General features: G+C 68.1%; 50 protein-coding genes and 13 pseudogenes (1 of these 63 cut by a window edge). 35 read left to right on the top strand and 28 right to left on the bottom strand.

Translation table 11 applies throughout. From position 1 onward, the window contains the following. Nucleotides 1–125, top strand: partial view of a hypothetical protein gene (locus KVT44_RS49050; RefSeq protein WP_217574934.1) — the 3' end only. Its footprint begins 574 nt before the window's first position; 125 of the gene's 699 nt are visible here — the last part of the coding sequence; its start codon lies off the left edge, out of view; the stop codon is at nt 123–125. Between the two features lie 20 nt (nt 126–145). On the opposite strand, the pseudogene KVT44_RS49045 reads toward KVT44_RS49050, so the two are convergent. After that, nucleotides 146–377: pseudogene (locus tag KVT44_RS49045) on the bottom strand (ATP-binding protein); the annotation flags it as partial. Nucleotides 378–587: 210 nt separating this feature from the next. On the opposite strand from KVT44_RS49045, the pseudogene KVT44_RS49040 reads away from it, so the two are divergent. Further along, nucleotides 588–1,282 (top strand): annotated as a pseudogene (locus tag KVT44_RS49040) (IS5 family transposase); the annotation flags it as partial. A 185-nt stretch (nt 1,283–1,467) separates the two neighbouring features. On the opposite strand, the gene KVT44_RS49035 reads toward KVT44_RS49040, so the two are convergent. After that, on the bottom strand, nt 1,468–1,677 hold the full coding sequence (locus KVT44_RS49035; RefSeq protein ID WP_217574932.1) for a hypothetical protein: 210 nt from the start codon (nt 1,675–1,677) through the stop codon (nt 1,468–1,470). A gap of 130 nt (nt 1,678–1,807) precedes the next feature. Here KVT44_RS49035 and KVT44_RS49030 point away from each other — a divergent pair, with 130 nt between their 5' ends. Beyond that, nucleotides 1,808–4,549, top strand: a complete 2,742-nt coding sequence (locus KVT44_RS49030) for a helix-turn-helix transcriptional regulator (RefSeq protein ID WP_217574930.1) — start codon at nt 1,808–1,810, stop codon at nt 4,547–4,549. Between the two features lie 119 nt (nt 4,550–4,668). Further along, nucleotides 4,669–5,244, top strand: a complete 576-nt coding sequence (locus tag KVT44_RS49025; protein ID WP_217574928.1) for a hypothetical protein — start codon at nt 4,669–4,671, stop codon at nt 5,242–5,244. A gap of 365 nt (nt 5,245–5,609) precedes the next feature. On the opposite strand, the gene KVT44_RS49020 is transcribed toward KVT44_RS49025, so the two are convergent. From KVT44_RS49020 to KVT44_RS49010, 3 genes are all read right to left on the bottom strand, one after another. Further along, nucleotides 5,610–6,503, bottom strand: a complete 894-nt coding sequence (locus KVT44_RS49020) for a hypothetical protein (RefSeq protein WP_217574926.1) — start codon at nt 6,501–6,503, stop codon at nt 5,610–5,612. A 253-nt stretch (nt 6,504–6,756) separates the two neighbouring features. After that, nucleotides 6,757–7,494, bottom strand: coding sequence for a dienelactone hydrolase family protein (locus KVT44_RS49015; RefSeq protein ID WP_217574924.1), 738 nt, complete (start codon nt 7,492–7,494; stop codon nt 6,757–6,759). Nucleotides 7,495–7,856: 362 nt separating this feature from the next. Further along, nucleotides 7,857–8,834 carry a winged helix-turn-helix domain-containing protein gene (locus tag KVT44_RS49010; protein WP_217574922.1) on the bottom strand — a complete coding sequence of 326 codons (978 nt, stop codon included), beginning with the start codon at nt 8,832–8,834 and terminating at the stop codon, nt 7,857–7,859. 88 nt (nt 8,835–8,922) lie between these two features. Between KVT44_RS49010 and KVT44_RS49005 the strand changes: the two genes are divergently transcribed. Beyond that, nucleotides 8,923–10,239: an MFS transporter gene (locus KVT44_RS49005; protein WP_217574920.1), complete on the top strand. Its 1,317-nt coding sequence runs from the start codon at nt 8,923–8,925 to the stop codon at nt 10,237–10,239. Between the two features lie 317 nt (nt 10,240–10,556). Then, on the top strand, nt 10,557–11,093 hold the full coding sequence (locus KVT44_RS49000; RefSeq protein ID WP_217574918.1) for an AAA family ATPase: 537 nt from the start codon (nt 10,557–10,559) through the stop codon (nt 11,091–11,093). 8 nt (nt 11,094–11,101) lie between these two features. Here KVT44_RS49000 and KVT44_RS48995 read toward each other — a convergent pair. Beyond that, a pseudogene (locus tag KVT44_RS48995) lies at nt 11,102–11,407 on the bottom strand (transposase); the annotation flags it as partial. A gap of 693 nt (nt 11,408–12,100) precedes the next feature. On the opposite strand from KVT44_RS48995, the gene KVT44_RS48990 reads away from it, so the two are divergent. From KVT44_RS48990 to KVT44_RS48980, 3 genes are all read left to right on the top strand, one after another. Then, a complete protein-coding gene (locus KVT44_RS48990) occupies nt 12,101–12,535 on the top strand; it encodes a hypothetical protein (RefSeq protein ID WP_217574916.1) in 435 nt (144 codons plus the stop codon). A gap of 22 nt (nt 12,536–12,557) precedes the next feature. After that, nucleotides 12,558–12,938: a hypothetical protein gene (locus tag KVT44_RS48985; RefSeq protein ID WP_217574914.1), complete on the top strand. Its 381-nt coding sequence runs from the start codon at nt 12,558–12,560 to the stop codon at nt 12,936–12,938. 402 nt (nt 12,939–13,340) lie between these two features. Then, a complete protein-coding gene (locus KVT44_RS48980; RefSeq protein WP_217574912.1) occupies nt 13,341–13,583 on the top strand; it encodes a hypothetical protein in 243 nt (80 codons plus the stop codon). Here KVT44_RS48980 and KVT44_RS48975 read toward each other — a convergent pair. The 5 genes from KVT44_RS48975 to KVT44_RS48960 form a co-directional block, all read right to left on the bottom strand. Then, the gene (locus KVT44_RS48975) at nt 13,549–13,959 is read right to left on the bottom strand and encodes a hypothetical protein (RefSeq protein ID WP_217574910.1); all 411 of its coding nucleotides are present in this window, start codon (nt 13,957–13,959) and stop codon (nt 13,549–13,551) included. The two genes, KVT44_RS48980 and KVT44_RS48975, sit on opposite strands and share 35 nt — an antisense overlap. Before the next feature lie 64 nt (nt 13,960–14,023). After that, nucleotides 14,024–14,368, bottom strand: coding sequence for a hypothetical protein (locus KVT44_RS48970; protein WP_217574908.1), 345 nt, complete (start codon nt 14,366–14,368; stop codon nt 14,024–14,026). A gap of 175 nt (nt 14,369–14,543) precedes the next feature. After that, the gene (locus tag KVT44_RS48965) at nt 14,544–14,687 is read right to left on the bottom strand and encodes a hypothetical protein (protein ID WP_217574906.1); all 144 of its coding nucleotides are present in this window, start codon (nt 14,685–14,687) and stop codon (nt 14,544–14,546) included. Further along, nucleotides 14,684–14,818, bottom strand: coding sequence for a hypothetical protein (locus tag KVT44_RS60335; RefSeq protein ID WP_302832209.1), 135 nt, complete (start codon nt 14,816–14,818; stop codon nt 14,684–14,686). The genes KVT44_RS48965 and KVT44_RS60335 overlap by 4 nt, the downstream gene beginning before the upstream one ends. A gap of 80 nt (nt 14,819–14,898) precedes the next feature. Next, nucleotides 14,899–15,906, bottom strand: a complete 1,008-nt coding sequence (locus KVT44_RS48960; protein WP_217574903.1) for a hypothetical protein — start codon at nt 15,904–15,906, stop codon at nt 14,899–14,901. A 754-nt stretch (nt 15,907–16,660) separates the two neighbouring features. Here KVT44_RS48960 and KVT44_RS48955 point away from each other — a divergent pair. Together KVT44_RS48955 and KVT44_RS48950 are read left to right on the top strand one after the other, a co-directional pair. Further along, nucleotides 16,661–18,124: an NF041680 family putative transposase gene (locus KVT44_RS48955; RefSeq protein ID WP_308314341.1), complete on the top strand. Its 1,464-nt coding sequence runs from the start codon at nt 16,661–16,663 to the stop codon at nt 18,122–18,124. Nucleotides 18,125–18,177: 53 nt separating this feature from the next. Beyond that, nucleotides 18,178–18,675 carry a YfbM family protein gene (locus tag KVT44_RS48950; RefSeq protein WP_217574900.1) on the top strand — a complete coding sequence of 166 codons (498 nt, stop codon included), beginning with the start codon at nt 18,178–18,180 and terminating at the stop codon, nt 18,673–18,675. A 159-nt stretch (nt 18,676–18,834) separates the two neighbouring features. Here the strand turns inward: KVT44_RS48950 and KVT44_RS48945 are convergent, their stop codons facing one another. Next, nucleotides 18,835–19,686, bottom strand: coding sequence for a helix-turn-helix transcriptional regulator (locus KVT44_RS48945; RefSeq protein WP_217574898.1), 852 nt, complete (start codon nt 19,684–19,686; stop codon nt 18,835–18,837). Nucleotides 19,687–19,773: 87 nt separating this feature from the next. On the opposite strand from KVT44_RS48945, the gene KVT44_RS48940 reads away from it, so the two are divergent. The 7 genes and pseudogenes from KVT44_RS48940 (at nt 19,774) to KVT44_RS60850 (ending at nt 25,529) form a co-directional block, all read left to right on the top strand. Next, complete coding sequence (locus KVT44_RS48940; protein ID WP_217574896.1) at nt 19,774–20,565, top strand: SDR family NAD(P)-dependent oxidoreductase; 792 nt, start codon at nt 19,774–19,776, stop codon at nt 20,563–20,565. 520 nt (nt 20,566–21,085) lie between these two features. After that, nucleotides 21,086–21,355 (top strand): annotated as a pseudogene (locus KVT44_RS61245) (SDR family NAD(P)-dependent oxidoreductase); the annotation flags it as partial. 64 nt (nt 21,356–21,419) lie between these two features. Further along, nucleotides 21,420–21,842, top strand: coding sequence for an SDR family oxidoreductase (locus KVT44_RS59215; protein WP_254650922.1), 423 nt, complete (start codon nt 21,420–21,422; stop codon nt 21,840–21,842). A 175-nt stretch (nt 21,843–22,017) separates the two neighbouring features. After that, entirely contained in the window at nt 22,018–23,043 is a 1,026-nt protein-coding gene (locus KVT44_RS48930) for a carbon-nitrogen hydrolase family protein (protein WP_254650921.1), read from the top strand. A 77-nt stretch (nt 23,044–23,120) separates the two neighbouring features. Next, a complete protein-coding gene (locus KVT44_RS48925) occupies nt 23,121–24,083 on the top strand; it encodes a serine/threonine dehydratase (RefSeq protein WP_217574894.1) in 963 nt (320 codons plus the stop codon). Nucleotides 24,084–24,119: 36 nt separating this feature from the next. Then, nucleotides 24,120–24,290 (top strand): annotated as a pseudogene (locus KVT44_RS48920) (SAM-dependent methyltransferase); the annotation flags it as partial. 336 nt (nt 24,291–24,626) lie between these two features. Further along, nucleotides 24,627–25,529, top strand: coding sequence for a DUF6192 family protein (locus tag KVT44_RS60850; protein WP_308314340.1), 903 nt, complete (start codon nt 24,627–24,629; stop codon nt 25,527–25,529). Between the two features lie 42 nt (nt 25,530–25,571). On the opposite strand, the gene KVT44_RS48910 is transcribed toward KVT44_RS60850, so the two are convergent. From KVT44_RS48910 to KVT44_RS48880, 7 genes are all read right to left on the bottom strand, one after another. Continuing rightward, on the bottom strand, nt 25,572–26,108 hold the full coding sequence (locus KVT44_RS48910) for a GNAT family N-acetyltransferase (RefSeq protein ID WP_217574892.1): 537 nt from the start codon (nt 26,106–26,108) through the stop codon (nt 25,572–25,574). A 50-nt stretch (nt 26,109–26,158) separates the two neighbouring features. Further along, nucleotides 26,159–26,566: a hypothetical protein gene (locus KVT44_RS48905; protein ID WP_217574890.1), complete on the bottom strand. Its 408-nt coding sequence runs from the start codon at nt 26,564–26,566 to the stop codon at nt 26,159–26,161. A 544-nt stretch (nt 26,567–27,110) separates the two neighbouring features. After that, the gene (locus KVT44_RS48900) at nt 27,111–28,052 is read right to left on the bottom strand and encodes an NADP-dependent oxidoreductase (RefSeq protein ID WP_217574888.1); all 942 of its coding nucleotides are present in this window, start codon (nt 28,050–28,052) and stop codon (nt 27,111–27,113) included. Nucleotides 28,053–28,514: 462 nt separating this feature from the next. After that, nucleotides 28,515–29,414 (bottom strand): zinc-binding dehydrogenase, encoded by a 900-nt coding sequence (locus KVT44_RS48895; RefSeq protein WP_217574886.1) that lies wholly within the window; start codon nt 29,412–29,414, stop codon nt 28,515–28,517. Nucleotides 29,415–29,863: 449 nt separating this feature from the next. Further along, a complete protein-coding gene (locus KVT44_RS48890) occupies nt 29,864–30,511 on the bottom strand; it encodes a nitroreductase family protein (protein ID WP_054227983.1) in 648 nt (215 codons plus the stop codon). A 60-nt stretch (nt 30,512–30,571) separates the two neighbouring features. Next, a complete protein-coding gene (locus KVT44_RS48885; RefSeq protein WP_217574884.1) occupies nt 30,572–31,396 on the bottom strand; it encodes an isocitrate lyase/phosphoenolpyruvate mutase family protein in 825 nt (274 codons plus the stop codon). A gap of 292 nt (nt 31,397–31,688) precedes the next feature. Beyond that, the gene (locus KVT44_RS48880) at nt 31,689–32,243 is read right to left on the bottom strand and encodes a carboxymuconolactone decarboxylase family protein (protein WP_217574882.1); all 555 of its coding nucleotides are present in this window, start codon (nt 32,241–32,243) and stop codon (nt 31,689–31,691) included. A 771-nt stretch (nt 32,244–33,014) separates the two neighbouring features. Here KVT44_RS48880 and KVT44_RS60330 point away from each other — a divergent pair. Both KVT44_RS60330 and KVT44_RS48875 read left to right on the top strand, forming a co-directional pair. Then, nucleotides 33,015–33,143 carry a hypothetical protein gene (locus KVT44_RS60330; protein WP_302832208.1) on the top strand — a complete coding sequence of 43 codons (129 nt, stop codon included), beginning with the start codon at nt 33,015–33,017 and terminating at the stop codon, nt 33,141–33,143. Nucleotides 33,144–33,166: 23 nt separating this feature from the next. Continuing rightward, the gene (locus tag KVT44_RS48875) at nt 33,167–33,784 is read left to right on the top strand and encodes a TetR/AcrR family transcriptional regulator (RefSeq protein ID WP_217574880.1); all 618 of its coding nucleotides are present in this window, start codon (nt 33,167–33,169) and stop codon (nt 33,782–33,784) included. Nucleotides 33,785–33,882: 98 nt separating this feature from the next. Here the strand turns inward: KVT44_RS48875 and KVT44_RS48870 are convergent, their stop codons facing one another. After that, the gene (locus tag KVT44_RS48870) at nt 33,883–35,895 is read right to left on the bottom strand and encodes a SpoIIE family protein phosphatase (protein WP_217574878.1); all 2,013 of its coding nucleotides are present in this window, start codon (nt 35,893–35,895) and stop codon (nt 33,883–33,885) included. Nucleotides 35,896–35,935: 40 nt separating this feature from the next. Beyond that, nucleotides 35,936–36,064: a hypothetical protein gene (locus KVT44_RS60325; RefSeq protein ID WP_302832207.1), complete on the bottom strand. Its 129-nt coding sequence runs from the start codon at nt 36,062–36,064 to the stop codon at nt 35,936–35,938. A 227-nt stretch (nt 36,065–36,291) separates the two neighbouring features. Here KVT44_RS60325 and KVT44_RS48865 point away from each other — a divergent pair, with 227 nt between their 5' ends. From KVT44_RS48865 to KVT44_RS48845, 5 genes and pseudogenes are all read left to right on the top strand, one after another. Next, on the top strand, nt 36,292–36,963 hold the full coding sequence (locus KVT44_RS48865) for a TetR/AcrR family transcriptional regulator (protein WP_308314339.1): 672 nt from the start codon (nt 36,292–36,294) through the stop codon (nt 36,961–36,963). 838 nt (nt 36,964–37,801) lie between these two features. Next, nucleotides 37,802–38,185, top strand: coding sequence for an MmcQ/YjbR family DNA-binding protein (locus KVT44_RS48860; protein WP_120984931.1), 384 nt, complete (start codon nt 37,802–37,804; stop codon nt 38,183–38,185). An 80-nt stretch (nt 38,186–38,265) separates the two neighbouring features. Further along, nucleotides 38,266–38,490: pseudogene (locus tag KVT44_RS48855) on the top strand (GntR family transcriptional regulator); the annotation flags it as partial. A gap of 1,047 nt (nt 38,491–39,537) precedes the next feature. Further along, entirely contained in the window at nt 39,538–40,119 is a 582-nt protein-coding gene (locus tag KVT44_RS48850; protein ID WP_217574874.1) for a hypothetical protein, read from the top strand. 511 nt (nt 40,120–40,630) lie between these two features. Next, a pseudogene (locus KVT44_RS48845) lies at nt 40,631–40,828 on the top strand (IS5/IS1182 family transposase); the annotation flags it as partial. Between the two features lie 111 nt (nt 40,829–40,939). On the opposite strand, the gene KVT44_RS48840 reads toward KVT44_RS48845, so the two are convergent. Further along, a complete protein-coding gene (locus KVT44_RS48840) occupies nt 40,940–42,493 on the bottom strand; it encodes an amidohydrolase family protein (protein WP_217574870.1) in 1,554 nt (517 codons plus the stop codon). 406 nt (nt 42,494–42,899) lie between these two features. Next, complete coding sequence (locus tag KVT44_RS48835) at nt 42,900–44,339, bottom strand: aminotransferase class V-fold PLP-dependent enzyme (RefSeq protein ID WP_217574868.1); 1,440 nt, start codon at nt 44,337–44,339, stop codon at nt 42,900–42,902. A gap of 173 nt (nt 44,340–44,512) precedes the next feature. On the opposite strand from KVT44_RS48835, the gene KVT44_RS48830 reads away from it, so the two are divergent. Together KVT44_RS48830 and KVT44_RS48825 are read left to right on the top strand one after the other, a co-directional pair. Beyond that, on the top strand, nt 44,513–45,001 hold the full coding sequence (locus KVT44_RS48830) for an Lrp/AsnC family transcriptional regulator (RefSeq protein WP_014181122.1): 489 nt from the start codon (nt 44,513–44,515) through the stop codon (nt 44,999–45,001). 169 nt (nt 45,002–45,170) lie between these two features. Beyond that, entirely contained in the window at nt 45,171–46,025 is an 855-nt protein-coding gene (locus KVT44_RS48825; protein WP_217574867.1) for an esterase family protein, read from the top strand. On the opposite strand, the pseudogene KVT44_RS48820 reads toward KVT44_RS48825, so the two are convergent. Then, nucleotides 46,022–46,591, bottom strand: a pseudogene (locus KVT44_RS48820) (transposase); the annotation flags it as partial. The gene KVT44_RS48825 and the pseudogene KVT44_RS48820 overlap by 4 nt on opposite strands. A 5-nt stretch (nt 46,592–46,596) precedes the next feature. Here KVT44_RS48820 and KVT44_RS48815 point away from each other — a divergent pair. Further along, nucleotides 46,597–47,168 (top strand): annotated as a pseudogene (locus KVT44_RS48815) (transposase); the annotation flags it as partial. An 80-nt stretch (nt 47,169–47,248) separates the two neighbouring features. Here the strand turns inward: KVT44_RS48815 and KVT44_RS48810 are convergent. Next, a complete protein-coding gene (locus KVT44_RS48810) occupies nt 47,249–48,118 on the bottom strand; it encodes an alpha/beta fold hydrolase (RefSeq protein ID WP_217574866.1) in 870 nt (289 codons plus the stop codon). Between the two features lie 85 nt (nt 48,119–48,203). Here KVT44_RS48810 and KVT44_RS48805 point away from each other — a divergent pair, with 85 nt between their 5' ends. The 3 genes from KVT44_RS48805 (at nt 48,204) to KVT44_RS59210 (ending at nt 50,116) form a co-directional block, all read left to right on the top strand. After that, nucleotides 48,204–48,707 (top strand): MarR family winged helix-turn-helix transcriptional regulator, encoded by a 504-nt coding sequence (locus tag KVT44_RS48805; RefSeq protein ID WP_217574944.1) that lies wholly within the window; start codon nt 48,204–48,206, stop codon nt 48,705–48,707. A gap of 165 nt (nt 48,708–48,872) precedes the next feature. Continuing rightward, entirely contained in the window at nt 48,873–49,850 is a 978-nt protein-coding gene (locus tag KVT44_RS48800) for an IS110 family transposase (RefSeq protein WP_254650918.1), read from the top strand. A gap of 47 nt (nt 49,851–49,897) precedes the next feature. Next, entirely contained in the window at nt 49,898–50,116 is a 219-nt protein-coding gene (locus tag KVT44_RS59210; RefSeq protein ID WP_254650917.1) for a hypothetical protein, read from the top strand. 18 nt (nt 50,117–50,134) lie between these two features. On the opposite strand, the pseudogene KVT44_RS48795 reads toward KVT44_RS59210, so the two are convergent. Then, nucleotides 50,135–50,653 (bottom strand): annotated as a pseudogene (locus KVT44_RS48795) (IS110 family transposase); the annotation flags it as partial. A 396-nt stretch (nt 50,654–51,049) separates the two neighbouring features. On the opposite strand from KVT44_RS48795, the pseudogene KVT44_RS48790 reads away from it, so the two are divergent. After that, nucleotides 51,050–51,244 (top strand): annotated as a pseudogene (locus tag KVT44_RS48790) (PHP domain-containing protein); the annotation flags it as partial. A gap of 97 nt (nt 51,245–51,341) precedes the next feature. Beyond that, nucleotides 51,342–52,196: pseudogene (locus KVT44_RS48785) on the top strand (hypothetical protein); the annotation flags it as partial. Between the two features lie 57 nt (nt 52,197–52,253). Here the strand turns inward: KVT44_RS48785 and KVT44_RS48780 are convergent. Next, nucleotides 52,254–52,370 (bottom strand): annotated as a pseudogene (locus tag KVT44_RS48780) (PPOX class F420-dependent oxidoreductase); the annotation flags it as partial. Nucleotides 52,371–52,652: 282 nt separating this feature from the next. Here KVT44_RS48780 and KVT44_RS48775 point away from each other — a divergent pair. Continuing rightward, nucleotides 52,653–53,507, top strand: coding sequence for a serine protease (locus tag KVT44_RS48775; RefSeq protein ID WP_217574865.1), 855 nt, complete (start codon nt 52,653–52,655; stop codon nt 53,505–53,507). A gap of 232 nt (nt 53,508–53,739) precedes the next feature. Here KVT44_RS48775 and KVT44_RS48770 read toward each other — a convergent pair whose 3' ends face one another. Next, on the bottom strand, nt 53,740–54,285 hold the full coding sequence (locus KVT44_RS48770; RefSeq protein WP_217574864.1) for a hypothetical protein: 546 nt from the start codon (nt 54,283–54,285) through the stop codon (nt 53,740–53,742). 332 nt (nt 54,286–54,617) lie between these two features. Between KVT44_RS48770 and KVT44_RS48765 the strand changes: the two genes are divergently transcribed. Next, nucleotides 54,618–55,445 carry an SAM-dependent methyltransferase gene (locus tag KVT44_RS48765; protein WP_217574863.1) on the top strand — a complete coding sequence of 276 codons (828 nt, stop codon included), beginning with the start codon at nt 54,618–54,620 and terminating at the stop codon, nt 55,443–55,445. The last annotated feature ends 554 nt before the right edge of the window (nt 55,446–55,999 follow it).

Genomic DNA, 55,999 nt, shown 5'->3' with positions numbered 1-55,999 from the left:
GGCAGGCCCCACTCCACGGTCTCGACACAACCGTGATCGACGGGACAGCCTCTGCGTCCGAGCTGGCGGACCGTATCGCCACTCGCTTCGGGCTGGGACCTGGGCAGCGAGCCTCTTCCAGCTGAAGCCTTCCACGACACAGGGTTCAACCGGCGGCGGCCTGCTGGACCTGAGCTTTGGTATGGGCAAGGCGATAAGACTCCGTGCCGGTCTGGATGATCGCGCCGTTGAACGTCAGCCGGTCGACGATGGCCGCGCAGAGCCGCGGATCGGTGAAAGTCTTCGTCCACCCGCTGAAACTTTCGTTCGAAGCGATGGCGACGCTGTTCTTTCTCCTCGCGTTCCGTCAGAACCTGAAACAGCAGCTCAGCGCCCCTGGAAGGTGACCGTGCCGCCGGTCTCCTCCTGCGGCTGGACGGGACGGGCCGGGGCGGCCTTCGCGAGCTCGGTGAAGGTCTCGCCCTCGGCGGCCTTGCGGGCCTCCAGCGCGACCGCGTCCGCTGTCAGGGCGCCGACCCGGTGGGCCGCGGCTAGGGCCTGTCCGGCGGATCTTGTGACCGTCTCGGTCTCGGTTCGTTGACATGGTCATGGGGCGGGGAGATCTCACAAACGAAGAGTGGGCCCGACTGAAGCCGCAATCGCCGAAGTCCGGGCAGCGCGACGGTCGTTGGGAGAGCCATCGCAGGGTGGTCAACGGGATTCTGTTCCGGCAGCGCACCGGGGTGCCGTGGCGGGATCGCCTGCGCGTTTCGGCAGGTGGAAGACGGTGTACGAGAGGCACCGGCGCTGGTCGGCGGACGACACATGGGACAGGATCTTCGCGGCCGTCTTGGCCGACGCCGACACGGAAGGCCGCATCGACTGGTCGATGGTGAGCGTGGACTCCACCACTTGCCGGGCCCACCAGCACGCCGCCGGAGCGCGCAGGACACCGCCGCGGCTGCCGGGAAAAGACGCACGCCCCGGCAGCACCGCCCCGACGAAAAGCTCGGGACGCTCCCGGGGCGGCCTGACCTGCAAAATCCATCTCGCCGGTGAGGGCGGACGCCGCCCACTGGCCCTGTTGATCACTCCGGGCCAGTGGGGCGGCGACGCCCCGCAGCTCATCCCGGTCATGGAACGCATCCGCGTCGACCGACCGGGCGGCGGGCACCCGCGCACCCGGCCAGACCACCTCGGCGGCGACAAGGCGTACTCCTCCCGCCGCAACCGCCGCTACCTGCGACGACGCCAGATCAAGCACACCGTCCCCGAGCCGAAGAATCAGCGGGCCAACCGCAAGGATTATCTAGGGCTGTCAAACGAACGCGCTGGTAGTCGGCCTACACGCCTGTTAGGCACATGAGGCATGTTTGAGCATGATCTGTCATTGGGCCACCCAGTCTGACGACAGTCCCCGCCTGCCGTCCGCGGCCGAGTCACCACTGTCGATCAGCTGGGACGGACAGGCATAGGCGTCACCGAACTTCAGTTCAACAGTCCCGCCACCGTGGTCACCAAGACCGCGATCAGCGAGAGGGTGGCTCCGAACGCGATGCCCGCCCGGATGAGAGCAGCAGCTGGCGTCGCACCGTCCGCACGCGCGAGAAGGGCGGCCACCGCGCCGGTCAGGGCGGAGACGATCAGGGACACGGTCACGGCCAGGATTGTCATGGTGGCCAGCAACGCAAGGGACATCGAGAACTCCTTCGTCAGTGCGACTCTGCCTCGCACCAGACCTTGCCGATGTCCGTGTTCGCCGCGGTTCGGGTGGACGAGAATGAACAGCACCGAACGGTGTGGGAGCGCTAACGGGCGGGGAGTTGACGTGGAGAGCGACGAGGCATCCTCTCGGAACCTGGCGAAGCTGCGGGAGCGGCTGCAGGATCTGCGCGGGCGATCCGGGCTGTCGATGCAGCAACTTCGCCTGCGTGCTGGGCTCGGGCGCACCACGCTCAGCCAAGCCCTGAACCACGGACCCACGCACCCGTCGTGGGGCACGGTCGCCGCGATCGCGAAGGCCTTCGGTGTCGGTCCCAAAGTCCTCGATGAGCTGCACGATCTTTGGAAAGACTCCCGGCCTCCACAGCCTCCCTCTGTGGTTGCCGTGGACCGGACCGGGGCGGACGTCCACCAACAGCTCATTGCCAATGTCGGCGCTCAGGCTCTCGAAGTGCACCGTGCCGTGCTGGCGGTCCCCGACCCCGGTGGTTATCCATTCCTCACGCCCTACATGCCCAGACGGCACGACGACGAGATCCGCACGCATCTGGCACCGGCCCTGTCGGGCGGAGAATCGGTGCTCGTGATGCTCACGGGGGACTCGGCCACCGGAAAGACCCGCGCGCTGTTCGAAGCTCTGGCCGATCTCGCGCCTCACCGGCGGCTCCTGCGCCCGTCGGGCTCCAGTGACCTTCTGCAACTCCTGCTACGGGCGCTGTTCGATCCCGGCACAGTCCTCTGGCTCAACGAGGCCCAGCGCTTCTTCTACGGCCACGATGCGGAGCAGGCAGCGGCCGAGCTGCGGCAGCGGCTGGTCACGACCCCCGGCCTCGTGGCAGTGGGAACCCTCTGGACCGATCCCTACTGGGAGGAGCTGGCACGACCCGGTCGCACAGGGGATCCGCATGGGCAGGTCCGCGGGCTGCTGGACTGTTCCGCGGCGCGCAGGGTCATGGTGCCCGACCACTTCTCCGATGCCGAACTGATTCAGTGGCACACTATGGCGCAGGCGGCAGAAGTGGACGGTGATCGTCGACTTGCTGACGCGCTAAGGGCGGGAGCCGCTGATGGCCTCGTCGTGCAGCACCTCAGCGGAGGGCCCGCACTCCTCGCCGCCTACCAAAGCGGTCCAGGCAGCCACTTCAGCCATGTGGAACACGCAGTAGTGACCGCGGCTCTCGACGCGAGACACCTCGGCCACCGCAGTCCGCTGCCCGCCGGGTTACTCGCAGACGCTGCCGCCGGCGCGTTGCACCCGCGTCGGCGTCCGAGCGATGAGGCCTGGGCTGACGGCGTTTTGAAGGCCCTGAACACCGGGGAACGCGACGACGGACGGCGCACTGACATACGGCATACGCTGACGGCGATGCACAGACCGCTCACCCGGTCCGGCGAGGCCCTGTATGAACCGGCCGACTATCTCGTTCAGCATGTCCGCCCTCAGCACAAGGACCGGGCTGGGACGCCCTCTGTGTGGCACGCCCTGCTCGCTCACACGAGAGATGCGGACGACCTCGTAGAGCTTGCCACGACAGCGCGCGACCACGGATATCTGACACAGGCGGTACGCCTATGGCACAAGGCCGTGCTCGTCGGTCACCCGACCTGCGCCCACGCCCTAGCCGAGCTTCTCGACGACGACAAGGACCCTCAGGCGCACGGCAGCGTGTGGGCCGCCCGCCATACTCCTCTGCACGACCCGGACGGTGTACGGCTTCTCGTCGAGGTACTGGCCGAAACAGGCCGACACACGGCGATGACCGCACTGATACGGCGCATGCCGGAGAACCATGTCGACTGTGATGACGCGGAGTCGGTCGCCCATCTCCTTATACGGCTACGCGCAGCTGGACAGGACGTTGCCGCGGCCCGGCTGGCAGCCCGTGCGGCGAAGGTCGGGGACGCGACCGACGCCGGTGCCAGTGTCGATCTGCTGGAAACCTTGCGGACTTTGGGCCTCGACGAGGCGTACCACGTGATTGCTGGCCGCACCGCTCGCGAGGCCGACACCTCGGACATGGCGTTCACGCCGGCCCTGCTTTCGGAACTGAACGCCTACAACCCAACTGCCGCCAGTATCTTGGCGGTCCGGGCGGCAGCGTCGATCGACATCGGCGACACCACCGACGTGTGGCTGCTCCTCGACGCGTTGCGGGAGGAGGGTCTGCATGAGGCGATCACCGTCCTGCTGCGTCGCCAGCCGGAGAAGCACGTCGACCTTTATGACCCAGAAGCCGTAGCTTGGCTTGTCAATGTCCTCGACCAACTTGATCAGACGGAAGCCGTGCACACCCTCTTCGACCGAGGCGCCACCACCTTCGCGGACATCTCGGATCCGGACGCCGTGTCGTTGTTGCTGCGCACATTGCTGGCCCACCAACGGGACGCGGAGTTCACCGCCCTGGCCACGCGAGCTGCGGAGGAAACTGACATCTCGGATCCCGCGCCTCTCGCTGAGCTGATCGAGTTCCTCCATCAATTCGATATGGAAGCCGAGATCACTACCTTGCTTGACCGGGACGTGGCTGCCCGTACAGACGTGCGTGACCCCGAAAGCGTGGGGCAGCTGATCACCCTCCTCGACGAGATGGGGATGGATGAGGCCGTGGCGCTGCTTGCGCACCGTGCCGCGTCGGACACTGATGTCACCGATCCGGACGGCGCCGCCTGGCTGTTGGAAAGCCTCGAAGAGGTTGGGCAGGTCGAGGCCGCCCGACAGGTGTTCAGCCGGATACCAGCCCGGGACGTCGATGAAGCGCCTGTCACCGCACCTGTCGGCCGGTGGGGCTTCGATCTCGACGGCACACCCGCCGGCCGTTGGACCTGGGACACCCTGGGCTTGTCGTAGGGGTTGCGAGAGTTCTGCGAGAGGTCCGGAGTCGATCACGTTTCCGCAGGTCGTCATTCGCAGAAGTCGGGGTGTAGGTAAGAACCGTGTCACCAGCCGCAAACGGCAGGATGCACCCCATGAACACCACAGCGGCCACCATCTTCACCGCCATAGCGGGCGGACTATTCGCCCTCGCGGTGGCCTACATCGGATACAGGACTGGACGCCGGCAAACCGCCGACCAGGCGACCGTCGAACACGGCCAGTGGCTACGCGGGCAACGCCAGCAGGCATACCTGGCGTTCGTAGACACGTGGGACACATGGGTGGAGAGCCTGCAGGGGGTACAGCAGTCATGGGAGTCGCGGGCACATGAGTACCAGCAAGACGACCGCCTTGAAGGCCCGGCGGAGGCGGCAAGCCGTGTGCTGGGAGAAGCATGGCGCGCGGTCCGTAGGGATCTCGAACGCGTGGAGCTCTTGGGCCCACAGCGGATCGACTTCGCGGTACGGGCCATGGAGGATGCCTTCGTCGGAATGCGGGACGTGATCACGGCTCAAGGACAGGTCGGCGCGACCTGTCCGCACTGGGATGAGTGGAACCCAGCGCTGGTCCTGGCGAACACTGCGCGGTTCAACTTCCATGCGGCAGCAATCCGAACGCTGCGGCAGCCGCCGAGCCCGGAGGGAGAGAGCGAGGGGCTGGAGGAGTAGTCGCCACCGTGTGCGGCTGGTGACACGGTTCTTACCGGCACCCCGTTTCGGCATCCATCTCATCCGCCCGCGCCGCCGCGAGTTCGGCGAGGAGGGGCGGCAAGTCTGGGCCGTCGACGGCGGCCAAGTCGAAGGGCGCGGGCTTCGCGCCCCGGCGGGCCGGCCCGGTCGGGGCCGTCTCGCCGCGCAGCATCCACCCCAGGTAGTGAGCGAGATCCGGTAGATCGGCTCGGAGGACTGCGCGATGCCCGCGCCGGTGAGGTATCGCTCGACCGCCGCGGCGTACGTCGGCGGGGCCGGCGAGAAGGGTATTACCCGTCCTGCCCTGGGGAGAGCGGCCGACGTGACTGTCGTGCTGCCGACGCTCATGCGCTGTTCTTCTTCGCGTACGGATGGTCCGGCGGGAGGGTGTTCCCGAGCCCGTCGCTGGTCGCGTACGCCCACTCGTAGTGGGGCAGGGGCTTGTGGCCGAAGTGAGCAACCTTGGAGAACCCCCACTCGCCGAATGCCCAGTAGAAGAGGTTGCGGAGATTGTGCGGGCTGTATTCCGCGTCCGGGAACAGCTTGAGCCCTGTACCGCCCATCCCGTCGAGCCAATTCTTCGCCAGCAGACTTTTGATCAGGTCCCGATAGGGCGCGGCGTGTTCGCTGCCGGCGATGAGCGCGGTGGTAGCTGCAGTGACCAGGTCGGCCAGTTGCAGCAAGGCGAGGTGGTCCGACCGGGCGGTCAGCACGGGCAGAACGATCCGGTTGGGGTCGGGGGCGATGTACTGGGTGCCGTTCTCCGTGAGGGCCAGGGCTTGGCCCAGCCACCGCTTCTCGTCTGTTCGGTCGCCGGGCGGCTGGTCGGCGATGAGGATGCCGCTAGGGCCCGTGTTGTCGAGGACCATGGACACGCGCTCGTAGAGATACTTCAGCATCTCTAGCTGGATCTTCCCCTTGTCCCAGGAGTTCGGCATCCGCTCCGTCGCGCAGATGACGACAACCGCCGAGATGCCGAGGTCCTGGGCGTCTTGCAGCATCTGCGGACGGGCCTCGCGGAGCGCGTCCCAGTTCTTGTGCAGCGACCCGCCGCCGGGGTTCCACTTGAACTCCGTCTTGGGCGGCAGACCCAGGCGGGTACGGAGAGCGGCGAGGCGCTCGGCGTAGGGCACGAGCGACTCCTCGGGAACGATCACCGCTCCGTAGGCGTGCAGCGGACCGAGTTGAGCCCGGGGGACGTCGCCCGGCGCCGTGCGTGCGCTGTCGTCGATGAACACAAACCGCGCCGGCCCGCCTCCCTGTCGCGGTAAATGCGTACACCTCGCTACCTCGCCGGGAGGGTCCGACCGCAGGTCGCCGTGATCACGATAGAGGCCCCGCCGCAGTAAATCCGGCATTTACTGCGGCAGTTGCGAACGCGTCTCCGCGGTCGAGCATCCGCCCGAATGTGGTTCTGCTATGGGAACTTGAGGGGAGGGGACTGTGAGTGCCCGACGCGGACCACGCCTGGCGCCAGGCTATTTGCCTGGGTCATGCCCGCAGATCTTCCGTCACGGGCAGGCACTCGGCGAGCAGGTCGACGACGTCGCGCCAGGCTCGCTGCGCGTGCTGTGGGTGGTAGCCGACGCCGGGGACCGTGGGGTGGTCGACCGGCGGATGGTGGAAGGCGTGCAAGGCGCCGCCGTAGACCGCGAGGCGCCAATCGACGCCTGCGGCCTGCATCTCGGCGGTGAACGCGTTCCGTTGTGCGGGCGGCATGATCGGGTCTTCCGACCCGACGCCGGCCCACACCGGGCAGCGAATGCGCGCTGCCTCGCCCGGTCGGCCCGTGGTCAGTGCGTTGACTGTCCCGATCGCGCGCAGGTTGACGCCGTCGCGCCCGAGTTCCAGCCCGACGGCGCCTCCGGTGCCGTAGCCGATGGCGGCGATCCGGTCGGGTTCGGCCCGCGATTCGGTGCGCAACACGTCGAGCGCTGCATGGCCGATGCCCCGCATCCGGTCGGGATCAGCGAGCAGCGGCAGGCAACGGGCCACCATCTCCTCGGGGTCGCCCAAATAGCGCCCGCCGTGAAGGTCGAAGGCCAGCGCTACGTATCCCAGCTCGGCGAGAGCATCGGCCCGGCGGCGCTCGACGTCGCTGAGCCCCATGCCCTCTGGTCCGAGCAGCACCGCGGGCCGGCGGTCGACACCGGCCGGGAGCGCGAGGTGCCCGATCATCGTCAGACCGTCGGCCGGATACTCGACCGTACGCGTCGTAATCGTCGTCATGAGACTGGACTGTAGTGATCGTCGAGCCCGGTCCGGCCGGTGTTCTGCCGCTGGCAGAGCAGTGCGCGTGTCCCTCTGAAATACGGGGGCCGAGCGCTCAGGGCTTCAAGATCATCTCGTTGCCCCTTTGGCGCGTACCTCGGTCACACCCCAGCGTGGTTCAGAGCAGGATCGGCTTTGGCATCAGCGCGGGTCGCGTGATCCATTGCGCGCCCAGACCCGGATTTGCGCGTCGAGTGCGCATCCTCAGCCGACTGCGTATCCGGTGGGAAATCCGCGCCGCCATCCACCAGGCCTTCCTCACCCTCGGCTGCGCAATCATCTGCTGGCGAGGCCTCAAAAAACAGTGCTGATCTGAGCCCTCAGCCCGAACCGCCGACCAGTGCCTCGCCGAGCGGGGTGCGCCGGTAGAGCACCGACCGTCCGGACCGGGCGCGGACGAGCAGCCCCGCGCCTCGCAGGATGGAGAGGTGGTCTCCTACCGCGCCGGGTGCCATGGCGAGGCTTCGGGCAAGGTGGCTGGTACTGGCCGGGGCGTCCAGCGCCAACAGCAGCCGGGCTCGGGCCCGGCCGACCAGAGCGGTCAGCGCGTCCGGTTGGGGGATGGTCTCCTGTTCGCCCCACAGGGCGGCGGTGCCGCGGGCACGGTAGACCAAGGTCCTGGGCCAGGGGTCTTCCAGGTGGGCGGCGATATGCCCGACGATGGCCGAAGGGATCAGCAGGAGCCCGTCGCCGGTGAGGCGGACTGTTCCGCCTCGGAAGAAGCCGATCTCGATACCGCCGGCGCGCCAGGCGATGCCCGGGTGCAGGCTCTCGATGGTCGTGGCCCATCCGTGTTCGCCGATCACACCCACCCGGTGCACGACATCGCGCTCACAGATCGCGCGCAGTTGTGGCCAGTCCGCGGCGAGCAGCTCGTGCCAAGCCTGGTCCATCGCCTCGGCGATCCTGGAGACGGCGTCCGCCGAGTCCAGCACTGCGCGTACACGGGGATCGCGGGCGGACGGGCCGGTCGCGGTGGTGGCGAATTCGTGGCGGGCCGCTTCCAGCGGTGTGGCCCGGATCATGGCCAGGTCGTCTGCCCAGGTCTGGTTGAGGCCGCGCGGGGGCGGGGCGACGAAGTTCGGCCCGCCTTGCGGGGCCTGCAGAGCGAGGGCGGCGTCCAGTTCGGTCTCGCGGCGAAGCCGTTCAAAGGCCGGCATGAGCCGGGCGGCCCAGGCTCGCGGCAGCGGCTGGCCTTGTCCGGCGAGCGAGCGCAGCAGCAAGCAGAGGTCCAGTGCGGGCGACAGCGCGAAGCGGCTGCGCAGCAGGTCCTCGACGGAGACTTCGAAGCGCAGCACCCTGCCATGCTACCCGGGACGTCCGTTCCGATTCGTCCAGCGACGAATCATTGGTGAGTGGCGTGGGCGCACGGCGAGGCTGGGCGTCATGACCCCAACCGCCGAACCCGCGCAGGTCAACCACCGTGCCACCTACCGGGAGGTGCTGGCCGAGCCGCGATTCCGGCTGCTCTTCTCAACCCGCACCGTCGCGATCACTGCGGACGCGCTGCGGATCACCACGTTCTCGGTGCTGGTCTTCTCGGCCACCGGCTCCGCGCTGCTGAGCGCACTGGCCTTCGGCATCGGCTTCATCCCGCAGCTGTTCGGCTCGCTGCTGCTGGGCTCACTGGCCGACCAACTGCCGCCCCGCGCGCTCATTGCCGGCGGCTACGCCTTGACGTGCGCCGCCGCCCTGCTGATCGCCCTGGTGCGGATGCCGATCGCGGCAAGCCTCGGTGTCGTGGCGCTGGTCGCCCTCGCCACACCGGTGTTCAGCGGCGCGTCGAGTCGGCTGGTAGCACAGTGGCTGGAGGGCGACGCCTATGTCCTGGGCCGTTCACTGAATAACATCGCTGCCTCCGGCGCGCAATTGTTCGGTCTGGCGCTGGGAGGTGCGGCCGTCGCGGTACTCGGCCCGCACCGGGCGCTCGCGGTAAGCGCCGCCCTCTACCTCGGCTGCGCGCTCGCTATCCGCATCCGGCTACCCCGGCTGCAGCCGGGAGACTTCGGCAACACACCCGGCAGCGCTCGGGGCGATGGCGGGGCCGTCCGGGCAAGCCTGCACGGTGCCGGCCTGCCGCTGCGCGGAAACACGGTGCGACGACTGATGCTGGCCCAGTGGCTACCGCCCGCGTTCGTAGCGGGCGCGGAAGGCCTGATCGTCGCCTACGCGGGAGGACGCCACTTCGCGCCCGGCTGGTACGCGGTGCTGATGGGCTGTCTGCCGGTCGGCATGCTCGTCGGTGACCTGCTGGTGGGCCGACTACTACGGCCACCCACCCGGGAGCGACTGGTAGTCCCGTTGATCGCGCTGATGGGACTGCCGCTGGTCGGCTTCGCCGCCGAACCCGGAGTGGGCGTCTCGTCCTGTCTGCTGCTGCTCTGCGGCTTCGGATTCGCCTACGGTCTCGGCCTGCAACGGCCGTTCCTGGACGCCCTGCCGCAGGATGGCCAGGGCCAGGCCTTCGGCCTGCTCGGCTCCGGCAGCATGACGCTGCAGGGCGTCGGGCCGGTCTGCTTCGGCTCGGTGGCCGCAGGCATCGGAACAGGCGGCGCAATCGCCCTGGCAGGCGGCGCGGCGGCGCTGACCGCTGGCTGGATTCTCACCTGGCAGCCGCCCACATCCCCGGTCCCCGTCCCGAACTACTCGACGGGATCAGAGAACGGCGCCGAACAGCATGCGTGTCGTTCTCCTGCGCGGTAACCGTCGCAGGTCGGGTCGTCCACGAGCCGTCACGCAGCCCACCCCCACGTCTCTCTGACAGACAGCCATTCCCGATAGCTCATTGTGTTAGGAGTCCTTAGAGGGCGGTATATGAGTCAATGTCTGTTTCAGCTTGGGTGCAACTTAGGTTGACTGACCGGTCGCGATGGTGTGCTCGACGCACGTGGAAGGGTAGCTGAGCTGGGGCTTTGGCCGTCCGCCGGCTGTGCTGGAGCAGTCACTCGGTCGAATCTGCACCTTGCCTGGTCGCGGCGATATTGCCGCTGGCCCGGGGTGGGCATGTCTACGCTGGCGGCGTGGCATTGGTGTGGGTGACGGGTAATTCAGGGACTGGTAAGTCCACGGTCTGCGGGGTGTTGCGGGCGCGTGGCTACGTCGCGCTCGACGCCGACGAGGACGGCTTCAGTCGCTGGATCGACCGAGCTGAGGGCGAGGTCGTGATGGATCCTCCGTATCCGGTTCCCGGGGGCTGGCTCGATCGATACGGGTGGGCGATCGTCCGCGAGCGCGTTGAGACCCTCGTCGAGGAGTCTCGTTTCCGAATCGCGTTCTTGTGTGGGTCGGCGGAGAACGAGGCAGACGTCCGCAATCTTTTCGACGTCATCGTGTGCCTGGTGATCGACGAGGACACCCTCCGTCACCGGCTCGCGACCCGCACTACGAACGCATTCGGTCAACATCCCGAAGAGCTCGCAGCGGCCTTGAAGTGGAATCCTCGGATGCGAGCGATCTACGAAAGCCGTGGTGCGACGATCATCGATGCATCCAAGCCAGTGACCGAGGTGGTGGACAGCGTGATCGATGCAGTTCAGGAGCTGCGAGGCGGTGCGTAAGTTGGTGTCCGTCGCGCCTTCTCCCGCACCTGCCAGCGCAACAGGTCGTGGATGGTCTGGTCGGTGCCGTCATCGCGCCACTTGGTGAAGTAGTACATCACCGCGCCACGCGGCGGCAGGTCGTGCGGAAGCAGGTCCCACTGGCAACCGGTGCGGCCCTGGTAGAGGAGCGCGTTGACGATCTCCCGCATCGCGTACCGGCCCTAGTGGCTGCTGACCGAGGGGCGTGCGGCCTTCCGCGCGGCGATCACCGGCTCGATCAGCGCCCACTGCTCGTCGGACAGGTCGGTCTTGTAGGGCTTGCGCTCGCTCACGGTGTTCAGCCCAGCACGCCCGAGCCCGCCGAGCGGCTGGGATGCCGCAGTCCCATCCGTTCAGGTGACGACGAATCACCTACCAACTCGCATACCGCCCTCTTAGAACCAGCGGGAGAACGGCACTGGCCTTCGATCCCTGCCGTGCATAGAGAGCGATTGTCCGCTCCCGGACACCGCTCCAGTTCACAGTCTGCATGCCCGGCAAGATAGCCCGTCGGCCAACAACCCTTCAGGCGGCCATTCTCGGATTCGCCGAGTCGCAGCTGCAGCACGGGCGATCCGCAGTGTGTGCCTGCGGTGATGTCATTGCCTGGCGTGTGAACGGGTGAGTCTGGGGCCGACCCTGTCAGCATCTGGCCGAGCAGGTCGAGGGCTTGCGCCGTGTCGGTACTCCGCACGTCGTGGCGGCCGATGGGCGGCGATTCCCCACTGAATTGCGGTGTGGGCGGGGCAGCTACCCGGTTCCCGGACTTGCGGGTGGCGACCGGGGCACGGTCAGGACCACGGGTCGTCCCAGCGATCTTCGGCGTCAGGCGTGTCGGGGTGCAGCATGGTGCACAGGCAGCGGTGCAAGCCGCTGCTGTTGGTGTTCTCGGCCGCACGCATCCACGGCAACGGCGCCGTCAGCCGGGGCGCGTAGGCGGCGGCGATGCCCCGAAGCCACCATGATCTATCTCGCAGACCACGTCGATGCAGGACGCCTTCCCAACCAGCAAGAACGGAGACGATGAGATGCGGCACCTCACCCCAGCATTCGCCCTCGGGGCACTGCACCGCGGGAAGCAGATCGAGCAGTTCCTCGGTGGAATTGAACGCGACGGTCGGCGGGGCCTTCGCTGGATCGCTGTCAGTCCGGGCCGCGCGGGCGTCACCGTCTATCTAAGCGAAGTCGAAGACGTGGGCACCGACACCTTCCGCGACGTCACCGAGTTCCCACCTCTCGACCCGGAAGACGAAGGCTGGGGAAAGGAGATTGGCACCGTGGCGAGCCCCGAGGAAGCCCTCCACCTGGCCGAACGCGAGCTCGGCGCGGACCCTGCTCACTGGGTCAACCAGGGCATCGTCTGCGACGAGTATCACGACTTCCAGGCCGTAGACGGGATCGGACGCTCAGCGAACCCGTGATGTTTTGGCGCATAATCACGGCATGACTGCAGTCCTGCCACGGACGATCCGGACCGTCGACACCGAGCGGCTCCTGCTTTTGGAGGAGGAAGCGGCGCGGTTGGACTTCAGCCAGCGGCTGCCGGTCGACTGGCTGCGGGAGCAAGCGGCGGTCGCGGCGGTGCACTATCTGTTCCCGGTACTGGAGCATCAGCTCAGCCATCGGCCGGAGGCGTCGCCGCAGTGGCGGTGCGAGCTGCTGCTCACGGTCCGGACCGGCGAGGAGGTGTTGAGCCTGCTCGACGTTCTGCCTGCCACTTTCCAGGGACTGCCGGAGACGCTGGACGCGACGGCGCAAACCGACATCGCGGCCCGCATGAAGGGCGCGCTCTCCGTGCGGGAATGGGTCGAGCAGGGCCGGTGATCCTCCTCCAGCGAGGGAGATGCGGTCAGGGAACGGCCTTGAGTTGCTGCTGGGCCTTGGTGTGGGCGAGCCGGTAGGACTCGGTCCCGGTTTCGATTGCTATCAGGCCCTCGCACATGACGTGCGCCTTCTGGTTGGCAGACTGGGCGGGTGACTGCGAACGTATATGAGCCGGGCTCCCTCATCCCGACCCGCTTCGGGACTGTGCCCACATGCCCGCCTCTCGCCGGATGCAGTGAGGCCGAGAAGTGCCTGCTGCGGGATGCGTCGCAGTGAGGCGCCAGGGCAGCCCCGTGGCTCACTGATCTGGCGAGTCAATATCCCGACTCCACGGTGGCGGGCTGCCTGTTCGGTATAGCTGAAGCCACAACGGTGGTCCTCATGGGGTGGCGTAGCGTTCGCATGGAGCTGGAGGAGGTCCAAGAAGAAGAACTGTTTGACCTTCTGGCTATCTCGAGCCCGGCCGGATCGCTGGTGGATCGTCAGAGTCACGTCCAGATGGACCCGGCTGATCTAGTCGCGGTCGGAGCGTTGATCTCTGCAGTTCGCACCGCCGCGACGGCGTTCAACGTTGATCGGTACTGGCCTGGCATCCTCGATCTGATCGATCTCATTCTGGACAAGGCGGGAGCCCGTCAGCTCTGAGGAGCGGGCGCCGGTCGGCTGGAGCCGTCGGGCACGCGATCACCGGCCACGCCCCGACCTGCCCGCCGGTGGCGAACGCGAGCACGATCGGGGCGCTCGCCCAGAACGGGGTCAAGTCGATGAGGTTCTCGCCGTCCAGCATCCGCATCCACGCCATCACCGAGGCCAGGCTCGCCGTGTACGCGGTCACGTCCCAGGAACCGGTCACGAATCCGCAGGTGCTGGCCCGGGCGATCACACGGTCCGGTTGGTCGGCCGTGGACAGGTGGATGGCCGTGCCGTCGTACACGAGCCGGATCACGTCCTGCTCCAGGTCCCGCCGTCGGGGGGCCTGGCTCAGGAGGTCGTACAGGTCCCGGATCGTCAGCTGAGCCATGTGCTTTTCCTCTCCGTGACGTCCCCGTCCGGCTGGTGATGGTGTATCGAGCCGCTGTTGGCCTTCACAGGCCGAAGCGCCAGTACTTGGTGAAGCGCTCCAGCGTCAGCTCGGCGTCGATCTCGTCGTTCCACACTCCGTCGAGCCACATCGGGACGGTGTCGAGACGCTCGCAGACCACGACGCTCTCCGGCTGGTGCGTCAGGTAGCAGTGACTCTCATCTGCGGAGGTCCCGCCCGGCCCGTACCGGGCGTACAGCTTCACCAGGCGTTCCCGGTTGGCCTCGGCGAAGGCCTCCAACTGCCTTACATAGCCGTCCTGCTGCTCGGCACCCACGCACTTCAGGACGACCGTCAGAATCTCCTCCGACAGGTCGCGGTCGTAGCCGGTGCAGCCGGTCAGGGACACGAAGATCCGCTGCTTCGCCGTCAGCAGCCTGCGCCGGGAACTCGACGCCCAGACCCGCGATGCGGTCGTCGGACAGGTAGGAGGCCACCGCGTTGGGCTCGTCCTCGGTCCAGGCGTAGGTCGCGCACCACAGGCTGTAGGAGCGCCAGCGGGTGGCCCGGGCATCCCGGGAGTTCTACGGCACCGCGGTGGTGAGCTTGCGGGCGGCGGACGCGGAGATCCGCTCGCCGCCGCGGGTGCGCACATCGGGCTCCGCGCGCACGCGGCGCCGGACGGCCGGGGTGCGGCCGGGGGCGGGGACGAGCTCGGCCGACGTCATGACGCGTCCTCCTCGGTCGCGGCGGGCGGTTCCTGCCAGGTCAGCGTCTCCAGCGGCGGCCGCGGGCGCGGTGTGGACAGCGGGATCGCCGTGGCGGACGCTGCGTCGCTGAACAGAGCGGCTTGCGCCATGCCGGCGCGGGGACGGCGGGGGAAGGTTCCTTCCTCCGCTGCAGGCCGGGCCAGGGCGTGCCGGTCACGGTGGCGCGTCGTCAGGTCCTCTCGCTGAACAGGGAACAGGTCAGGCACGTTGAGTCCTTGGCGTCCGCGCGCAGGAGGCGTCCGCAGCCGCCCTCGCAGGAGGTAAGGGCGATGTCGGTAAAGTCGGTGACGCAGGAGAAGCACAAGTGCCGCGGCGTGTCCGGCGCGGCGGCGGTGAGAGCGATGACCAGCGCATCGACGTCGCAGTCGGGGCATTCGTGGACAGCGGTCGCGTCGCCTGCGGGCACGAAGGGATCTGTGCCCCGCTTCTGCCAGGCGTACTCGGAAGCTGCGTCGCCCGGGTCGTCCCAGGTTTTGAGGCAGAAGCGGCATGACGGCAGGTCCCCGCCCAGGACCAGGGCCTGCTGGGCGCATTCGGGGCAGAAGACCGTGCGGTCCTGCACGTCCTGGAGTCCGGCGCGCAACTCGTTCATGCGCTTGGTGAGGAAGGACTCGATGCTCTGGAGTTGGCTGCGCACCAGATACATGGTCCCCTCCACGTCGGCCTTCTGGCTCTGGTCGAGGCCGGGCACGAGGTGGTCGGAGATGAAGGGCAGCAGGAAGTTGAGCACGTCGGCAGTCCGGGCCTCGACGGCGGCGGCCGGAGCGGTCAGGCCGTAGTGCTGGAGGGCGTTACGGTCGCGGGCCAGCTTCTTCACCGCGGTGACGGCCTTGTCCGGCAGGGCGAGGCCGGTGATCCGGGTCAGCCGGGCGAAGGCTTCGTCGGTGCTACAGCTGTCGAAGTCCGCGCTGTCGAAGGCGGACCGGGTCGCCGCCTCCGGTTTCCTGAAAACCAGGGTCCAGTGTTCACGCTGCAGGCGGGCCTTGAGGAGGACCTCGGTGGCGGCCTGCAGATGCAGGACGGCGTACTTCAGTGCGCGGGCGTTGGGTAGCCGGCCCGGCAAGGTCGCCAGCTGGTCGACCACGTCGACCAAGTAGTCCAGGCCGTTGGCAATCAGCGGATAGCTCACGTCCGGCCGCTGGCTGTTGCCCTCCGCAGGCTGGGTCCTGCCGGCCATCGCCCCTCCCCCTCTGCCGGGCGGCCACCCGAGGTCATTGCATCCGCCGGATATCGGCGTCTGCTAGTTGTCGTGCACCGGACGCTTTTTGATTCCGGGTAAGGAGAGCGTATTCGCAATCAGGATCGGGCAGCTTGCGGGAGCGAACACCGCGGCCGTCGCCGCCCACGTCTCCGAGGTCCTGCCGGACGCCATTCCGCAGTGTCGTCGAGGCATCCGCACTGCCGGGCACGCTCGGCGCCCGGGTTGCGGTGGCGACCGACGGAGTCAGCTGACATTCGGATGCCAGGGCGGCGCGAGTCTTCTGCAAGGGCAGGCGCGGAAATGTGTGCGTCGTTACAGGGTGACTGACCACCGGCCACGGGAGAGTGTGTCTCTCCGTCGGGGGCGATCGTGACTGCGGCGCCGTAGACGGGCAGTTCGCCAACGGTGCGGAGGGGGCGGGCTGCATCCTCAACCAGCCGTACACGGGCAGCCAGCAGGGCCGCATACGCCACCACTGCCTCCGCGGAGCCGCCAGCCAGCATCGTTCAGCCGTACTCAGCCCGCGGAGTCCGGTGCGCACTTCCCGTTGACAGCGCCTTCCCGGACACCCCGGTTTCGATTCAAGCAGTCAGCTTGTCGTTTAAGGTCCAGCGTCGAACGCGACTCGAACTTGACGAGTGTTTTCGCAGTTCAGCGGACGTGAAGGCGGTCTTCGTCTGATCCTGTGCTCCGTCACAGAGGCAGAGGAACCAGCACGAAGGCCGTGGTCGTGAGTTTGGGGTATCGGGGCGTCTTGCGGGATGCGTTCGCGGAAGTGTCACGCTTCCGGACGGAGTTGTACGCGTGTCTGACCGCACGGGGCGACGCCCTGTTCGAGTTGTGCGACGCGCTGTTGTGCACGGACGGGCCGGTGCGGACGCTCGTCGACCTGGCACTCGCGCCGGAACACCGCCGCGGGCACGGGGCCCTCTACGCCGGCCTCAACAACGGGCGTATCGACGTCGCCCGGCTGCGTCGCGCGCTGGTGGGGATGCCGCTACCGAGAGCGACGGACGGCCGGATCGTGCTGGCCGCGGACGTCTCGCCCTGGCTGCGGCCAGACGCCAACACCTGCCCTGACCGGTCCTTCTGCCACACCTTCGGCCGGGGCGAGGGCAAGCATCAGATGGTCCCGGGCTGGCCGTACTCGATCGTGGCCGCGCTGGAGACCGGGCGCACGTCCTGGACCGCAGTGCTGGACGCGGTCCGCCTGGAGCCCGGCGCGGACGTCGCCGCAGTCACCACGGTCCAGCTCCGCGAGATTGTCGAGCGGCTCGTCGCCGCCGGCCAGTGGCAGCCGGGCGATCCCGAGGTCCTGGTCGTGCTGGATGCCGGATACGACGCACCTCGCATCGCCCACCTGCTGAACGACCTGCCCGTTGAGATCCTCGGACGGCTCCGTTCAGACCGTGTCATGCGGCGGCCGACACCGTCGCGGGTCTATGACCCGAAGGGCGGCCGACCGCCCAAGCACGGGGGCGAGTTCGTCTTCGGAGACCCCGCGACTTGGGGCGCCGAGCAGGCTGTGACGGTCACCGACACCCGCCTCTACGGGAAGGCGACGGCGCAGGCGTGGGACAGGTTGCACCCGAGGCTGACCCGCCGGGCGGCCTGGATCGGCCACGACGGACTGCTTCCCATCATCGAGGGCACCGTCATTCGCCTGACCGTGGAGAATCTGCCGAGCGGCGGGGTGAACAAGCCGGTCTGGCTGTGGTGGTCGGGCACTTCTGCCACCGCCGAGGAGGTCGACCGGTGCTGGCAGTCCTTCCTCCGCCGCTTCGACCTGGAGCACACGTTTCGCCTGTTCAAGCAGACGCTCGGATGGACCAGACCCCGGCTTCGCAGCTCGGAGGCGGCCAACCGGTGGACATGGCTGGTGATCGCCGTCTATGCCCAGCTCCGCCTTGCCCGTCCGCTGGCCACCGACCTCCGCAGACCCTGGGAGAAGCCCACTCCCCCGAACAGGCTCACGCCCGCCCGGGTCCGCAGGGGGTTCAGAAACCTGCGTGCGAAGGCCGGCTCCCCGGCCGGTGCACCGAAACCTTCCCGCCCAGGTCCCGGCCGGCCGCCCGGTTCGAAGAACCAGCGACCAACACCCCGCCACGAGGTCGGGCGAGTCCTCGCCACCGGCGAGGCATACGCCCGGCCGGCCCACCACAAGAAGGGCACCAAGCCCCGACGCACAAAGTGACCTGCGGCCCGGGCCCAGCCCCGCTGTCAGACATGCTCCGTATGCTGCGGCCCATGAGTATGAACGGGGAGTACCTGCGCGTCACACCTGCGGAATTGGACCGGGCACTCAAGGATCCCGAATGGGCCCTGGACCTCGCCGAGGAGATTCAGGACGCGCAGGAGGAGCACGAGCCAGCACAGAACGAGACGCGGCACTTCACCACGCACCAGACATGGGATCTGCTCGGCTTCCTCCTGCGACGCTCGGCCTTCCCGGTCGACATCGTCCACGGTGAGGAACCCCTCGCTGCCGACGACTGGGGCTACGGACCGCCGCAATACCTAACTCCAGATCGGGTCCGGCTGGCCGCTGACACCCTGCACCAGAAGACGTATGACCAGCTCATCCAGGGTGTCGATCCCTCCGAACTCGCCAAGGCCGAGATCTATCCCCAAATCTGGGACTCGCCCACCTCACTGGAGTGGGCCCGCGACCTGTTTACTCCCCTGACAGAGTTCTTCCAAGGGGCCGCATCCACCGGTCACGCGATGCTGATCTGGCTCGACTGAGCCACCTCCGGCGGCCGGACGTTAAATGACAAGCTGAGTGCCTGTTCCTGAAGCGGTCACGTCAGCCGGACAACTGAGCTCTCGTCGACCTCATCGGCGGCATCTCGCGCAAGGTCCTCACCCAGACATTGCGTCTGGTCGCGGTGGCTGGCTGTGGTGCTACGGCAGGTAGTGACTGGCCTGTGCTCCCAGGACGTTCAGCAGGGCGAGGGCCTCGGCGCCGGGGGATCCCGGCGGTGCGGTGAAGAGCACGAGGTACTGGTCGCGGTCGGTGAGGGTGAGCGTGTCGCAGTCGACGGTGACCTCCCCGACGGCCGGGTGGCGGAAGGTCTTGGTGAGCATCGGCGCGGCCTGGACGTCGTGTCGTTCCCAGAGCCGTGCGAAGTCGGGGCTGGTGTCGCGGAGTTCGGCGACGAGGCCGGTCACCGCGGGATCGGTGGGGTAGCGGGCGACGGCGGCGTGGAGCTGCATCACGACGCTCAGGCGGAAGTCGGCGGCGTCGGAGATCCCGTACAGCGTCGCATCGGCGGGCTGCGGCCCGGGGAAGGCCCGGCGAGCGAGGTTGCGGTCCTCGGGGGCGAGCGGGGCGAAGTCCTCCATGAGCGCGGCCGCGAGGTCGTTCCACGCGAGGACCTCCAACGCGGCGGACAACACGAAGCCGGCTGTCTGCGGCAGCCGCTGAAGGAGCGCGAGGACGCTGGGGCGGACGTCGCGCCGGTGCAGTCCGGTCCGGTTGGGTGCGGTGCCCGCGAGGGTGTGGAGGTGGTCGGACTCGGCGTCGGTGAGCCGCAGCGCGCCGGTGATCGCGGCCAGGACGTCGCCTGAGGGGCGTGGCGCCCTGCCCTGCTCGAGCCGGATGTAGTACTCGGTGGAGATGTGCGCGAGGACCGCCACTTCCTCACGGCGCAGGCCTGGTGTGCGCCGGCGCGGTCCGGTGGGGAGGCCGACGTCCTGCGGGCGGAGCCGCTCGCGGCGGCTGCGGAGGAACGCGCCGAGTTCCTGTTTGTCCATACGCCCAGTGTGCGCGCGACAGCGGCGGCGGATCCTGGTACAGCCTGTGCCTGTATCCGGTCCGGGTGCGGCCTGACGCTGTTTGGCATGACGAACCACACGAACACCACCCACAGTGCACCCGTCGGCCTGCTCACCGGCAAGGTCATCTTCATCACCGGCGCCAGCCGCGGCATCGGGGCGGCGGCGTCCCGGCTCTTCGCCTCCGAGGGCGCCGCCGTCGTGCTCGCCGCCCGCAGCACCGGCGCCCTGGAGAGTCTCGTGAAGGAGATCCGCGCCGAGGGCGGCACCGCCGACGCCGTCACCCTGGACCTCGTCGACAGCGCGAGCATCCGCGCCGCCGTCGACCGCGTCGAGGAGCTGCACGGACGTCTTGACGGCGCCTTCAACAACGGCGCGGTCATCCAGCAGCCCGGCCCGGTCGACGCCACCAGCGACAAGGACATCGACGAGCAGTTCACCGTGAACTTCCGCGCTCACTGGACCGCCATGAACGCCGAGATCGCCCTCATGCGCCGCACCGGCGGCGGGGCCATTGTCAACACCTCCAGCATCGGCAGCCGCCGCTCCAACCCCGGCCTGCCCGCCTACGGGGCCATGAAGCGCGCGCTCAACAGCCTCACCGAGACAGCCGCGGTCGACCTGGCCCCCGCCAACGTCCGGGTCAACGGCATCACCCCCGGCGGCACCGCCACCGAAATGATCGACGAATGGGAAGCGGCCACTCCCGGCCTCATCGAAGGGATGAGCGCAAAGATCCCGATGGGCCGGATGGGCGAGCCCCGGGAGATCGCCGAGGCAGCCGCCTGGCTGCTCAGCGACCGCGCCTCGTACGTGACCGGCGCGATCATCCCGGTTGACGGCGGCGCGGGCGCCTGACCAGGGCAGCCCAGCACCCCTGTCGGCGCCCACACTCTCGGCGCCGAGCCGTCACTCCCGTAAGGGCCGTCCAGCAACCCCAGCGGGCTCCGCGACGCGCAGACCCCGCAGTACCCGGCCCCCGGTCCGGATACTGCGGGGCGGCCCTTACGGCCCCCACACCGCCACCTTCAAGAAAGGCGGCACACCCGACCGTGAACAGCCCCCCGGACGTGGAGCCGTACGCCGCGCCCGCCCGCGCCGGCGACCTCGCCGGTCTTCCGCCGACCCTGGTCCAGGTCGGTGAACTCGACGTCGCGACGCCTACCACGGCTGGGACGCCGTGGCCCCCCAGGCGCCGTCGAGCGTGAGGATGCGCGACGAACGCACCGCAGCGCTGCGCCACGCCCTCCAGGGCTGATCACCCGCCGGGACACGGCAAAGCCTCCCGGCGGACGGCATCGCATGCCGGCCACCGGCGACATGCCCGGTGCCAGCCTCGTCCACCAACAGTTGCAGTACACCGAGAAGGAGCTCAGAAATGACAAACCTGTCGGGAAAGGTAGCGGTCGTCACCGGCGCCAGCCGTGGGATCGGCCGAGCCGTCGCCGTTCGACTGGGACGGCTCGGCGCGAGCGTCGTGGTCAACTACTCGCGGGACGCGTCGGGGGCCGCCGCAACGGTGGCCGAGATCGAGACCGCGGGCTCCCGCGCCGTCGACGTCCGCGCCGACGTGTCGAAGCCGGACGAGATCGAGGCGCTCCTCGACACGGCGCGCAGCCGGTTCGGCGGCCTTGACATCGTCGTGGCCAACGCGGGCATCGACGAGACGGGCGGCCCTGTTCTGGACGTCACGGAAGCCGAACTACGACCGCATGTTCAACGTCAACGCCAAAGGCGCGTTCTTCACGCTGCAGAAGGCAGGACGCACGGTCGACAGCGGCGGCTCGATCGTCTACATCGGCTCCAGCTCCACGCTCCGCCCGACGGCCGGCTTCGGTCTCTACACGTCGAGCAAGCTGCCCCCGACTTTCCTCGTCTCAGTGCTCGCCCAGGAAATCGGCGAACGCGGCGTCACCGTCAACGCGGTCATCCCGACTGCGACGGACGGCGCGGGCTACTTCACCGAAAGCAAGCCCGACGACCCGCTCCGTCAGCTCGTACAGAACGCCAGCCCCCTCGGCTCACGCATGGGAACGGTCGACGACGTCGCCGACGCCGTCGAATTCTTCACCGGCAAGCTGTCCCGCTGGATCAGCGGACAGCAACTGCTCGTCAGCGGCGGCGCACTCAGCTGAATTGTGCGACAAGGATCAATAGAACCGTGAGTATCGGCGAGATTGCTCATGGGGGCGCGCGTCGACGTGCCGGGGCTGCCGCCTTCGGCGCATACCTCCGCGACCGCAATGAATGGGTCGCGGCTTCCCTACCCGCATCATCATCGGCATTCTCAAAGGCAAGGGGGCATGTGGCATGACCAGTGACGACAGTATTTACAACAGCCCGGGCGCAGGTCCCGGCCAGGCGGGAGTCGTTCGGGCCGGCGTAGTGCAGGCCGCCCCGGTTCCGTTCGATCCGGTGGCCACGTTGCGTGTGGTGGAACGGTGGCTGTCCGAGGCGGCCGAGCGGAACCTGGATCTCGTGGTGTTCCCCGAGGCCTTCATCGGCGGGTACCCCAAGGGATCGGCGTTCGGGGGCGTGGTGGGCGACCGCACCTCTGCCGGACGAGACGAGTTCGCCCGGTATTGGAACGGCGCCGTGGAGGTGCCCGGCCCTGTCACGGACCGCCTGGGCGAACTGGCGGCCGATGCCCGCACGCACCTGGTCATCGGCGTCGTCGAACGGGAATACGGCACGCTCTACTGCACGGTCCTGTTCTTCTCCGACACAGGAGCCTTCCTCGGGAAGCGGCGCAAGCTCATGCCTACCGGCGCCGAGCGGATGATCTGGGGGTTCGGCGACGGCTCAACGCTTGAGGTGCACCGTACGAAGATCGGCCGACTCGGGGCCGTGATCTGCTGGGAAAACCTCATGCCCGCGACGCGGATGGCCATGTATGCGCAAGGCATTGAACTGTACTGTGCGCCGACAGCGGACAGCAGGGAAAGCCACCACGCGACCATGCGCCATATCGCCATGGAAGGCAGATGCTTCGTGCTGGCGGCGAACCAATGCCTGCGCATGAAGGACTTCCCCCCGGATCACCCCACGCCGTACGGCGACGACCCAGAGCACGTCATCTCCCGGGGTGGCAGCAGCATCATCGGCCCGCTAGGCGAAGTGCTGGCCGGGCCCGTCCTGGATCAGGAGGCCCTGCTGACCGCGGACCTCGACATGGGGCAGATCCCGTGGGCTCGCTACGACTTCGACCCCGTCGGCCACTACGCGCGGCCCGACATCTTCCGCCTCCACGTGGACACCACAGCCCGCCGCGCCGTACAGACCAGCGACGGCCCCAGCGTATGCCTCTCGGACGATCTGCCCAGCGAGTCCACCTGATCGCGTGCCGCGCCTGAGGACACCACCGACACTTCCATCCCCTCTCCGAGGCCTTCCGGCCCGCTTGGACACCGCCCATGAATGCACAGCCCGTCACCATCCCCTCCCTGAACGACATCGCGGATGCAGCCAGACGGATCCGCAACGTAGTGCGCCGCACACCCGTGCTGCAGGTGGCGGCCGGGGAGTTGGACGTGCCCATCCCCGTCAATTTGAAGCTGGAATTCCTCCAGCACACCGGCTCCTTCAAGGTCCGCGGCGCGTCTAACGTGCTCGCTTTCCTGCGCGCCGCGCAATGCGGTGCACCGGCCGCCGGCGTCTGCTGCGCGTCGGGGAGCAACCACGGGGCCTCCGTGGCCTGGGCGGCGCGCGAAGCTGGCCTGCCCGCCACCGTGTTCGTGCCCGACTTCGCACCCAGGGCGAAGACCGACATCATCGAATCGCTCGGCGCGCGCCTGCGCCGGGGCGACGGCTTCTACGCCGATGCACTCGCGGCCAGCCAGGACCATGCCCGGCAAGAGGGCGCCTTCCATGTCGACGCCTTCGACGACCCGCAGACGGTGGCAGGGCAGGGCACGCTCGGCCTGGAACTCGCCGAGCAGGTACCGGAGGGGCAGACCGTCTTGGTCGGGTGCGGTGGTGGAGGCCTGTACGCAGGAATCGCCCTGGCGCTGGCGGGGCGTAACCGCGTGATCGCAGCCGAACCGTCCTCCGCGCCCTCGCTCACAGCGGCGCTGGAGGCAGGAGAACCGGTGGACGTCGAAGTCGGCGGGATCGCCGTGGACAGCCTGGGTGCCCGCCGGGCGGGCCGCATCGCCACCGCCGTCGGCCTCTCGCTCGGCATGAAGACCCTCACCGTCGCAGACGAGGACATCGCCGCCGCCCGCGCACTCCTCTGGCACCGGCTACGCATCGTTGCCGAACCCGGCGGAGCCACCGCCCTCGCCGCGCTGCTTGCCCACCCCGAACACTTCCCGGACGGGGCCACCGTCGTCATCTCAGGAGCCAACACAGACCTCCCACCGAGCGTTGACAGCTGAGCGACCGAATCAATGTGCGGCTCAGGGCTACGTATCTGGCACAGGCCGCTGCACGCGATGATCGAGGCCTTCACCGGTGCCGGTTTCCGGATAACGGTCATCAGCGAGCCAGAGCCTGATCCAGCCGCCCGCGAGCTGTTCCCTGAAATCGTCGCGGCCACGCCGCGCTTCCTTTGCTTCCTGTTCTTCGTCCTGCAGGCCGACTAGGGCCTGTGTGATGTTGCGGTCAACCGGTTGCCTTCAGGAGGTCATCGGTCCAGATCATTGAGGAGATGCGGACAGGTCACGTCGCAGCTGAGCAGGAACTCAGCGGTGGGGCTCCCGGAGGCTGTTCTTGCTTCGTACGGTGGCTGCATGGGCAGGGACGGAGCGCCCCGGCTAAAGCTGACCGTGATCACAGATGACGTTTGCGGGCCGCGGTTGTGCCGGGGGTGCGGTGATCCGCTGATGCCGTCGGCGAAGTCGACGGCAGCGTACTGCGAGGACGCGTGCCGTTCACGGCACTGGCGGCGGATGCGGCGGGCGAGAGCTCGGACCGAGGCGGTGAAGGCCGACGTGACGGCCTCGTGTCCGCAGTGCGGGGCGGTGTGGACGGTCGGTGTCGACCGCCCGGTCTCCGCGGTCTACTGCTCTCCCGCCTGCCGCAAACGGGCCTGGCACACGCGGCGCGCGCACTCCGGCGGGGTGTGGGCCTGCGCGTCCGGTACCGGTGGCACCGCTTCGGGCGCCGGGGCCGTACGCCTTTCCCTGCCGGGCGAGGCAGTCGGATCGTGCGAAGTGACGGGCTTCCAGGGCGAGTTGACGGCACGCGAGGGTGTTGTCCCCGGTGCACGTGGGGGTGATGTCCGGATGACCGGGATGGTCGGCAGTGTGACCCGGCAGCGCTACGACGAGCTGGTCAGGCTGGGGCGCGACTGGGTCGAGACGATGAGCAGCGTCCAGTGGCAGCTCGGGGACGCCGGCCTGGAGATCGAGCCGATGCGCTCCTACGGAGGCGCGAACCCGACGGGGAGCGAGGAGTTGTTCACCGTCAGCAAGGCGATCCGGATGTTCGCCGAGGACGTCGGCCCGGCCTATTCGACCGTCCGGGACTACCGGTGGGTGGCCTCGCGCTGGCCGAAGGAACGCCGACGGACGGGCGTCTCCCACACCATCCACAAGATCCTCGCCTCCATCCCCAACGAGCAGGAACGGTTCGAGGCGGTCGACAACCCCCCGCCCAACCCGCGCGGCGGCCCTGCGCGTTGGACGCACGACAGCGCGAAACGGATCGTCGGCTGGAAGGTCGACACCCCCGAGAGCGTCCAGGAGAAGGTGGACGCGATCCACGACCTCGCCGCCGACGACCAGGTCGCCGCGCGGGTGGCCACCGACTTCCTGCGCCGCCCGGCAGTCGCCTCGAAGGCGATGGCCGACGATTATCCGGACTACCGGCGGGCGGCCTGAGAACCCATCTTTGAACCTCGGCGGACGTCGCCGAGCTCGAACTCAGTCGGACAGCGCGACCGGGGACCACATGCCGAACCACTGCTCGGCGCCGTAAGCCTCAAACCGCTCCACCTCGATGAACCCCAGCTTCGCCGCGAGGCGCATCGAGCGGACGTTGGCGGTCTGGGTGGCGAGCACCACTGGTTCACCGGGAAGCGCGCCGGCGAACCAGTCGAGTGCCGCGGCGCACGCCTCGGCGGCGTACCCGCGTCCCCACGCCTGCGGCAGGAACAAGTAGCCGAGCTCAGCCTTCCCAGCAGCCTGACGAAGGTGCCCCGTTTCTCTGTAGAGCGTGATCTGGCCGATCATCTCTCCGTCGAGATCGACTATGAAAAGGCCAGGGCGCCGGCTGGGCGCCACCGGCATCTCGTGCTCCAGCTCATCACGCGGCCGGGGGCCACCGAGGTAGGTGCCCACCTCTGGCGAGGCCAGCAGCTCGATCACCGCCGCACGGTCCCGGGCCTCGGGCTCACGGAGCACGAGCCTCTCGGTCCTGATCGGGACAGGTGGCCAGGCGACGGGTCCAAGATCAGACATGCTGGCCAGCTAATCAGCAGGCTCGGTAGCGATCAAGACTCGTGGTCCGATCAACCCACCTGCCCGGGCCCGTCCCCAGCACGGTCGCGTCGCAGCAACTCGGTGACCCGGCCTAGCCACCCTCTGCGGGGCTGGTTGTCCCTGTCAATCAAGAAGCCCGCTGTCTGCAGCGGGTCACGCGGAGGCTGGCCCGTTTGGTGGCGGTGCCAGTAGATGGCCACCCCCCGCTCCAGATCGCCCAGGTCTACGCTGCCGGTCCTGGACAGAACGACCGATCCCTCCGGCCCTTCAGGGGCAGCGAGCGTCAACACGCCACCGTCCGGTGAGTACGCCGCTGTGTACTCACCCTCATCTACGTCAATCGCCTCAATCCAGTTCGTAGCGTGAATGTAGGACTCGAAGACGAGCAGGTCCTCGTCGCGATCGAAGATGAGTACGGTGTCGGGAGGCAGCTCCATGCCGATCACTGTGGCAGCCCCGCTCGTCGTGCAGCCACCAAAATAGACGGCGTCTAAGTCAGCCCCGCGGCATGCCCTTTGTCGCGTAGGCGTACCAGAGCCGCGCAGCTGCCCATGCCGCTACGAGACCGACTGCAATGCCCCTAACCCACGCGGCCGGAAAAGACAGGGCGTAGCCAGCTACCAGCACGAAGGCAGCAAGGCCGGGGGCGAGGCTTACGCTGCTTCTCCACACGGCGGCGTTGCGCCGGGCGATACCGTACCGGGGGTCCAAGATCCGGACAGCACATGGCCCGCAGAGAAGAATCGGTATGTAGCCCGCGTTGCCGCGCTCCATGATCGCTCGGGCCACCACGACGCCCGAGCTGTCGCACTCGGTTTCTTCTTTGCCGTAGGAGTATCGGTGAGCGATGCGGCATGGGCATGCGCAGCCGCCCCGCCCCCAATTGCCCGATCCTATCTCGATGTCGTCGGGCGCCCATACTGTGCGCCGTACCTCTTGCCCGCCGTTGGTGACGGCTTGCGTGAGATGTCGTCCGCGGCTTCACTGCATGCGGATGATCGTCTTTCCGTTGACTTTCTGGGCCGGGTTGAAGGCGGCGACAGCGTCGTCGAGGTTCGCGACCTGGCCGATATGCGTCCGCAGACGTCCCTCCCGTACCCGCCGGGCGATCTCGCCCAGCTGGGCGCGGTCGGAGACGACAACGAAGTCGACCGCCAGGCCGTCGGCCGGCCGCACCTCCGGCGGGCCGGTGACGGTGACGAATGTTCCTCCACCTCGCACCAGCCGGGCCGATCGAGCGCCGATGTCGCCGCCGAATACGTCGAAGACGAAGTCGACTCCGCCGACGTCTTCCAGCGTGTCGTTGTCGAGGTCGACGAACTCGTGCGCGCCGAAGTCGAGTGCGCTCTGGTGGTGGGCGGCGCGTCCGGTGCCGATGACGTGCGCACCGGCCTCTCGCGCGAGCTGAGCCACCATCGATCCGACCGCGCCGGCGGCGCCGTGCACGAGCACGCTCTGCCCCACCGAGAGGTGCCCGTGCTCGAACAGTCCCTGCCAGGCAGTCAGGCCCGTCATCGCGACGCTCGCGCCGACCGTGAAGTCGATGTCGCCGGGCAGCGGCGCGAGGTTGCGCGCCTCGTCGACGACGTACTGCGCGAGGGTGCCGTCGCGGGACCAGTCCGTGAGGCCGAACACGCGCTGCCCGACCGACAGCCCTGCCGTTCCATAGGTGATAGAGGTGACCACGCCGGCCACCTCGTGTCCGGGGATCGAGGGCGTCCGATTCCGGCCGAGGCGATCGACCCAGGTCGAGGGCCACTCCAGCTCGTCCCCGGTGAAACCCGACGCATGAACTTCGACGACGACGTCGCCGTAGTTCGCGCCGTCAAGGCTGGCGAGGCGCGCCGTCTCCGGATCGGGTCGTTCAGCCAGCGTCATCCCGGCGGTTCCGGCGTCGGGGTCAGTGACCACGATCGCTTTCATTTGTGTTTCCTCCTTCTGTACAAGCTCTGTCCGTTCCCGTCGCGAGGTGGACGGGAACGGTGTGCGTGCCGGGCGCCACAACGTGTTCGGCCGGTTGGGCAGGGTCGTCGCGGCCGTGGCGCAGACCCTGCAGGGTCACGTTCGCGTCGATGGGAAAGCCCGGCTGCCACTGCAGGCAGTGGTTGGGAGGCCGCTCGCCTCGCTGGTCCGATCTCGTGATGAGTTTCGCCGGTATCGCCACCCACTCAGTCGCGTGCGTAGCTGCTCCGGCCCGCCGCTGCTCACTACTGCCCGGCGCTAGTGGGCAGCGGGCGCAGGGACGGCTCCGTTTCGGTCGACGCGGCCGACAGATGGGACGCGTCCAAGTCCCGTCACTGCATGGCCACGCCGATGCGCAGTCTCGCGGCTCGTGCCCCGCGTGCACCGTGGCCCACCATCGGGATCGGTCGGTGGCAGGGCGCGTCATGCTGGCATGAGCACGATCTTCTTACCGCCGGCCCGTCCGGCAACCACTCGGGTGATTGCGGCCGGTCCTTCGCTGAGCGGCAGGGGTTCTGGTGCGAGTTTCAAGGTTCCAGCCGCGGCCTGCTCCGCCAGCTGGGCAAGCTGCGCGGCGTTGGGCTCGATGTAGAGGTCCCAACTCGTGATGCCTCGTTCCTCCGGAGGCGCGTCCGAGGTCAGGGAGCACAGCCGGCCGCCGTCACGCACCAAAGGCAGGGCTGCGGCCGCCGTGCCGGCGGCGATGATGAGGGCAGCGTCGAACCCGCCGCGTACCTCGGTCGACCAGTGCGGATCGTGGTAGTCGACGACCTCCATCGCTCCCAGACCGAGCAGACGCTCAGCAGCGGTAGCAGACGCGGTCGCGGTTACCTCGATGCCCTGGGCCGCGGCGAGTTGGACGGCCAGGGCTCCGGTGCCCCCGCCTCCGTTGGTGATCAGGAGCCGCTGTCCTCGGCTGAGGTCCAGCTTCTCCAAAGCCTGCAGCGCGGTGAGCCCGTTGACAGGCAGTGCCGCTGCGTGTGCCGCGTCCAAGCCTGGTGGGCAGGCCGCCGCGTGATCCGCGTTGATCAGAACGCGTTCGGCCCAGAAGCCGCTTCCTCCGGGCAGCGGGGCTTCGTGCGCGAGCACCCGGTCGCCCACGGCAAACTGGGTGACACCCGCACCGACGGCCAGCACCTTGCCTGCGCCCTCCACTCCCAGCGCCGCCGGGGGGCGCAGCCCCACGTCCCAACGAGCGTCGATTTCCAGTTCGTCCCACGGTCCGACCCCGGCGGCCTCAACCGCGACCAGGATCTGGCCCGGCTCGGGAGATGACGGTTCGGGCAGTTCCAGCAGGGCGACTTCCGTCTCTGCCCTGGACACTCCGCACGCCTTCATAGTGGATCTTTGTCCTCTCACTCGGTCCGGCCGACCAGGAGGTACGGGCCGGGAACCCAAATCCGGCAGCGGTGCCGAATAGGGGCATTACGAACGCCTTCACAGTAGATCTTTGTCCTCGCGCTCAGTTCGACCGACTGGTTCCAGTTCCCCAGCGCTTCGGGCAGCAGCGTTGCCGCCGGCGCCAGGTTCCGCGCCGCTTCGTGCTGCGCCGTTCGACGACCTCACGGTGCGGGTCGGAGAAGCCGTTGCCGGGCAAGCCGGAGGTCCGCCGACGCCGTTGGATCATTCGGATCACCGACGACCGGGGGCGCCGACCGGTGACCGGCGGCGCTGGCCGCCGGTCTGGCTCTCCGGGGTGGGTCGGCCTCGAGGCCCAGTGGCGTCCGCAGCCTGCGGACTTCGGCCCCGGTCGTTCCCGGTGCCGTCGTTGGTCAGACGAACGTGAACAGCTGGTCGGTTTCGAAGCGTGAAATCGGGCTGTTGTATACCTTCGCGGGGTCGGGGTAGCCGAGGGCCAGCAGCACGGTCGTGGTGTGTCCGGTTTCGCGGATCTTGAACGCCTTGTCGACACTGGTCGGGTCGAACCCTTCGAGGGGCATGGCTTCGACGCCGAGCTCAGCGGCCGCCATCATGGTCAGACCCATCGCGAGGTAGGTCTGCTTTTCCATCCAGTGGTTCAGGTCCTTGTAGCCGTAGTTGCGCAGGTTGAGGAAGTCGCGGGTCATGGACTCCCACCGCGCCTGCTTTGCCGGGTCGGGGAACCGGCCGTCGGCCCGCTCCTTGTCGAACACGGCCTGGAGGTGGCCTCCGGGAAGATCCGCCCTGGTGGTGAGTATGACGGTGTGTGAGGCGTTCAGGATCTTCTCGCTGTTGTCCTGGAATCGTTCGCCGAGGTTGGCCGCCAGCCGCTCCTTGCCTTCGGGCGTGGCGAGGACGTAGAAGTGGTTGGGCTGCACGTTCGTCGACGACGGCGTCGAGCGCAGGAATCCCAGCAGTTGCTGGAGTGTCTCCTCGGGGATCGTCTTGCTGGGGTCGAAGTACCTGGTGAGGTGCTTGTTCATGAGCTTGCCGAGATCCATGTCATCCTGCCTTTGTCTTGTGATCACGAGATGAAGAGTCAGTGATTCGTGCTGGTCGGGTTAGTTCTTGCCGCGGGCCAGCAGTTCGTTGACGCGGGCGAAGTTCATGCCCGTCGTCGCCGAGACGAGGTCGCCCGCGAGGAGTGCCTTCGCGGCCTCTTCGACCGCTCCCATCGCGTGGGCGTAGAGCAACGGACCCAAGCTGATGCGCTTGACTCCTGCCTGCTGCAGTTCAGCGACGGTGAGCACTTTGTCCGACGGAGACACCAGGACGTTGACCGGTGTCGGGGCGACAGCGGTGACGATCGCGACGAGTGCGTCGCGGTCGGGTGGGAACGGCGCGTAGACCACATCTGCGCCCACCTCAGCGAAGGCCGTCAGACGCCGAATGGTGTCGTCGAGATCCGGTCGCCCCTGGATGAAGTTGTCGGTGCGGCCGGTAACGACGATGCGTCCCTTCGAAGCGTCAACGGCGCTACGTACGCGACTGACTGCTTCGTCGAAGTCGCGGATCGGCATATCGGGTTCGCCCGAGGTGTCCTCCACCCCGATCCCGGCCAGGCCGGACTCCACGGCGGCCTCAACGGTCGCGGCGACGTCCTCAGGCGTGTCGCCGTATCCGTCCTCGAAGTCTCCGTTGACGGGCAGCCCCGTGAGGCGGCCGAGCAGCCGTGCATGCTCAAGGTGCTCTTCGCGGGTGACTTGGTGACGCCCGTCGAGGCGGCCGAGCGTGGCGGCGATCGCCGCAGACGATGTCGCGATCGCCTCGAAGCCGGCATCGGCCAGCATCAGCGCCGAGAGGCCGTCCCAGGCGTTGGGTATGACGAGGCCACCGTCGCGGGTGTGCAGCGCCATGAATTGCTCATAGAGTTCGGAGCCCGGCATGTCGAGCCTTCCTGAATGATCGTTGACTCAGTGGGGGGGGCCGACTGCGTGCCTGAGCCGCGTCGAGGGTTCCAAAGAACAACCGGCGGGTGGGGTGTTGCCGGCGGCCGCGTGGCGCTTCCTGACGCCGCCCGGCCTCAACAGACGCGATGACGCGGGCCGTGGGCGATTCTGCGGACTCGACGAGGCGGGTCCGGCGTGTGCCCTCGTCCACCGGAGTTCCCATGTATCCCGCAGCACGGTGGTGGGTCTCTCCGCGGGCCGCCGGGGGGCGGCGGTTCGGGGCGCGGGTTCACTGGGGCACGGTCGTATCGACCGAGTCAACGGCGGGGATGTCGAGGTCGGTCTGGTTGACGTTGTTGATGAAGTTGGTGAGCAGGAACTGCACCGCGACCGCGACGATGGCGAGGATCTGCGCGTCGGTGTATCCGGCGCCCCGTACCTCCGCGAGGTCGGTGTCGCTGACCTGCCCGCGGCTCTCGACCACCTGCTGCGCGAAGCGAGCGGCCGCGGCACGTTTGGGATCGCCCGAGCTCCCGACGCGGGCGAGCTTGATGTCGTCGTCCGACATGCCACCGAATTCGGTCGCGACGTGGGTGTGCATCGCCAAGCAGTAACCGCAGCCGTTGGCCTGCGACACGGCCAGCGCGATGCTGTGCCGCGTCCTTCCGTCGAGAACCCGGCTCAGGGTGCCTTGCAGAGTCGTGACGACCTCAAGAACGGCCGGATTGGACGCGAGGGTCTTGAACATGTTCGGGACGAAGCCGAGCTGCGCACCAACGTTGCCGAGTATCTGCTGTGCGCCGGCAGGCACGTCCTCTGGAGCGGGAACGTTCAGTCGTGTCACGGCGAATCGACCTCCGATCGGGGTGTGAATAGTCGACGAGCCCGAGCCGGGCTCGCGGTGCTTCGGAGCTCCGCCGCAGGCTCTTCCTGCGCCGGCCGCAACCTCGACGGTCGCGTCGGTTGCGCCCGGTGGCCTGCGTTGAGAGGGGTGACTCCGTGGGTGCCGAGTTGCGGATCTCTTCATCACCTCGGACACCACATAGAAAGGACTATACAGACCAGAAATGTCTGTGCAACCCCACTCCCGGAAGGGAAAGGTCCGCCAGGTTTGCTGCGGGCGGGTCGAGATCGGGCCTCGTCATTAAATGTGCAGGTCAAAGCTGCAGGTGAGTTTCGTCGTGAGCGACTGTGCCAGTCGGACCGCGCGGGCTCGTGTCGACCTGACTCGATCCGGATCGATTGATTGAGTGGACTATTTAGTCCAAGCTAGATTGAGGGCTCGGCTGGAACGACGACAAGACCTGCCGGCTCTGCCTGCACCTCCATCTCGCATCCGTCCACGATGAGGTACTGGTTGACATGGCTGTCGCAGCACAGGTCATCGACGCCAGGGTGTCGCGCCGCCTCGGCGCCTACCTCGATGCGTCACGACCCCGGGCTGCACCGCGCCGGCCCTCTCCGTCACTGCGTCAGGACGGAACCCTGCAGGAGGTTTTCGCCGAGGAGGCCGCAAGCCCCGGACCCCGGGGCGCCGCGGCGGGCGGCCGCGGAACTGGGCGATGTCGGCCAGGTCCGGTCCTGGCTTACAGGCCGCGACGTCACGGATACCTGCGTGAAGAATCACAAGGGCGTCACCTCTCGCCGGTCGGCCTTTATGGTCGTATTGGTGCCACAACTGATCCGCCTGGAGATCGAGGCCACCGCGCTTGTGATGCGCTCCACGGCTGAGCAGCACGAGTGAGTAACGTGCCTGAGGGAGACACCGTGTCCGCAACCAGCGATGTTCGCCGCACGCCACGCGGCCTGGAGACCCGTTCACGGATCGTTGATTCGGCGGCCAAGCTGTTTTATGTCAGGGGCGTCAACGCCACCACGCTCGATGACGTCCGGCTGGCGAGCGGAACGAGCAAGTCGCAGTTGTACAACCACTTCGAGGACAAACGCGCGCTGATCCACGCCGTGATCGACGTGCAGTCGAAGTTCGTCCTCGCCCGCGAGGAACAGCACCTGCGCGGTGTGAAGACCCTCGCCGGTCTGCGCCGCTGGCGCGACGCCCTGGTCCACGCCAACTCACTGCAGGACGGCTCGTATGGGTGCGCGCTGGGAGCGATGTCGATTGAGCTGTCCGACAACGATGAGCGGTCCCGCCAAGCGCTCAACGCATCATTCGATGCCTGGCAACGGATGCTCGTCGAGACACTGACCCGGCTCCGCGTCCTCGGCGTACTCTCCGAGGACGCCGACCCACAACGCTTGGGCACTGGTCTGCTGGCCGCTCTGCAGGGAGGTTACGTGCTCGCACAGAACGCGCACAGCTCCGAGCCGATGGCCGTCGCGCTGGACATGGCGCTGGACCACATCGCGTTCTTCGCTCGCAACTGAGCCCACCTTCGCGGTTCGAGGAGCGCGTTCGGCTCCGCCGCCACCTGTCTGGAGCAGCTACCTGTACGACCTTGCCCGGCGCACGGACGCATCGAGCCTCATGCGCGCCGGATGACCAGCAACGCCACGTCGTCCAGGTGGTCCACCGCGACAGCAGCGTCGAGGACGCGGTCAGCGGTCTCCTCGGCATTCAGCCCGTCGTGGAGGGCCGCGCCAGCCAGTGTTCCGGCTCGTTCCAGTCCGGCCTCCAATGTGAGGCCCGGTCCTTCGACCACGCCGTCGGTGACCATGACCAGCGCGCTGTCCTCGTGCAATGCGAAGGTCTCCTCGCCGTACTCGGTGCCGAGCACGACTCCTAGCACCGGGCCTCCCGGCAACTCGTGGATGCTGTGGCTGCCGTCGTCGCGTGCGTACAGCAACGGCACATGGCCGGCGCTCGCACCGGTGACCCGTCCGTCGCCTGGGTCGATACGCAGCATGGTGCAGCTGGCGAATCGTGCTGCGCCCATCGTGACGAGCAGCTCGTTGGTGCGCGTCAGCACGGTTGCGGGATCCGGTTCGTGGGCGGCGATCGCGCGCATGGATGCGCGCACCTGTCCCATGAAGGCGGCGGCGTCCACGTCGTGCCCTTGGGCGTCGCCGATCTCCAGGGCGACGGCACCGTCGGGCATGACGAAGGCGTCGTACCAGTCTCCGCCGATGTCGAGCCCGTCGCGGCTTGGTCGGTATCGGGCGGCGACCTCCAGGCCGGGGAGGTGCTCGGGCAGCGTGGGGAGCATGGTCTGTTGGAGCGCCGTGGCCAGCTCGACTCGTGCCTCTTGCAAGCTAACGCGTTTCAGTGCCTGGCCTGCAAGATCGGCAAGAGTACCCATGAGGGCGCGCTCATCCGGGGACGAGTGGTGTTCGCTGTCGTAGGTCACCAGCCAGGCCCCGAGCGGCTGATCGCCGATCGGGCTGAGGGAGGTGATCGAGATGGCGTAGCCGGAGTCGAGCTGGTCGAAGTACGGCACCATGGCTCCGTGCGGCCAGCGGCGGATGTAGTCCTCCTGGTTGGGAATGAACTGCGGCTCGCCAGTGCGGATCACATAGGGCAGCGCGCTGGGGGCGTCTAGCGGCAGGCCGTGCAAGGCGGCCACCGGTATCGGGATCCCGGCATCGGAGGAAACGCGTAGGCGGCCTTGCGTGATGAACGCCAGCGCGGCGCCGGTACCACCGAAGGTCGCGGCGAGCCGGGTCAGGACGACCTGCCGTACTTCTTGCTCCGTGACTGCGGTCATCACGGCGGAGGAGAAGGCTGCGATCTCGTCGGCGCGCTGACGTTCAGCACTCAGCGCGTCCTTCGCTCTGCGTCTGCGCGCTTCCCTCTTGGTGTCGTCGCGGATCACTCCGAAGACCTGCTCAGGGCCGCCAGACCCCAGAATGAGCCGACGGGCCCGGCAGACCAGAAGGTGCCAGTCATCGCGCTCGGTAAGGAATCGCAACCTGGTCCAGGGGGACCGGGCGGCCGTCGAACGCACGAGCCGCCGCAGCGCCCCGCGGTCATCGGGGTGGACTCGCCGAACCACCTCGGACAACGACATGGAGGCCTCTGGGAACAGCGCCGCCAAGGCGGGTGCACCACCCAGCCACTCCAGCTCGCGCTCCTGGGGTGAATACGTGCACAGACCGAGGTTGGCGGCCTTGGCTGCCAGACGGAACGGGATCAGCAGGGCGCCCAAGTCGTTTCCCGCGTTCAATGAGTGCACCCACACCAGCGACTCGCCACCTACGGGATCATTCACTGGTCGTGCCTCGACAAGGCAGACGACAGATGCTGTACCTGGCCCGGGGAACTCCAGCACCCGCATCGCAACCGTCTTCGTCGTGGCGGCGTGGGCCACGAGACTCTTGACCGCAGTCAGCTGGCTTGCGGGCAACAGATCACCGAAGCCACGACCCACGCACTGCTCCACGGACCTGCCCAGTGTCCTGGCCATTGCCGCGTTGAGGCTGCGGATCGCTCCGTCCAGGGTCAAAAGAGCCGACGGTGTAGCCATCTGAAGAAGTTCGTCCGAGGCGCCCATTTGCCGCTCACCCTCATCGTCGAGCGATATGACCTCGTCGTCCTTCATCAACTATCTGCCGCAGAGGAGGCCTCGTCCACGCGGCCGGTCACTCTGGGGCGGCACCGGCCGACTGCGTGTATCGACGAACGCCGACGATCGTCCTCCCGGTGATCCGCTCGGTCTGATCGAAGGCGACAGCGGCGTCATCGCGGGTCGGGACGTTGCCGATGGTCACGTGCGCCTGGTCAATGGGGAGGGGACAAACAGAAGGGCGGGGACCGCTTCGGCCTCAGAGGCGGCGCCGGGGGCCTGGATCGTCCCGTGGTAGTGCCGGCCCGGAACCCAGGCGCACTCGGCCGGGTGCGGCTCCGGCCGGTCCCGCCGCCCGGGAGGCGCACAGAAAAAAGGACCTTGAGGTCCCTTTTCAATCCTGCTAGCCTACGCAGCGGTAATCTGGCCTATGTGGCGGAACAGGCGCGCGACAGAAACGACTCCCGGCTGACTGAGCGCGGACGGGCGACTCGGGAGCGCATTTTGAGGGCTGCCGCCGACATGATGTACGTCAGGGGCGTGTCTGCCACGACCCTCGACGAGGTCAGGGCGGCCAGCGGAACGAGCAAATCCCAGCTCTACCGCCACTACCCCGACAAGGATGCACTGGTGCGGGACGTTGTCGCCTTGCAAGCTGCTGAACTGCTCAAACGTCAGCACCAGCTACTTCAGCGGCTCAACTCCCTCCGCGGGCTGGAGCGCTGGCGGGACGTGCTGATCGAACACAACGCGCTCCGAAACGGGGCGTACGGCTGCCCGCTCGGATCCCTTGCAAGCGAGTTGGCCGATCAGGACGAAGAGGCACGCGAGGCGCTCGCCCGGCACTTCGACAGCTGGGAGGGACTACTCGAGGCCGGGCTCGAGCGAATGAAGGACTCGGGAGTCCTCAGGGCCGACGCAGATGCCAAAGAGCTGGCCACCGGCCTCATGGCCGCCCTTCAGGGTGGCTACCTCCTTGCGCAGACAGCCCAGGACGTCAAACCCATGAGGATCGCCCTGGACATGGCGATCGGCCACGTCGAGGCCTATACCGTGCCTGCCGAGGACACCAGTCCACCGGCGGAAGGCCCTTCAGGGCACTAAGCCGTCTGCGGCAGAGCGGCACCAAGAAATCCTGGTGCCGCACCGCAGGCGGTCGCGTCGCAGTCTCCGGCACCGGACCTTCACCGCCTCCCGACATCCACAGCCGGGCCGGACGGGGGTTTGCCGGCAGAAGGAGGCGTCCGTCCTCACATTCCGTGCCCGGCGTAGCCCCTTCTGCGCCTGTGCGTAGCCCAGCCTCAAGTCAAAAGCGGAGGCCCACTCGCAAGAGAGGACTATTTGGTCCTGAAAAACGGCCGACTTGCGGTACGTTTAGAGAGAGCGGTCTCCTGCAGACAGCTGAGCGGTCAAGCCTCACAAGGATCTCCAGGGCGGTAAGCACCATGCACGTGGACGTCCAGTGCTCAATGGTCGGTCCCGTCCGGCTACGCAAACAGGGGGTCGAGGCCGGAGCCGGCCAGCCGGGGCAGCGCGCTGTCCTGGCTGCGCTGTTGCTCAGGCCAGGCAAACCGGTGAGCGCCTCGAAACCGGCGGAGCACGTGCCCGGCGGCGACGCCCCTCCGGCCGCCGCCGGTTACATTCGCGCGTACGTCTACCGCCCCAGGCAGGCACTGAGGGAGCAGAGCAACAGTTCCGTGAGCCTGATAGACGGGGGCTGCCCGCGGCGGAGCCAACGGGACGCTCTAGACCTGAACAGGTTCACGGAGGTGACGGCAAGAGCGTGGAAGGCCCGCAGCGCCGACGGCCTGGCATCCGTGGCGGGCCTTCTCGCCCAGGACCTCGGGAGCGCCAACGCCGCGCCGTCAGGCGGTCGCCGGAACCCACCTTGGGGCCTTGGCCGGCCGGCCGGGGCACTCGATTGATAGAGGAGTTGATCACCATGGACGGACAGAAGCTGCAGAAGATCGCGGGCGACTGCACCGTGGAACTGCCCGGCGCCGACCTGGAGCATCGTTTCGGCCCCGACTGGGACCTCTACAAGGTGCGCGGCAAGGTTTTCATGCTCATGACCGACATGCCGGGGCACCCTGTCGTGATCCTGAAAGCTGATCCGGACGACGCCGCAGCCCTACGTGAACGGCACACAGACATCACCCCCGGCTATCACATGAACAAGAGGCACTGGATCACGGTGGAAGGCGGGGGCACCGTCGACGAGAAGCTGGTGAAGGAACTCGTGATCGACTCCTACCGTCTCGTGGTCGGCGGACTTCCCAAATCCGAGCAGCCTGTGGATCCGCACGCCTACGGCCACCGGGCCTGACCTCCGCCATGCCTGTCGAGCCCCTCGCCGCCCGCGGTACGACCAGTCCAGCGCGGCTACGGCAGGCCTTTGAGAGTGATCTGATTCGAGCTGGACGGGGTGCGCGCCGCGCGCTGGCCGCAGCCATGCGCGACGCTGTCCGCAGCGGCCGCCTGGCACCCGGCACACGGCTGCCCTCCTCCCGCCAACTCGCCGCCGACCTCGGGCTTGCCCGCAACACCGTGGCTGACACCTATGGCGACCTCGTCGCCGAGGGATGGCTTACCGCCCGCAGAGGCTCGGGCACACTCGTGGCAGACAGAACGATCACTCGACCGGTCTCGGTCCGCTCGTCCGCCCAGCCGCCCAGCCCCGAACGCCGTGCCGAGGCCGCCAACCGGCTCCTGCTGGACCTCACCCACCAGTTCGCCGTCGCCAACCTGCTCCGGCCCTGACCGCCGCCACTCTGTTACCGACCCCCGCTACGGTCCCCGTCCAGGAGAACGAGTGATCATCCTTGGTACGTGCGTGCTGACCGAGCAGCAGCGCAGCAGCCCGATCTGGGAACTGCTCTCTGCCCTGCGCGAAGCGGGACGCAGCGTGTGGCCCTGGAGATGAACCCGATCCTCGACCAGGCGTGGGAGGCGACCCCGTTCGGGCAACCCGAGGCCCCGACCCAGCCGTGAACCCTCCCTTCCGGCGTGCGGGCGCCAGCCGGGACCGCGTCTGACGCCCTATGGCCCTTCACCGATCCGCCGCTCTCCGCTTGGCTCCGTGACCCCCGAGAAGCTCGCCCAGGCCGTACAACACCCTCCACCACCAGGGCATCGAAGGCATCGTCGCCAAACGTGCTACCTCTCCCTACCGGGCCGGCCGCACCGGAGGATGGCAGAAGATCCGGCATGCCGAGACTGTCGATGCCGACGTGATCGGCTACACCGGGCCGCAGACCCGGCCCCGCGCGCTCGCGGTACGTCTTGCGAACGGACGTACCGCACTCACGCAGACACTGTCGGCGCCGCTCGCTGCGCAGATTGCGCAGGTCCTGGTTACGCCCGTCCAGCAGAACACGGCCGCGCAGACACCGGTGAGGCCTACATCAGGATTCCTTCTGGCCTCGCCGTCGTGGAAGTCCTCGCGGGCACCACCCGCCACGCCGTCGTCACCCCGCTACGCCTGCGATGAGCGCCGATGAGGTCCAGAGTGTGGCCGCCGACATCACGGCCGCATTCGATAAGTCCAGCCAGTGACCGCACCGACCACTCGGAACAGAAGAGATAGGCCACGCCTGCGCTCAGCATGGACCTGCTGGAAGCTCTTACTCGCTAGGCTCAGTGGGCCCGTTCTGCGCGGCGTTAGAGGGTGGGGGAAGCGTGGCAGTAGGCGATCAAGGAAACCTTCCGGGGGCCGCTAATCTGCCGCGCTGGCAGGTCTACGGGCTGGTCGCGTTGCTGTTGTTGCTTTCGAACGTGCCCCTGGTGTGTCTCATCGTGCTGTGGCCAGAGCCAGCAGATCTGGCTGGCCCGACCCGGCTTCACCTGCTGAGCTGGTCTTGGACCGTTTCCCCGGAGCGGCGGATTCTTCTTTGTGTGGCGTTCTGCGGCTTGCTGGGTGGCTCCATCCGGATGCTGCTCCGCATCCGGGGGGATTTCACCTCCCCGGAGGTCAGGAAGTGGTACGTACCGTGGTACTTCCTGACGCCGCCGATCGGAGCGATCCTCGCCCTGGGCTTCTATCTGGTCGTCCGGGGTGGCTTCTTCGCCGCCCCGACATCTGCCGAGAACGTCAACGTTTTCGCGTTCGGCGGCACGGGCGTGCTCGTAGGGCTGTTCGCCGAGGTTGCGACCGACCGGCTGGAGGGTGCGTTCGGCGGCGCGTTCTCTGCACGAGATCGCCAAACACAAGACTCTTCTGAACGAGGCGACTCAACGAGCCGAGGCGGCGGCCAACTGTGATACACAGAATGGCCAACTGGCCGGTTCGATAGGCTCTTACACTCCCAAGTCAGCGACCTGACTGCGGAGGCTCACCGAGACTTTCCACAGAGCTCTCCTGGCAAAGGTTCGCACTCCATGAGGTGATCTGGGAGTCCACGACGGCCTCGACTCGCTCCAGCAGTTGGCTACGCGCGTCAGGATCCCGTTCGCCCGGAGATAAGAGTCGGTAGCGTTCGATAGCGGGATGCAGCCGCCCCCAAGCCTCTGCTGCCAGGACATAGCGGCCACGCTGATCGAAGATCTGGCGCAGGCCACCGAAAATACCGCCAGGCCCACGGTGGTCGCCGTGACCCCGGCAGGCGCCTGAAGGCCCGCGGCGACCACCGTGACTGAGCTGGTGACGAGCGCGCCGAACTCGATCCCGTAGTGCCCCAACCGCGATCGCCGGCGGGTGAACTCGAACCACGCCAACTCCCGTAGCGCGTAGTCGAGAACCGGATCGTCGCTGAGTGAGTGTTAAGGGTTGTCAGTGCTCCCGCGCCGCTGGCGTGTCGAACGGACGCCGGAATGGATCATGAATGCCCGCCGCAACGCACGTGACTACGAACGCCTTCCCCAGCATTCCGAGGCTCACCTGAACTGGTCGCTCATCACCCTCATGAGCAGGCGTCTGACCCGGAAGAAGCCCGCCCCCGGCTGGGCGAAGAAGCCGAGACCGACGGCCTGAGCCCGCCTATGGAGGCGAGGAACCGAGCCTTGTAAAGGACAGGCGCCGCATCAGCGCGTTTCTGACCTACGGCTGTCTCCACTCGTCGGCGAGGCCGCCGCCGGAGGGCTGTCAGGGGTGTCCGCCGCAGCCGCAGCCCGTCATGGTCGCCCCCTCCTGGGGCGGCGGGGTCTGTGCGGCGGCCTCTTCCACCGCCGCGAGCAGCTGGCGGCGTTCCTCCGGTGGGATCCACCTGCCGTCGACGACCACGCCGTGGATGCGGCGGGTGTTGCGGATGTCACGCAGCGGGTCGGCGTCGAGGACGAGCAGATCGGCGGCCTGTCCGCGGGCCACGGTGCCGACGGCGGGCAGGCCGAGGGTGCGGGCCGCGTCCCGCGTGGCCGTGCGCAGGGCCTCAGCCGGGGTGAGGCCGGCCGCCACGAGGAGCGCCAGCTCGTCGTGGAGGGCGAATCCCGGGACGAGGTATCCCGTGCCGGTGTCGGTGCCCGCCGCTAGCCGCACACCCGCGCCGTGCAGCTCGCTCACCAGCCGGAGCCGATGCGCGAAGATCCGGTGGATCTGCCGGTCCTGCTCGGGGGTGCGCCCACCGGTCAGGGCCGCCAGCTGGTCCGGCCAGCTCTCCACCTGCCAGGCGGGCAGGTACTTCCACTCCTCGGCCCGGGACGGAACGTCGTCTGGCAGCTCCAGTGTGCGGTGCACGCTGAGCGTGGGGACGACCGCGGTCCCGTCGGCCGCCAGGCTCCGGAAGAGGGCGTCCGCTCGGTCCCGGTCGTAGCCCTGCACCGCCCGCCATTCGAGGGGATGCACCTGCTGGAACCAGCTGTGGTAGCGGGACAGGCTGCTGGGGTCGCGCGGGTCGATCCGTACGGCGGCCAGGCGGCGCCGTATCTCCTTCTCGTGCCGTGAGGTCGCCAGGAGCAGCGCGTGCAGGTGCTCGATGGTGCGGTGGCCGGTGGCGCTCGCCTCCGCGATCCGTACGGTGTCGGGGCAGTGCCCGAGGTGGGGGATGCCCTGGCGCCGGGCCTCGTCCGCGATAGCGAAGTAGGCATCGCGGGACAGGCGGGAGTACACCTTGACGAAGTCCGCGCCCTCGCGCTTGACCCGCCGGACGGCGCGCCGGGCCTCGGCCGCGTCGCGCACCTCGATGGTTGGGCCCACATCGGCCGCCCACAATGAGGGCGCGCCGTCGACGATGGGGCTGCCGACCACCCAGCGGGGGCCGAGCAGTGCACCGCTGCGGATCTTCTCGCGCCACTCGTGGTGGACCGGCTGGCCCCGCATCTCCCGGACCGTGGTGACGCCGGCGAGGGCGTACAGCGCCGGGATCACTGTCTCCGGGCCGTCGCTGTGGGTGTGCGCCTCGATCAGTCCCGGGATCAGGTACTTGCCGGTCAGGTCGACCGTGCGGGTGTCCGGGCGGAGCCGGGTGCGTGCGCTCGGCGCAAGTCCGGTGATGCGGCCGCCCTCGACGACGACCGTCATGCCGGGGGCCGGGGGTGCTCCCGATCCGTCGATCACGGTGACGTGGGTAAGCGCCAACGGGCCGGTGTCGGCGCCGTTTCCGGCCCTCGGCCCGGCCGCGCGTGCCGTGCCGGCGGGCGCCATGCTCGTCAGTGCCGTACCCGTCATGGCGGCGGCCCCGGCCAGGAACCCTCGTCGGGCCATGCCGCGATGTGCCCCAACTGTTGCTTCGGACATGCTGTTTCCCCTCCTGCTTGTGAATCCGTCGGCCGTGTCCGCCGACCCTCACGACTCTGGCGGACACGGCGCGATAGGACAGTGCGGCCAGACAGTGCGTGTGGGGGTGTTGCTGGGACCACCGAGGGCCGTCCCCGGCGCTGGGGTTGCCCCGCCCGTGAACCGGCCGCCAGCCGGAGTGATCACGCCGCTTGGCGCCCCTCGCCAGGGCGGTCAGAGGGCACGGGGGGATCAGAAACACGTACTTGAGCTGAGCACGCTCGTTCACCGGAGGCTAGAGCGGCCAAGCACCACTGCGAACGTCCAGCTATCACTGAACTGTGACTGAGCACTTCCGTTGGCCGTTCTGAGCATGGCAGGTGGCCGGAGATTGCTACGCGGTGGTGTGGCGCTTGGCCTCGGCGGTGATGATCTTCAGTGCCTCGGTGATGCGGTCCTGGTGGGTGCGGTGGGAGACCACGCACACGCGCAGGGTGTAGCGGCTGTCGACGATCGTGCTGGAGAGCACGATGCGCCGGTGGCCGTTGATCCGCTCCAGCAGACGGCGACTCGCCTCATCGGCCCGCTCGGCGGCGGCCCGGCTGCCGTCGGCGGGGCGGACGCGGAAGATCACGGTGGACAGGTCAGGGCGCTGCAAGACCTCCAGCTCCGCGACACCGGACAGTGTGTCGTGGACGTGTTCGGCCAGGTCGAGCTTCTCGTCCAGGGCCTTGCGGAAGGCGTCCACGCCGTGCAGGTGGAGGGGGAGCCAGGCCCGCAGGCCGCGGATCTCGTGGGTCAGCTCGGGCCCGAGCCGGCCGGAGTCAGGGACGCTTCCCGCGGCCCCCATGTCCTGGAGGTAGCTGCCGGTGCCGTCGTGCGCGGCGTGCAGGGCGGCGAGGTCGCGGACGACCAGGGCGCCCGTGCCGAACGGCATGAACAGGGTCTTGTGCGGGTCCAGGGTGATCGAGTCGGCCTCCTCGATACCGGCGAGGCGTTCCTCGCCGCGTGCGGTGAGCCGGAAGAAGCCTCCGTAGGCCGCGTCGATGTGGAACCACACGTCCTCGTGGCGGGCCAGGTCGGCCAGCTCGGGCAGCGGGTCGACGGTGCCGGTGTCGGTGGTGCCGGCGGTGGCCACCAGCAGGAACGGCCGCAGCCCGGCGTCCCGGTCGGCGCGGATCATCGCGGCGGCGGCGTCGGGGTCCATCCGCAGGTCCGGGGTGTGCGGCACGGTACGTATGTGCGCGGCACGGATGCCGCCGAGGCGGGCGGCCTTGGCGACGGAGTGGTGGGCGAAGGCGGTGGTGTAGACGGTGCCGCCGGCGAGATCCTCGCCGAGCCGGTCGTGCCGGGCGGCGACCGTCGCGGAGAAGGTGGCCATCGAGCCACCGCTGGTCAGCAGGCCGCCGCTGCCCGCCGGGAGGCCGCACACCTCGCGGGCCATCCAGCGGATCACACTCTCCTCCAGCGCGGCGAGGGCCGGGGCGACCGAGGCCAGGCCGCCGTAGCGGTTGACGGCACGGTTGTAGAACTCGGCGAGCGCGGCCGAGAACAGACCGCTGCCCGGGATGTACGCCAGGTGACCGGGCCCAGCCGTCTCCAGAGCGCAGTCGGCCGCCTCGTCCAGGCGCGCGAGCAGAGCCTTCAGGTCACCGCCCCGGTCGGGCGGCGGCGCCAGGAAGGACTCCACCAGGTCGGCCTCCGCCTGCGGCGACAGGGGGCTGGTCGCGGGGCGTGCCGCGAGCTGGTCGGTGCGGTCGACGACACGGTCCAGGACGAGACGGCCCATTTCAGTCATCATGGTGCGGTCGGGTTCCAGGGGGAAGGGGTGCATGAGGCAGTCCGAAGGCGGTGAGAGGGAGTACGGGGGTGGCAGCGGGACCGGCTTCGCGGCCGCGGCGCGTGACCAGAATGCGCCGCCGAGCCCGGCACACGATGGCTTAGTGAGTGCCTCTACGGCGTCATGGTGCAGGATTGTTCGCCGATACAGCCGATACGCTGCATTTCATGCCACGCCCCCTGTACGACCGTATCGACCGGGCGATCCTGGACCATCTCCAGCGCCACGGACGCACCCCCAACGTCGACCTCGCCGAGGCCGTACGCCTGTCACCCTCGTCCTGCCTGCGCCGCACCAAGGCGCTGGAGGAGGACGGGGTCCTGGCCGGCTACCGGGCCGATCTGGACCGCGAGCGCCTCGGCCTCGGGCTGACGGTGTTCCTCTCCCTCAAGGTCGAGCACTCCCGCACCACCTCCCAGGTGGTCGAAGAGGCACTGAAGGCGATCGACCACGTGGTCGCCTGCCATGTGGTCTCCGGCGACGCCGACTTCTTCGTCGAGCTCGCCGTGCCGGACCTGCGCACCTTCGAAAAGGTGCTCACCGACCAGATCCTGGCCATCGGTCCCGTTCGCGACGCCCGCAGCACCTTCTGCATCCGCACCGTCATCGACCGCGGCCCTCTACCCCTCAGCTCCTGGCCCGCCCCGCGTGCATGACCGGACGACACGGCCTCACCTGCTTGGGGAATACACCCCGATTGCCCGGCCCGAAGATGAAGCAGCAAGCTGAGCGCCGCAGTGGCTTCCCAATGGAGAAGCCAAGCTGTGTGGGGGGCAGTCATAAACCCCGTTGAGACCGTTCGTGATCTCTCCTAGGTTGGCCCGCGTGACGATCGAGGTGCCCTACCAGCCGCTTCCGATTCACCAGTCAGATGTGCGCTACGCCCATGGCCCCGACTCCGCCGCGCAGCCCGGCGTGCCCGCCGGCGAGACGATCGAGTTCGACTGGAGCGACAGCGCGATCTACCCGGGAACGTCACGGAAGTTCTGGGTGCACGTGCCCGTGCGGTACACGCCCTCGGAGCCGGCGTTGCTGATGGTGTTCCAGGACGGATGGTGGTACCTGGACCCTGAAGGGGAGGTCCGCGGCGCGATCGTTCTGGACAATCTCGTCCACCGCGGTGACATCCCGGTCACCATCGGCGTGTTTGTCGACCCGGGGGTCTTCCCAGATGCTGAGGATCCGAAGAACCGCAATGTCGAGTACGACGCCTACGACGATCGGTACGTCAGCTTTCTCCTAACAGAGATCATCCCTGAGGTCACGAAGCACTACTCGATTGCCGAGGACCCCGACCGGTGGGGCATCTGTGGTGGCAGCAGCGGCGGGAACTGCGCCTTTACCGCGGCGTGGCTGCGCCCGGACAAATTCCGCCGGGTGATCGGGTACTTGTCCAGCTTCACGCAGATGCCAGGCGGCAACCCATACCCCGAACTCATCCCCCGCGTCCCTCGCAAGCCGCTGCGCATCTTCATGCAAGCGGGCCATCGTGACCTGCGCTGGAACGCGCCCGAGGCAAACTGGCTCGCCAACAACCTGCGCGTCGCGGCCGCGCTCGCAGAAGCCGGCTACGACTTCCGCCTTGTCCTGGGCGATGGCGGCCACAGCCCCAACCACGGCGGGGTCCTGCTGCCCGATGCCCTGCGCTGGTTGTGGCGGTCGGACGATCACCTGGACTAACCGGTGGGCTGAGGCACGGCGACTTCGTAGAGGCGGCCGTCCCGGATTAGGGCCCACAAGACGTTGACTCTGCGCCGGGCGAGGGCGATGACGGCCTGGGAGTGGCGTTTGCCCTCAGCGCGCTTGCGGTCGTAATACGTCCGCGAGTTGGGGTCGTAGCGCACACTCATCAGGGCGGACATGTAAAAGACGCGCTGGAGACCCCGGTGGTAGTGGCGCGGCCGGTGCAGGTTGCCGTTCCGCTTCCCCGAATCGTGCGGTGCCGGAGCCAGACCAGCGAATGCCGCGAGCCCGTCCGGACTGGCGAAGTTCGCCAGGTCGTTGCCGATCGCGGCGAGGAACTCGGCACCCAGCAGCGGGCCGATGCCGGGCATGCTGGCCACGATCTCGGCGAGCTCGTGCGTCCGGAACCTTGCCTCGATGAGCCGGTCGACCTCGGCGACCTTCTCGTTGAGGGTCTGGACCTCCTTGGCGAGCGTCCGAACGAGCTGAGCGACCACAGTTTCGCCCGGAACGGCGGTGTGCTGCCGCTGTGCGGCCTCCACAGCCTTCTTCGCAAGCTCCTCTGGACATCGCCCTGGAGATGTACGACCGCATCGTCGGCCTGGTCCTGGACCAGATCGCCGTCGACGGATCGATCACCAAGGCACCCGGAGGTGGAGAAGCCGCCGGACGTTCACCGGTCGACCGAGGCAAACAAGGCCTCAAGCGATCAGGAATGACAGACGGCTATGGAATCCCGCTGGGCCGTGTCCTGGCCGGAGCGAACTGCCACGACTCGCCGCTGCTCGCCCCGACTCTGGACCTCCTGGATGAGCTCGGCCACTGCCCGACGCCATCACCGTGCACCTGGACGCCGGGTACGACTCGGGCAAAACCCTCACCACACTCGACGAACGCGGATTACGCGGCCGGATCGCCCACAAGGGCGAGAAGGCCCCCATCCAGGCCACCCAACGCTGGCACGTAGAGCGCACCCACGCCTGGCAGAACGCCTTCTGCCGGCTTGCACGCTGCTACGAACGCCGGATCGAGGTCGTCAACGCCTTCTTCGACTTCGCGGACACCGTCATCACCGTGCGTAGCCTCATCCGCCGAGCCTGGACCACCCACCGCTGGGAGGGACGCCCCCGGCGCCGACCGTTGACGACCACGTACCTTCCCCCGAGGTGTGGATCGAGCTGCTGGATGGCCTCAGCGCAGTCCGCTCCGCTTGATCTCCTTCAAACCGCGCCCGGGGCGGCTTGCTTCTCCTGGTTGTCTGCAAGGAAGTCGGTGATCCGGTGGTTCGTCTGGGTGGGCATGGCGGTGGGCATAGCAAAGTGGGTGAGGTCGGCGAGGATCTCGATCCGGGCGTCCGGTACGGCTTTGCGGGCGCAGGCTGCGACTTTCGCGGCGTCGTGGGCGTCGCTGCGGCCGGCGAGTAGGATCAGCAGCGGAACGCTCAGTGCCGTCGGGTCCGGGCGACGGCCGACGACCAGTTTCCGGTTCGCGAAGCCCGAGACCGCCAAGGCATAAAGCCGCTTCCAGCCCAGGTCGGTGTCGGTCCCTGCGGTCTCGCGGTCCAGGTAGACGCGTGCGCGGGCTTGCGTCGGGCGGAGCAGTATCGGCAGCGAGCGCAGCAGGAAACCCGGGCGGAAGCTGGCGAAACACTGGGTCGGGTCGAGCAGTACCAGCCGATCGACCCGCCGCGCGGCGTGCACGGCATAGGTCAGGGCGATCCAACCGCCGTAGGAGTGGCCCAGCAGGTGCATGCGGGACACGGCGAGGCCGTCGAGCAGCGCGTCCAACCAGGCCATCAGGTCGGTGGTGGTGCGCAGCGGGCGTCCACCGGGGATGCTGTGTCCGGCATCGCCCAGGATGTCGACGGCCAGCACCCGGTGGTGCGTGCCAAGAGCTGGGGCATTGGCGAACCAGACCGCGCCGGTGGAACCGCCGCCGTGTAGAAGGAGGACTGGAGTGGCGTCAGCGGGGCCGTAGGCGTGGACACGGGTGGTCCCGTACGGGGTGGGAACGTCGATCTCGGCGGTACCGGTGGGCCAGCGGGCGAGCAGTGCGTCGTAAGCGGCGAAGAACTCTTGGGATGAGGACACGGTGAACCCCCGGAGAATCGTCTCGTTGACCAAGCATCTCGCTTAGCGAGATACTAGCCCGGTGAGTGATGACATCAACCCCGCGATGCGGCTGGTCCATCTACTGCGCGCAGTGACCGTGGAACTCGATCTGCGCGGCGCCGAGTTCGCCGCGAAAAACGGCCTGCACCCGACCGATCTGCGGGCCCTCATCCACCTGCTTGACGCCGACCGGGCGGGCACCGATGTCACCCCGGGACGACTCGGTGCGGCGCTGCGGCTCAACTCGGCCGGCACCACTGCCCTGCTCGACCGGCTGGAGCGCCTGGGGCTCGTCCACCGCAGGCGCGATGAAAACGACCGACGGCGCGTCGTACTGACGGTGGAGCAGAAAGCCGTGGAGCTGGGTCGGTCCTTCTTCGGCCCGCTCATCGCCAACCTGGTCGAGGCGACCGAGGACTTCACCCCGGGCGAACTGGACATCGTTCACCGCTACCTGACCGCCGCCCTTCGAGCAGCCGCTCCCGGCTACGACGCGTCGACGCCCGCAGCCACCGCCGGGATGCCGCCAACACCACAGCCGTTCCCACAGCGGTTCGGTCAGCCATGATGGCAGCGCAGGCACATGATCTCCGGTGGTCACAGAGCGTCGCAACTCCATGATCACGGAACCGTGTCTGTCCCCGTCTGCCGACCGCCTATCTGCGCGACCTCTTATTCGGTCTGTGGCCCTGTCGGCCGGCCGCCCGTACCAACAGGCGGAAGGGAGACGAGCATGGATCTGCTGCACGAGCGGTGCGGCGGCGGGGACTTGGGCCGGCGCGACTGCAAGGTGTGCATCCGAGTGCCGGGACGGGGAACACGGCGCCATCAGGAGGTGCGCACGTTCGCCACGACCACCGGCGGGCTGCTGGAGCTGCGGGACTGGCTGCTGGCCAAGCAGATCACGGTCTTCGGGATGGAGGCCACCGGCTCGTACTGGAAGGCGCTGTATTACCTGCTGGAGGCCACCGAAGGGATCGAGCCTTGGCTGCTGAACGCCCAGCACATGAAGGCAGTTCCGGGCCGCAAGACCGATGTGACCGACGCACAGTGGATCTGCCGTCTGGTCGAGCACGGCCTGGTCCGCCCCTCGTTCGTGCCCCCGGCGAAGATCCGGCGTTTACGGGATCTGACCCGCTACCGCACCGAGACCTGCCAGGAACGCGCCCGGGAGATCAACCGGCTGGCCAACTTGCTGGAAGACGCCGGGATCAAGCTCGCGTCGGTGGTCTCCGACCTCAACGGGGTCCCCTCCACGGCCATGCTGGAAGCCATGGCTGCCGGGGAACGCGACCCCGAGGTGCTGGCCGACATGGCCCGTGGCGCCATGCGCCGTAAGCACGATGCCCTCGTCGAGGCGCTGCAGGGGAACTTCACCGACCACCACGGCTTCATGGTCACGGTGCTGCTGCGTGCGATCCACGATGCCGATGCCCGTGTCGCGCTGCTGGAGGAGGAGATCGAGCGCCAGATCGCCCCGTTCCGCCGCCAGGTCCAGCTGCTGATCACGATTCCCGGGATCTCCACCATGGTGGCCCACGTGATGATCGCGGAGACCGGGGTGGACATGAGTCGCTTCCCCACCGCCGGGCATCTGGCCGCCTGGGCCGGGCTGGCCCAGGAAACCGTGAGTCTGCGGGCAAGCACAAACGCGCCCCGACCCGGCACGGCGACGTCTGGCTCAAGGGCGCCTCGGGCATCGCCGCGCTGAACATCGGTCACCGCAAGGGCGGCTACATCTCCGCGCGGTATCAGCGGTTGCGCGCCAGGCGCGGTGACAAACGTGCCGCCGTCGCGATCGCCCACACCATGCTCGTGGCCGCCTACCACATGCTGTCCCACGACGAGCCCTACCACGACCTCGGTCCCGACCATGCCGCCCGCCGTCTGAGCGAAGAAAGCCGACGCCGACGGCTCATCACCCAGCTCGACGCCCTCGGCTACGACGTCGAACTCCACCGCCGGGAGGCCGCCTGAGGGGATTTTCAAGAGAGCCAGCAGGACGAGCGGTCCGGCACTGGTCAGGACGAGCGCGCGTTCCAGCGCAGGGAACATGCCGGTCAAGGCGGAGCGCAGCCGGTTGATGGACCGGGTGCGGTCGCGGACGAGGTCGGCGCGACGGTTCGTCAGGAGTCGGAGCTCGATGATGGCCTCGTCACTGGGCCTCAGTTCCTGGAGGTCCCGGCGGATCCGAGCCTGGTCGGCGATGACGAACGCGTCGCGTGCGTCGGTCTTGCCCTCGCCCCGGTAGCCGTCGCTGGCCCGGTTGACCACACGGCCAGGAATGTAGAGGACCTCTTGCCCGTGGTTGACGAGTAGGGCGAGTAAGAGGGCGGGTTCACCACCGGCCATGTCCACGGCCCAGGTCACCCGGTCACCGAGGGCGAGTACAGAGTCAAGGAGCTTGAGGAGCTTGAGGAGCTCCGGCTCGTCGTTGGCGACGCGTTGGGACAGCAGTCTTTCGCCGCTCTGATCGAGTACTAGGCAGTGGTGATGAGTCTTGCCGCTGTCGATTCCAGCTCAGATCCCGTTCATGGCGCTCCAGATATCGTGCGGGCGGTTGGTGCCACGGACGACCTCGCCGGCATGGCCTTACACAGCGATCTTGCTCGCACTTCCCAATCTGGCGGCCGTGGTCGTCGTGGGGCGCCGGGCGGCCAAGCCACTCCAGCCACAGGCGGCAGCCAACTAAAAGCCACACCCGACACCCCTGGGCGGCCCAACCATACGAAGGGCTCGACCATCCCGTCCCAGGAACGTAAGGCCAACTGAGGCGCTCAGCCCGACCACAACACCGCGTACAGGAGCGACACCCGGGGTAGAATCGCGTTGTTCGAATTATATTCGATACATTAGCAACAGTTCTGGCCATGTGGCTTGAACTGAGGCGCGTGTGATCGGAGGTGGACTGTGTCGGCCTCCGGGATTGCGCACCTGCACGTCGCCTCCGGTTACTCGGCCCGCTACGGCGCCTCCCTCCCGCACGCCCTCGTGCGCCGGGCCGCCGAGCGCGGCGTCACCGCGCTCGCGCTGACCGACCGGAACACCGTGGCCGACACGGTCCGCTTCGCGAAGGCCGCGGCCGCCGCCGGCATCCGGCCCGTCTCGCGCGACAAGGTGTGGAACGCGATCATGAAAAGCGATCTTGGGCCGGCAGCGGGACGCGCAGTTCCTGAGCCCAGTAGGAGGCGGTGAGCCCGGCGCGACCCGGGCCGGCCTCGATCTCAGCCATGTCAAGTCCCTTGAGCTGACGCCCCGTTCGCAGTCCGGGCGGGCCTGGCTGATGGACGCCTGGGGCTGGGCGCCCGGCACTCCTGCGGTGAACGCGGCCGCACTGCCGCGTGTCGACGTGGGCCGCACGATCGTCAAGGAAGGCGACTCGGGCACCCGCACCTACCGGATCCCGGTCAAGATCTCCGGGCACGGCAGCGGGCAGGTCCGCGTCTACGTCCTCGACCCCGACAGCGGCCGGGCCGAGAACCGCCTCGTGACCGTATGGCCCGGCAGCGACGCGATCGACGTGCCAGTCGAGGTGAAGGGCGACACGGCCTACGGCGACGACGACGTAGAACACGACATCGCCGTCAAGGCCGTCCACAACGCCGTCGTCGGCAAGCCCCGGGGCGGGCTCACCGTCCAGAATGACGACCCCGAGCCGGTGGTCACCCTGTCACCGGTCGCGGACCGGGTGACCGAGGGAGAGGCGCTGACCTGGCGGCTGTCCATGGACGCGCCCGCGGCGGTGGACATCGGGCAAGCGGTGCGGGTGCTTCCGGTCACCGAGGGCACCGAGCTGTCCACCAAGGACGTGGACCCGCAGTGGCTCAAGGACTCGTCCGGTGACGTGCCCGACCCCGAGCGGCCGCTGTCCGACGCGCACCTGTGGGTGTGGCTGAGCATCCCGGCCGGGAGCACCAGCGTGGACTTCGTCGTGCCGACCGTGCGGGACCAGGTGGCCGAGCCGACCGAGTCGATGCGCCTCGCACTGACCGACAGAAACGCCGTTCCGCTGCCCGACAGGCCGGTGCTGACGGGGACGGTGCTAGACAAGCCGTAAGCACGATGTATGAGGGCACCCTCTTGTGCGGGGTCCGGTCTGTCCGGGCCCCGCGCTTCACAAGGTCACGCGGATCCCGACCGTCCCGTCCAGCCCCCGGCGCAGCCTGCTGCCGAAGAGCGTGAGCCGGCCGAGGATGCCGTACTTGCGGGCCAGGAGCTGCCGGTAGCGGGCGACCGGACGGCGGCGAAGGCCGCGAGGGCCATGAGCGCGGCAGCAAGAACACGCGGGGCGTCCGCAACGGAACTCCTCGAATGATCTGGGCGGTTCAGCCTTCTGCATCCGGCCCTGAGTGCCAGTCCAGTCTCACCGTCCAGGCCGACGGCACCCATCATCAGTACCGCTGCCGGGTGCGCCCGCTCGGTGGCCGACCTGAGTAGGGTCGGGGACCTGTCAGCCCGTCTGCCCCACCCCCGGGCTGACCAGCATGCCCGGACTGGGCTACCGTTTCGCTCCATGAAGGCTGGCATAGCACTGACGCTGGTCATCGTGGGGGCAGCCGCAGTGGTGGGTTCCGCCGCGGAGGAGACCCACACGAGCAGAAACAGCGGGCGCAGCAGCTACGGCAAGTCCGGCGAGCCGGGCCAGACCCCTCAGGACCAGGACCCCTCGGCGACCGCCCCCGCCCAGGACGGCACCGCGTACACCCCGCGCAGGGCCGATGAGAACGCCCGGATCGGCACGGTCTTCGAGAAGGACGACCACGGCGCCCACTTCTGCACCGCGAGCGTGGTGCAGAGCCCCGGCCGGAACATGCTGATCACCGCGGCCCACTGCGCCTTCGACGCCGACGCCGGGAAGCCGGTGGACGACCTGGTCTTCGCCCCCGACTACCGCAACGGCAACGAACCCACCGGCCTGTGGAAAGTCAACAAGGTCGTCGTCGACGACCGCTGGGCCAAATCGCAGGACGAGGACCTCGACGTCGCCTTCCTCACGGTCGACCCGAAGGACGGCAAGAACATCCAGGACGTCCTGGACGGCAACAGCCTCGGCATAGACCGCGGCTTCAACAACGAAGTCAAGATCACCGGCTACCCCACCAACCGTGACACCCCGATCTCCTGCCAGAACCGCACCACGAAATTCAGCGACACCCAACTGCGCATCCAGTGCACCGACTTCGAGGGCGGAACGAGCGGCAGCCCCTGGCTCGCCGACTACGACCCCAAGAGCCACACCGGCACCGTCATCGGCGTCCTGGGCGGCCATGAAGGCGGCGGCGACGAGAACGACGTCTCCTATGCCGCGTACTTCGACAACGACATCGCCAAGCTCTACCAACGCGCCCAGGACGAGGACGGAAACTGACCCCGGTCTCCCGCGCCCTCGCACGGCCGCCGAGAGCCTGACTGCGGCTGGACGCTTGCTAGCGCGGCTCACCCCCGCCTGCGCGGGGAGGACGATCCCTACTCGCAGAACGGTTCGTCCCGTGCCGTCGCAGCCCGGGCCTGCCTGGGCTTTCCGTTCCGACTGTCATCGATCGGCAAGTCATCCGCCGACTGGCCGCCTTCCACGCCATGACAGTCGCTGTGCCGCCATGTCACGCGACCGTTCGCAGGGCGTTGCCGACGACCTTCGCCAACTCGTCGGCGGACTCAGGGGTCAGACGGTAGAACCCCTGGAGACTGGCCGAGCGCTCGAGACGGCCGTCCACCACGTATTTCAGACCGCGGGTCTGACCTCGGCGGTTACGCCAGGTAAGCCCCGCCAGAAGATCGCCGGGGATCGGGGTATCGAAGCGTACGGGCGTCGCGTCCACGTGTACTGCCGCAGCGCCGCAGCCGCCGGCGCCGAGCATCGACCAATCGCCGTGCCCGGGAAACGCCGGGTCCTGCCACGTCTCGGGGGCGGTGCCGCAGCAGTCGCGCCGCTCCCTGTCGATCACTCGCATCCGGCTCACCACAAACACGACGCACCGGTTGACGTGCAGCGCGTACACCTCGTCCCCGACACGGGCACCCGACCAGGCAGGCAGGGAGGAATGGACGCCGCTGAAGGCGACCGGCGTCCGCTCGCCCACGCGGCCTGTCTTGCGCAGGGCACGGCAGGTGTCATGGGTCCACAAGACGGTGAAGGCATCAGACATGCCCTGATCCTATGAACGAGCACTGACAACCTTGAGCGGGACAACGCTCGTGGGGCCGGCTCACCCCCGCCTGCGCGGGGAGGACGCGCCCCCGACGCCCGTCAGGAGCGTGGGGGAACCGACGAAATACAGATTGCGCAGTGACGAAATGCTGGGCTCTGCAGGCGCTGCCCGGCCTTTCCGTTCCGACTTGTCCTTGGACAGTGAAGCCAGTCGCCCTGTCATCCAATCGAGGCGTTTGACACCGAGCCCAGGCATCCATGCCCTCGCGCCGCCCCCGACCGGCCGGAGGATCCCAAAACGATGGTCCGCAGGCGGCGTTGCGGGAAAGAATGACCGCCATGACGTACGAAGGCTCCTCCATCGACCCGGCCAAGCCCAGCATCGCTCGCGTCTACGACTACCTGCTCGGCGGCAAGGACAACTACGCCGTGGACCGTGAGATCGGCGACGTGTTCAAGCGCGACCTGCCCGGTTCGGTGGCCATCGCCTTCGCCAACCGCGCGGCCCTGACCCGGGCGGTCAGGGAGATCGCGAAGACCACCGGCATTCGGCAGTTCATCGACCTGGGCAGTGGCCTGCCGACCGCGGACAACGTCCACCAGGTCGCGCAACGGCACGCCCCCGAGTCCCGGGTCGTCTACGTCGACATCGACCCCCAAGTGCTGGTCCACGGCCGCGCACTGCTGGAGAACAACGACCGGACCCGCGTCGTCGCGGTCGATGTGCGCAACCCCGAAGGCATCCACACTCACCCCGACACCCTGGAAATCATCGACTTCACTCGTCCCGTCGCCGTCATCCTCAGCGCCATCCTCCACCACGTCAACGATGACGAGGACCCGGCTGGCATCGTCCGCTACTGGCGAGACCACGTCCCCTCCGGGAGTTACTTCTTCATCAGCCACTTCCGCTCCGGCAACAACCCGGAGACCGCGGAGGCCGAGAAGGTCCTCCAGCAGACGTTCGGCCGCGGCCGGTGGCGCACCGACGCGGAGATCGCCTCCCTGCTGGACGGCCTGGAGATCCTCGACCCCGGGATCGTCCCCGCGTCCCTGTGGCGTCCCGACGAGAGCGACAGCCCGTGGAACAGCGGCGAAAGACGAGAGCTCACGGTCTGGGAACACCTCATCGCCGCCGGACTGGCCCGGAAAGCCTAGACGTGATCCCCGGATAACGATCGCCGGGCAGCTGTGCCTCCGGCCGGCAGGTCGCCGGGGTGGCGAAGCTCCTCGGCATCGACGCCGGCAAGTGAGCGGATTGACGTCCTGCCCGACCGTACCGCCCAGACCCTGGCCGCGTGGCTGCACGAGTTTCCTGGGGCCGAGTACGTCTGCCACAACGGTGGGATTGATGTTGCGACGGGCTGGTCCATCATGCCTGGCGAAGCCGAGGACTCCTCGCCTCCCTGTGGCGGGTGGCCACAAGGCAGACGCCTTGACAGTGAAGTCAGTCGCCCCAGATCAGAGCGACGACGTCGACTGACTTCAGTGTCGAAGGTCACCCCCGCCGAGCGGCTCACCCCCGCCTGCGCGGGGAGGACGTCGGAGTGAACCTCTACCACGGCCTCCACTCCGTTGCTGACAAAATCCCCGCCCCTTGCTTGGGGGTGGGACAGACCTGCTCGCTGAGATTCCCCACCCACCCGTCGTCGTCACGCGCACCCCCCTCATGCGGTCCTGACCGGTGCGGCACAATCGCGGTCAACTGGGCG

This window comes from Streptomyces sp. GbtcB7, from assembly GCF_019091445.1.
GTDB lineage: Bacteria > Actinomycetota > Actinomycetes > Streptomycetales > Streptomycetaceae > Streptomyces > Streptomyces mirabilis.
This window is presented reverse-complemented; position numbering and strand designations above follow the sequence as displayed.

Bases quoted from the DNA above. Each gene is read 5' to 3' on its own strand.
- KVT44_RS49035 (WP_217574932.1), bottom strand. From the start codon at position 1,677: ATGTCCCTTGCGTTGCTGGCCACCATGACAATCCTGGCCGTGACCGTG.
- KVT44_RS49025 (WP_217574928.1), top strand. From the start codon at position 4,669: ATGAACACCACAGCGGCCACCATCTTCACCGCCATAGCGGGCGGACTA.
- KVT44_RS49015 (WP_217574924.1), bottom strand. From the start codon at position 7,494: ATGACGACGATTACGACGCGTACGGTCGAGTATCCGGCCGACGGTCTG.
- KVT44_RS49005 (WP_217574920.1), top strand. From the start codon at position 8,923: ATGACCCCAACCGCCGAACCCGCGCAGGTCAACCACCGTGCCACCTAC.
- KVT44_RS48990 (WP_217574916.1), top strand. From the start codon at position 12,101: ATGCAGGACGCCTTCCCAACCAGCAAGAACGGAGACGATGAGATGCGG.
- KVT44_RS48985 (WP_217574914.1), top strand. From the start codon at position 12,558: ATGACTGCAGTCCTGCCACGGACGATCCGGACCGTCGACACCGAGCGG.
- KVT44_RS48980 (WP_217574912.1), top strand. From the start codon at position 13,341: ATGGAGCTGGAGGAGGTCCAAGAAGAAGAACTGTTTGACCTTCTGGCT.
- KVT44_RS48975 (WP_217574910.1), bottom strand. From the start codon at position 13,959: ATGGCTCAGCTGACGATCCGGGACCTGTACGACCTCCTGAGCCAGGCC.
- KVT44_RS48965 (WP_217574906.1), bottom strand. From the start codon at position 14,687: ATGACGTCGGCCGAGCTCGTCCCCGCCCCCGGCCGCACCCCGGCCGTC.
- KVT44_RS60335 (WP_302832209.1), bottom strand. From the start codon at position 14,818: ATGGCGCAAGCCGCTCTGTTCAGCGACGCAGCGTCCGCCACGGCGATC.
- KVT44_RS48960 (WP_217574903.1), bottom strand. From the start codon at position 15,906: ATGGCCGGCAGGACCCAGCCTGCGGAGGGCAACAGCCAGCGGCCGGAC.
- KVT44_RS48950 (WP_217574900.1), top strand. From the start codon at position 18,178: ATGAGTATGAACGGGGAGTACCTGCGCGTCACACCTGCGGAATTGGAC.
- KVT44_RS48945 (WP_217574898.1), bottom strand. From the start codon at position 19,686: ATGGACAAACAGGAACTCGGCGCGTTCCTCCGCAGCCGCCGCGAGCGG.
- KVT44_RS48940 (WP_217574896.1), top strand. From the start codon at position 19,774: ATGACGAACCACACGAACACCACCCACAGTGCACCCGTCGGCCTGCTC.
- KVT44_RS59215 (WP_254650922.1), top strand. From the start codon at position 21,420: ATGTTCAACGTCAACGCCAAAGGCGCGTTCTTCACGCTGCAGAAGGCA.
- KVT44_RS48930 (WP_254650921.1), top strand. From the start codon at position 22,018: ATGACCAGTGACGACAGTATTTACAACAGCCCGGGCGCAGGTCCCGGC.
- KVT44_RS48925 (WP_217574894.1), top strand. From the start codon at position 23,121: ATGAATGCACAGCCCGTCACCATCCCCTCCCTGAACGACATCGCGGAT.
- KVT44_RS48910 (WP_217574892.1), bottom strand. From the start codon at position 26,108: ATGTCTGATCTTGGACCCGTCGCCTGGCCACCTGTCCCGATCAGGACC.
- KVT44_RS48905 (WP_217574890.1), bottom strand. From the start codon at position 26,566: ATGGAGCTGCCTCCCGACACCGTACTCATCTTCGATCGCGACGAGGAC.
- KVT44_RS48900 (WP_217574888.1), bottom strand. From the start codon at position 28,052: ATGAAAGCGATCGTGGTCACTGACCCCGACGCCGGAACCGCCGGGATG.
- KVT44_RS48890 (WP_054227983.1), bottom strand. From the start codon at position 30,511: ATGGATCTCGGCAAGCTCATGAACAAGCACCTCACCAGGTACTTCGAC.
- KVT44_RS48885 (WP_217574884.1), bottom strand. From the start codon at position 31,396: ATGCCGGGCTCCGAACTCTATGAGCAATTCATGGCGCTGCACACCCGC.
- KVT44_RS48870 (WP_217574878.1), bottom strand. From the start codon at position 35,895: ATGAAGGACGACGAGGTCATATCGCTCGACGATGAGGGTGAGCGGCAA.
- KVT44_RS48860 (WP_120984931.1), top strand. From the start codon at position 37,802: ATGGACGGACAGAAGCTGCAGAAGATCGCGGGCGACTGCACCGTGGAA.
- KVT44_RS48840 (WP_217574870.1), bottom strand. From the start codon at position 42,493: ATGGCCCGACGAGGGTTCCTGGCCGGGGCCGCCGCCATGACGGGTACG.
- KVT44_RS48835 (WP_217574868.1), bottom strand. From the start codon at position 44,339: ATGCACCCCTTCCCCCTGGAACCCGACCGCACCATGATGACTGAAATG.
- KVT44_RS48830 (WP_014181122.1), top strand. From the start codon at position 44,513: ATGCCACGCCCCCTGTACGACCGTATCGACCGGGCGATCCTGGACCAT.
- KVT44_RS48805 (WP_217574944.1), top strand. From the start codon at position 48,204: ATGCGGCTGGTCCATCTACTGCGCGCAGTGACCGTGGAACTCGATCTG.
- KVT44_RS48800 (WP_254650918.1), top strand. From the start codon at position 48,873: ATGGATCTGCTGCACGAGCGGTGCGGCGGCGGGGACTTGGGCCGGCGC.
- KVT44_RS48775 (WP_217574865.1), top strand. From the start codon at position 52,653: ATGAAGGCTGGCATAGCACTGACGCTGGTCATCGTGGGGGCAGCCGCA.
- KVT44_RS48770 (WP_217574864.1), bottom strand. From the start codon at position 54,285: ATGTCTGATGCCTTCACCGTCTTGTGGACCCATGACACCTGCCGTGCC.
- KVT44_RS48765 (WP_217574863.1), top strand. From the start codon at position 54,618: ATGACCGCCATGACGTACGAAGGCTCCTCCATCGACCCGGCCAAGCCC.